Genomic DNA, 53651 nt, shown 5'->3' on the forward strand with positions numbered 1-53651 from the left:
GTCATCGGCGAGAACACCAAGATCGATAATCTGGTCATGATCGGCCACAACTGCGTCATTGGCCGCAACAATCTGATGGCGGCGCACACCGGCATCTCGGGCTCGGTCACCAGCGGCGACAACTGCATCTTCGGCGGCCGGGCGGGCGTGGGCGACCACATCACCATCGGCGAAGGCGCGCGCGTCGCGGCCGGCGGCGGCGTGTTGGCTGACATTCCGCCGGGCGAGATCTGGTCCGGCTATCCCGCCAAGCCCCTGCGCCAATTCTTGCGCGAGACGGTGTGGCTGTCCAAACAGGCGTCCCAGAAGAAGGGCGCGAAGGAAGTGAAAGAATGAGCGAAGACAACAAGATCGACTATGCCGAGGTGATGCGTCGCCTGCCGCACCGCTATCCCTTCCTGCTGGTCGACAAGGCCGAGGATTTTGTGGCGGCGACCTCGATCGTCGGCATCAAGAACGTCACTCACAACGAACCCTTCTTCCCCGGTCACTTCCCGATCGACCCGGTCATGCCCGGCGTGCTGATCGTCGAGGCCATGGCCCAGACGGGCGCCCTGCTGATGTCCAAGTCGCTGGACGTGGCGGTGGCCGACAAGGTCATCATGTTCATGTCGATCGACGGCGTGCGCTTCCGCAAGCCCGCCCGCCCGGGCGACCAGCTGCGCATGGAGGTCAAGGTGATCAAGGCGCGCGGCGATGCCTATAAGTTCCGCGGCGAGACCTTCATCGACGGCAAGCTGGCGGCTGAGGCCGAGTTCATGGCCATGGTCGTGACCGTGGCGGAGCCTGCCCAGTGACCATCCACCCGACCGCCGTCGTCGACGCCTCGGCGACCCTGGCGGACGGCGTCGAGATCGGCCCGTTCTGCACCGTCGGGCCGGGCGTGGCGCTGGCCTCCGGCGTGCGTCTGGTCAGCCATGTGGTGATCCAGCAGGACACCAGCGTCGGCGCGAACACGACGATCCACCCCTTCGCCGTCATCGGCGGCGATCCGCAGCACGGCGGATACAAGGGCGAGCAGGTGCGGCTGGAGATCGGCGAGAACAACCTGATCCGCGAGCACTGCACCTTCAACCGGGGCACGCCTCAAGGAACGGGCGTCACTCGCGTCGGCTCGAACAACCTGTTCATGACCGGCGCCCACGTCGGCCACGACTGCGTGGTCGGCGACAGCGTCACCATGGCCAACAACGCCACCCTGGGCGGTCACGTCCATGTCGGCGACAGGGTGTTCCTCGGCGGCCTGTGCGCTATCCACCAGAACGGCCGGGTGGGGCAGGGCGCCATCGTCGGCGGTCTGGCCGCCGTGACGCGCGACGTCATCCCTTACGGCTCGGTTTGGGGCAATCACGCCAGCCTGCACGGCCTCAACCTGATCGGGCTGAAGCGCAAGGGTTACGGCAAGGACGCGGTGCGCCGCCTGTTGGCTGCCTATCGCGACCTGTTCGAGGGCGAAGGCGTCTTCGCCGAGCGTCTGGACCGGATGGAGCAGGCCTACGCCGACCTGCCCGAGATCATGGAGATCACGTCATTCATCCGTGACGGCGGCAAGCGCCCGCTGTGCCTGCCGGACGCGGAATGACGACCGCGCCCAAGCTGGCCCTGATCGCGGGTTCAGGCGATCTGCCCATCCGCGTCGCCCAGCGCTGCGAGGCCGAGGGGCGCGAGGTCTTCATCATCCGCCTGAAGGGCTTCGCCGACGCCCACCTGCACCGCTGGCCGGGGCAGGACTTCGGCATGGCCGAGATCGGCAGGATCGTGAAGGCCATGCGCGCCGAAGGCTGCCGCGCGGTCTGTCTGGCGGGCTACGTCAACCGCCCGGACTTCAAGACGTTGAAGCCCGATCTGAAGGGCGCGTCCCTGCTGCCCGGCATTATCGCGGCGGCGTCCAAGGGCGACGACGCCCTGCTGCGCAAGATCCTGTCGGTGTTCGAGGATGAAGGTTTTGCCGTCGAAGGCGCAGACGACATTTTGGGCGGCGAGATGCTGGCGGCGGGCGCGCTGGGCCGCGTGACGCCGACCGACGAGCAGCTGGCAGACCTGAAGAAGGCGCTGCACGTCGCTGAAAAATCAGGCGAACTGGATATCGGTCAAGGCGCGGTCGTCTGCGACGGCCTCGTGCTGGCGGTCGAGGCGCAGGAAGGCACGGACGAGATGCTGCGGCGCGTGGCGGGCCTGCCGGCCGACCTGCGCGGTTCGCCCGGCTTTGCGCGCGGCGCGCTGGGCAAGGCGCCCAAGCCGATCCAGGATCTGCGCGTCGACATGCCCGTTATCGGACCAACGACGGTCGAACTGGCCGCCGCTGCGGGTCTGGCCGGGATCGGCGGGTTCGAGGGACGGCTGATCGTCATCGACCACGCAGGTCTGGTCGAGGCGGCCGACCGTTTGGGCCTGTTCGTCTGGGGAGAGCCGCGATGAGCCGTCCGTTGAAGGTCATGCTGGTGGCGGCCGAGGCGTCGGGCGATGCGCTGGGCGCCGGGCTGGCGCGGGCGTTGAAGGCGCGGCTGGGCAAGGACGTGGTCTTCGTCGGCGTGGGCGGCCCCAAGATGGCGGCCGAGGGAGTCGCCAGTCCCTTCGATATCGCTGAACTGTCGATCCTGGGCTGGATCGAGGGCCTTAAGGCCTATGGCCGGGTCAGGAAGCGGGTGGCCGAGACGGCGGCGCTGGCGGCGGCGGAAAAGCCGGACGCCGTAGTGCTGATCGACAGCTGGGGCTTCACCATCCGCGTGGCCCAGGCGATCCGCGCGGCCTCGCCGAAGACGCCGCTGATCAAATACGTCGGACCGCAGGTCTGGGCTTCGCGGCCGGGCCGGGCCAAGACGCTGGCGGGCGCGGTGGATCACCTGTTGGCCCTCTATGCGCTGGATGCGCCGTGGTTCGAGAAGGCGGGTCTGCCGACGACGGTTGTGGGGTCTCAGGCGCTGCACGTCGACATGGCGGGGGCCGACGGCGCCCGTTTTCGCGCGGCGCGCGGGATTGCGGCGGACGCGCCGCTGCTGCTGGTCCTGCCGGGCAGCCGCCCCAGCGAGATCACGCGCATGACGCCTGTCTATGAGCAGGCGGTCAAACAACTGAAGGCCCAGATTCCGGGGCTGGAGGTGGCCGTCGTCGCGGCGGGCACGGTGGCCGCCGATGTGGCGGGCCGGGTCGCCGCCTGGCCGTTCCGCGCCCATGTCGTGCAGGAAGCCGACAAGTACGACGCCATGAAGGCCGCCAACGCCGCCCTGGCGACCAGCGGCACGGTCTCGACCGAACTGGCGCTGGCGGGCGCGCCGATGGTCATCGCCTATAAGATCGACGGGTTGAGCTACGCCCTGATGAAGCGGCTGGTGACGGCCAAGCACATCACCCTGTTCAACATCGCCGCCGACGAAGCCATCGCGCCGGAGTTCATCCAGCATGAGGCGACGCCGCAGGCTTTGGCGAAAGCGGTCGGGCGGCTGCTGGCCGATCCCGAGGCGGCGGCCGATCAGGCGCGTCGCCAGACCGAGGCGCTGAATCTGATGGGGCGCGGCGGGCCGGACCCGTCGGAACTGGCGGCCGATGCCGTGCTACGGGTGATCGCGGCGAAGGCGGGCTGATCCCCACACCCCGCTCATTCCGGCATCCGCCGGGATGAGCGGTAAGTGGGAAGCTTAGGCCAGCAAGGCTCGCGTGGCCGCTTCGACATCCGCCTGACGCATCAGGCTTTCGCCAACCAGCAGGGCGCGGGCGCCGGCGTCGGTCACGCGCGCTACGTCCTGCGGCGTGAACAGGCCGCTTTCGGCGACCAGCAGGGCGCTCTCGGGGCTCCGCGCCGCCAGTTGCTCCGTCGTCGCCAGATCGACCTCGAAGGTGCGCAGCGAGCGGTTGTTGACGCCGATCAGGGCGTCGTCGCGGCCTTGAACCAGCCGGGCGGCGCGCGCCATTTCGTCCGTGTCGTGCGTCTCGATCAGGGCGTCCATGCCCCAGCGGGTCGTCTCAGCCAGCAGGTCTGCGGCCAGGGCGTCGTCCACCATGTCCATGATGATCAGGATGCAATCGGCGCCCAACGCCCGGCTCTCGGCCACTTGCCACGGATCGACCAGGAAGTCCTTGCGCAGGCAGGGCAGGGCGACCGCCGCGCGCGCGGTCGTCAGATAGGCGTCGTCACCCTGAAAACTGGGGCCGTCGGTCAGGACGGAGAGGCAGGAGGCCCCGCCGCGCTCATAGGCTTGAGCGAGGGCGGGCGGGTCGAAGTCGGCGCGGATCAGACCCTTGGACGGGCTGGCCTTCTTGATCTCGGCGATCAGGGCCGGGCGGCCGGTTTCGGAGAAACGGTCAGCCAGGGCGGCGCGGAAGCCGCGCGGAGCGGAGGCCTCGCGGGCGCGGGCCTCGATGGCGTCTAGCGAAACGGCGGCCTTGCGGGCGGCGACATCCTCGCGCTTGTAGGCGGCGATGCGGTCCAGAACGTCGCTCATCAGGCGTCCTCGTCTTCGATCGGCGCGTGGGAGACGCGCACCAGTTCAGCCAGGGCGGCGGCGGCGCGGCCGTCGTCGATGACGGCCGCGGCCAGTTCGGCGCCCGATTTCAGGTCTTCGGCCCGTCCGGCCACCACCAGGGCGGCGGCGGCGTTCAGCAGGACGATGTCGCGGTAGGGCCCGCGCTCGCCCGCCAGCAGGGCGGTCAGGGCGGCGGCGTTATGATCGGCGTCGCCGCCGCGCAGGTCGTCCATCGTCGCCAGCGGCAGGCCGGCGTCGGCGGGCGTGACGGTGAAGCGGCGCACGGCGCCGTCCTTCCATTCGGCCACCTCGGTGGGGCCTGTGGTGGTCAGTTCGTCCAGACCCTGACCGTTGACGGTCCAGGCTCGCTTGGCGCCCAGTCGGCCCAGCACTTCAGCTAGCGGCTCCAGCAGGGCCGGGTCATAGACGCCCATGACCTGATGCGTCGCGCCCGCCGGATTGCAAAGCGGCCCCAGCAGGTTGAACACGGTGCGGAAGCCGATCTCGCCGCGCACCGGCCCGACGTGGCGCATGGCCCCGTGGTAGGTCGGGGCGAACAGGAAGGCGATGCCCGCCTGATCCAGCGCCCGCGCCTGCTGGGCGGGCGTGGCGTCCAGATTGACGCCCAGCGCGGCCAGAACGTCGGACGAGCCGGACTTGGAGCTGACGGCGCGGTTGCCGTGCTTGGCGACCTTCAGCCCCGCGCCCGCCAGGACGAAGGAGGCCGCCGTCGAGACGTTGTAGGTGTGCCGGCCGTCGCCGCCGGTGCCGCAGGTGTCGATGACCTGTTCGAACGGGTGATCCAGAGACCGGGCGGCGTCGCGCATGGCGCTGGCGAAGGCGACGATCTCGTCCACCGTCTCGCCTCGGATGCGCAGGGCCGTCACGGCGGCCGCGACCTGTGACGGGGTCGGTTCGCCGCGCAGGCAGGCGGAGAAGAAGGCCTTGGCCTCATCCAGGTTCAGCACCTGTCCGTCGACCAGCTTGGCCAGCAGAGGCTTGATGCTGTCCATCAGATGGTCGCCAATCGTTTGACGCCCGCCAGGTCGAGGAAGTTGGCGATCATCGCGTGGCCGTGCTGGGTGGCGATGGATTCCGGGTGGAACTGGACGCCGTGGATCGGTCGGGTGCGATGCGATAGGCCCATGATCTCGCCGTCCTCGGTCCAGGCGGTGACTTCCAGCACGTCGGGCAAGGTCTCGCGGCGCACGGCCAGCGAGTGATAGCGCGTCGCCGTAAACGGCGAGGGCAGGCCGCCGAACACGCCGCGTCCTTCGTGCAGGATGGGCGAGGTCTTGCCGTGCATCAGGGTCTTGGCGCGAACCACTTCGCCGCCGAAGGCCTGGCCGATCGACTGGTGCCCCAGGCAGACGCCGAAGATGGGCATGGTTTCGGCGGCCGTCTCGATCAGCGACAGGCAGATGCCCGCCTGATCGGGCGCGCAGGGGCCGGGGGACAACAAAACGGCCTCGGGCTTCAGCGCCCAGGCCTCTTCGACGGTCAGGTCGTCGTTGCGGACGACGTGCGTCTGGGCGCCCAGCTCCGCGAGGTAGTGGACGAGGTTGTAGGTGAAGCTGTCGTAGTTATCGACGACGAGGATCATGGCGAAGGCTTCTTGGTACGGGGAGGCAGGGCGGTCCCAACATGGAAGGCAAGCGGGCCGATTGAAAGCGGACGTTAAGCTGTCCGGGCGATACAGGAGCATCGCCATCGGAAGAAATCCGTCTTGAACCCTATCGAAGCCATTCGCGACGCCCGCGCCCTGTTGAACGAGGCCCCGGCGGAACAACCGAAACCCCTGCGCCTGCTTGCCGCAGCCGCCTTCGCCGCCATGACGGCGGTTCTATTGGCGGGGACTATGGTCGCAGGCCCCGGCGTATCGTTCGACCAGGGTTCCACGGTTTCCAATCCTTAGACTGATCCGCCGGCGCCCTGGCCGCGAGTGGTCGCGGTGAAACGCCACGCGTCCGCAGCCGCCTTCATCGGCGCGCGAGCCTTGGCCAGGGTTTCAGCATATTCGGCGGCCGGATCGCTGTCGGCGACGACGCCGGCGCCGGCCTGGACGAAGATCTGGCCTTTCGCGAACATGGCGGTGCGCAGGACGATGCAGATGTCCGCTTCGCCATTGGCCGAGATATAACCCACGCCGCCGCCGTAGCCGACGCCGCGTTTTTCGGTCTCAAGCTCGTCGATGACCTCCATCGCCCGCACCTTGGGCGCGCCCGAAAGCGTGCCGGCGGGCAGGGCGGCCAGAAGCGTGTCCACTGCGTCCAGCTTGGGATCAACCGCGCCGTTCACATTGGAGACGATGTGCATGACCTGGCTGTAGCGCTCGACCACGAAGCTTTCCGTGACCTCGACCGAGCCGGGCTTGGAGACGCGGCCCACGTCGTTGCGGCCCAGGTCCAGCAGCATCAGATGCTCGGCCCGCTCCTTGGGATCGGCCAGCAGTTCGACTTCCAGCGCCTTGTCCTGGTCGGTCGTGGCGCCGCGCGGGCGGGTGCCCGCCAGCGGGCGGATGGTGACGCGCCCATCCTTCAGCCGGACCAGGATTTCCGGGCTGGATCCAGCCAGTTGGAAGTCCACATAGTCGAGGAAGAACAGGTAGGGCGACGGGTTGCCGCGACGCAGCGAGCGGTAGAAGGCGAACGGATCCTGGCTCCACGGCGCCGAGAAGCGGTGCGCCAGCACGACCTGGAAGATGTCGCCGGCGGCGATGTAGTCCTTGGCCCGCGCGACCATGCGGCCGAAGGCGGCTTCATCGACGTCGGAGTGGAAGGCGGGCGCGGGAACCGGCTCGACTTCGCGCTGGATCGGCAGGGGGCCACGCAGGCGGTCCTCGAAATCCTCCAGACGGGCCTCGGCGGCGGCGTAGGCCTGGACTGGATCGCTTGCGGTGTCCGGATAGGCGGCGGCGATCAGGACGATCTCGTGCTTCACCGAATCGAAGATGGCGACCAGGGCCGGGCGCGCCATGACGGCGTCGGACAGGTCCAGCGGATCGGGATTTGCGGCGCCCAGCGGCTCCAGCAGGCGCACCATGTCGTAGCCGAACACGCCGAACAGTCCAGCGGCCATCGGCGGCAGATCGGCCGGCAGGTCGAACTTGGTCGCCGCGATCAGGGCGCGCAGGGATTCCAGCGCGGGCCGGTCTTCGGGCGTGAAAGCGTCGGACAGAACGTCGACGCCGCGCGCGATCTCGGCCTTGCCGTCCCGGCAGCGCCAGACCACGTCCGGCGACAAGGTGACGAAGGAGTAGCGGCCGTTGACGGCGCCGCCCTCGACCGACTCGAACAGACTGGCGTAACGCCGCCCGTGCCCGACCTTCAGGAAGGCCGAGACGGGGGTCTCCAGATCATCGACCAGGCGGCGGACCAGAACCTGAGGGCGGCCCGCCGTCAGACCGGCGATGAAGGCGTCGCGTTCTTCGTGCATTACTTCTTGGCGGGAGCGGGCGCAGCCGGGGCCGCGGGCGCAGCGGCCGCAGCCTCCACGCCCAGGGCTTGCAGGGCCAGGGCCGGGTCGTTGCGCGACTTGGTGCGCAAGGCGGCGGCGGCGATCGTGCGGTCAGCCAGGGTGTTGGCCAGTTCTTCGGTCAGACGCGGGCGCGCCTGCTCAGCAAGCGGCGCGGCCAGGACGGGCGTCGCCGCGTGGATGGCGTCAACGCGGCCGACCACAAAGGCGGTCTGCGACTGGGCGTCGGAGAAGACCTGGCCCTTGCTCTGACCGAACAGGCCGCGCAGCACGCCGTCGCCGACCTGGGCCTGCGACTCGCGGCTCTGCTGCACGCCGGTGCGGACCGTCAGCGGGGCTCCGGCCTCGGCGGCCACCTTGGCGATGTCCTCGCCGGCGCGGACGCGGCCGGCCAGTTGCTCGGCCTTGGCCGACAGCAGGCGAGCGTTCTCACGCAGGGTCCACTGCTGGCTCAGCGGGGCGCGCACTTCGTCCAGCGTCGGCAGGGCCGACGGGCGGATGTCGTCCAGGCGGACGGCGAAATACTGACCGTCGCCGGCGTCGATCACGTCGCTCTCGCCGCCCTTGGTCAGGGCGTAGGCGCTTTCCAGAACCTGGCGCGGGGCGTTCATCGGCTGGCCGTCGGGCAGTTGGCCCTGCTGGGTGAAGGGCGGCAGCTGGATGACGCGGGCCTTGGCGGCCGTGGCGGCGTCGGCCAGGTTCTTGCCTTCCTGACGGGCCTTCTCGAACTGCTCGACCTTGGCGTAGGTCGCGGCCTTGACGGCCTCGGCCTGAAGCTCCTGGGTCAGGGCGGGGCGGGCGCTTTCCAGCGTCACGGCCTGACCGGCCTGAATGGCGGCCAGCTTGGCGACGGTGAAGCCCAGGCGGCCCTGGATCGGGGCTGAAACCTGGTCGACGGCCAGGCCGAACACGGCGGCGCCGACGGCGGGGTCGCCCACGGCGGCTTGCGGCGTGCCCTTGTAGTCGCCCAGCTGGATGTTGTTGGCCTTGGCGACCTCGGCCGGAGCCTTGCCGGCGCGCAGGTCGGCGGCGATCTTGTCGGCGGCTTCCTTGGTCGGAACGGTCAGGGTGACGAAGGTGCGCTTTTCCGGGTCAGCCAGAGCGGCCTTGCGGAACTCATAGCGCTCTTGAATCTGTTCTTCGGTGACGGTCGGGCGCGGGTCGTTCGGGCCCGGCGTGAACAGCACCAGGGAGATCATGCGGAATTCGGGGCTGCGCAGACGCGCCTCGTTTTCCTTCATGAAGGCGGTCAGTTGGGCGTCGGTCGGTGCGCCCGCGCGACCGGCCATGTCCTGAGTGACCGAGAACCAGCGGCCGTCGCGCGTTTCCAGCGCCTGGCCCGCCAGCAGGGCGGCGTAAACACGCGGTGCTTGCAGGCCGGCGAAGACAGCCGAGCCGACGTGGGCGGTGACGTACTGGTCGCGCAGATCGTCTTCCAGCATCTGCGAGGTCAGGTTTTGCTGGGCCAGAGCCTGGGCGTACAGTTCCTGATCAAATTGGCCAGTGATCTGATTGAAGAAGGCCGGAATCTTGCGAATCTGGGCCAAGACCAACTCTTTTCCGGGACGGATCCCCGCCTTATAGGCCCAGTCTAGGAAGCCCAAGCGCTGGGTCTGGCTCTCCAGATATTGAACGTGCAGGTTTTCCTTGACCATGTCGTCATAGCTGACGGGGCGGCCGGCCTGTTCCTGAAGATTGGCGCGCACGCGCTCGAAATCATTACGGAACTGCATGGAATCGACGCTGCGGTCGCCGGCGCTGATGATGTGACGCGGTCCCAGGCTGGCAAAGATATCGGATTGAGCGCCGACCACCAGGAAGCTGAGGATGATCAGGGCGAACAGGCCCCCAGCCCACTTGGACTTGGCGAAGTTGCGGAAGTGCGTGATCATCTAAGAAGAACCTGACGAGGGCCGGCGTCGAAAGGGCGCCAAGGGTCGCGTATAGGGGGTGCAGGGCCGCCGCCGCAAGTGAGGCTTGACGACATCTTGGCTTCCGCCGCCGTCGCCACTAGACAGGCCGCATGAAACAATCTGTGAAGCTGGTCGCCGGCAACTGGAAAATGAACGGCCTGGGCGCGAGCCTGGCCGAGGCTGAAACCCTCGAGAAGGCGCTGAAGGAGCAGGCTGCGGCCTGTCGCGTGGCCCTGTGCCCGCCCGCCACCTTGATCGACCGCATGGCCCAGGCGCTGAAGGGCGGCGTCGTCGAGATCGGCGGGCAGGACTGCCACGCTGAAACCTCGGGCGCCTACACCGGATCGGTCTCGGCCGAGATGGTTCGCGATGCGGGCGCGGGTCTGGTGATTCTCGGCCACTCGGAGCGCCGCGCCGGATTCGGCGAGACCGACGCCGATGTCGCCGCCAAGGTCGAAGCCGCCCTGGTCGCCGGTCTGGAGCCTATCATCTGCATCGGCGAGACGCTGCAGGAACGCGAAGCCGGGCAGGCGGTCGAGGTCGTCAGCCGTCAGGTCGCCGGTTCGCTTCCGGCCTCGCTGGCGGGCAAGGCCTTCGCCGTCGCCTATGAGCCGGTCTGGGCCATCGGCACCGGCCTGACGCCGACGCTGGAGCAGATCGAGGAAGTCCACGCCGCCGTGCGCGCCGCCATGGTCGCCAAGCTGGGCGAGGGCGGCCGCGTCGCCCCGATCCTGTACGGCGGCTCGGTCAAGCCGTCGAACGCCAGGGAGATCCTGGCGGTGGCCGAGGTCGGCGGCGCCCTGGTCGGCGGCGCCTCGCTGAAGGCCGAAGACTTTCTGGGCATCATCCGCGCGGTTTGACCGCGCGCCTGAGCGTTTGCCCGAAACCTCCATCAATGTTAGAGGCGGCCGCTTGATCGGCGCGCTTCTGCGCCCACATGAATGACGCCATGCTCCAGACCATTCTGCTCGTCGCCATGATCCTGATCTCGGTCGCCCTGTCGGCCGTGATCCTGCTGCAACGTTCCGAGGGCGGCGCCCTGGGCATGGGCGGCGGTCCTTCGGGCTTCATGACGGCGCGCGGGGCAGGCAATCTGCTGACCCGCACCACGTCGATCCTGGCGATCGCCTTCTTCGTTTGCGCCATCGGCCTGACGATCGCGGGCAACTATGCGCGCGGTTCGCGTTCGGTGATCGACGCTGACGCCGTCGGCTCCATCGCCGTGGACCAGCCGCAGCAGACGGCTCCGGCTACGCCTGAAGCCGCACCGGCGACCCCGGCCGCTCCGGCCGCCCCGTCGCTGGACGATCTGGAAGCCAGCCTGCCGGCCGGCCAGGGCGCGCCCGCCCAATAAGGGCGTCGCCGCCATCGAGTTTTGGGGAAGCGCGCCGCAAGGCGCGCTTTCTTCTTTTGATCAACAGTTGGATTTTTCCTGAGCCCCTGCGCGCAGGACGAATCATGGAGTAAGGTGTCCGCCCATGGCTCGCTATGTGTTCATCACCGGCGGCGTGGTTTCCTCTCTTGGAAAAGGCCTCGCTTCCGCCGCTCTCGGCGCTCTTCTGCAAGCGCGGGGCTACAAGGTCCGCCTGCGCAAGCTGGACCCCTATCTCAACGTCGATCCGGGCACGATGAGCCCCTATCAGCACGGCGAGGTCTTCGTGACCGACGACGGCGCCGAGACGGACCTCGACCTGGGCCACTATGAACGCTTCACCGGCGTCTCGGCGGCCAAGTCGGACAACATCACGACCGGTCGCATCTATCAGACGATCATCGAGAAGGAGCGTCGCGGCGACTATCTGGGCGCGACGGTCCAGGTGATTCCGCACGTCACCGACCAGATCAAGCAGTTCTGCCTGAACCCGGCCAAGACGGACGGCGGCGAGGATGTGGACTTCGTCCTGGTCGAGATCGGCGGCACGGTCGGCGACATCGAGGGCCTGCCCTTCTTCGAGGCGATCCGTCAGCTGGAGCAGGATCTGCCGCGCGGCCAGTCGTGCTTCGTCCACCTGACCCTGCTGCCCTTCATCAAGACCGCGGGCGAGATGAAGACCAAGCCGACGCAGCACTCGGTCAAGGAACTGCGCTCCATCGGCATCCAGCCCGACATCCTGCTGTGCCGCTCCGAAGCCCCGATCCCGGCTGACGAGAAGCGCAAGATCGCTCAGTTCTGCAACGTCCGCCCGGACAGCGTCATTCAGGCGATGGACTCTGCTGACATCTACGCCGTGCCGCTGGACTATCACCGCGAGGGCCTGGACACCCAGGTGCTGGCCCACTTCGGCATGACGGACGCGCCCGAGCCGGAGCTGTCCGGCTGGAACGAGATCGTGCGCCGCCGCCTGCACCCGGACGGCGAAGTCACCATCGCCGTGGTCGGCAAATACACCGTCCTGAAAGACGCCTATAAGTCGCTGATCGAGGCCCTGCAGCACGGCGGCGTCGCCAACAACGCCAAGGTCAACATCGACTGGGTCGAGGCCGACACCTTCGCCGGCGATCCGCAGGCTTGCGCCGAACGGCTGGAAGGCGCCCACGCCATCCTGGTGCCCGGCGGCTTCGGCGAGCGCGGGGCCGAGGGTAAGATCGAGGCGGCGCGCTACGCCCGCGAGCGCAAGATCCCGTACTTCGGCATCTGCTTCGGCATGCAGATGGCGGTGATCGAGGCGGCGCGGAACCTGGCGGGTTATCCCAAGGCGACCTCGACCGAGTTCGGCCCGGCGGAAGAGCCCGTCGTCGGCCTGATGACCGAGTGGATCCAGGGCAATGAGCGCGTGAAGCGCGAGCAGGGCGGCGATCTGGGCGGCACCATGCGTCTGGGCGCTTATGCTTCCACCCTGGCGCCCGGCTCCAAGATCGCCGAGATCTACGGCCAGACCGATATCAACGAGCGCCACCGTCACCGCTATGAGGTGAACATCAACTACCGGCAGGCGGTGGAGGAGAAGGGCGGCCTGTTCTTCGCCGGTCTGTCGCCGGACGGCGTGCTGCCCGAGACGGTGGAGCGCAAGGATCACCCTTGGTTCATCGGCGTGCAGTATCACCCTGAATACCGCAGCCGCCCCTTCGCTCCGCACCCGCTGTTCGCCAGCTTCGTCGAGGCGGCCCTGGTGCAGAGCCGTCTGGTCTGATCACAGACGATTGTAGCGGCGTTCTCCGAATTTCGTGTCAAGTTGTCGTTAACGATTGGGAACGACGCCGATGGCCGGAGACATTCTCTACTTTCTGCACCGCCACTTTAAGGCGGTATTTGCGATCAGCCTGACGCTGGGCGTGCTTCTGGCGTACGCCGTGGCTCGAATGACGCTGCGCTTGATTTTCGGGATCTGAGAAAGCCAGCCACTATCCGTAGTGGCGGACAGGGTGGGATTCGAACCCACGGTAGGCTTCCACCTACGGCGGTTTTCAAGACCGCTGCCTTAAACCACTCGGCCACCTGTCCAGCGCGACTCGGCGCGCACGCGTGCATAGCCGTAAAGCTGCATGTGATCCAAGTGGAAAGCGCGCCTTAGCTGCGGGTGGGTGATCGACTTGAGCGGGTAACCAGCCAGATCCCGACGCAGACCAGGATCAGCGCGATCAGATAGCTCCATTTGAACATGGATTCTCCCAGGAAAACGGCGGACAGCGTCACGCCGAAAACAGGGATCAGGAAGTTGAAGGCGGCGATCAGGCCGACTGGATTGTGCTTCAGCAACAGGCTCCACACAGCGAAGGCGACCGAGGACAGCAGCGCCAGATAGAGCAAGAGGGCGCCAGATGCGGCGTTCAGCGCCTCCAGGTGGCCGCCCGTCGCCCATCCGCCGCCGGTCAGCACGGCGCCGCCGATGAATAGTTGCCAACCAGTCATGACCATAGGGTCCATCTCGCGAGAGATTCGCTTGCCATAGATGGAGGCCGCCGCCAGCATGAAGGCGGCGATGACGATGAAGCCTTCGCCCAGCAGTATGAAATCGAATCCCAATCCTGCTCCGCCTAGATTGACGACGACGACGCCCAGGAAGCCGATCAGGCAGCCCAGAGCCTTGCGCCCGTTCAGACGGTCGTCGGCATAGAGGTAATGAGCCAGTACGACGCTGAAAAAGACGCTGGTGGCGTTCATGATCGAGGACTTAACGCCGGTGGCGTGAGCCAGGCCGATGTAGAAGAAGACGTATTGAATCGTGGTCTGCGTCAGGCCCAGCAGGGCGACTTGTGCGACCTGTCGAGGCCTGAAGCGCAGAATTGGTTTTCTGAGCGCGGCGGCGACGATCAGCAGGATCAATCCGGCCAGGGCGAACCGCCAGCCTGCGAACGCCAACTGGCTGGGAATGTCATTCTGAGCGATGTGCAGCAGGGCGTAGCCGCTTTTTACGGCAGGGAAGGCGCTGCCCCACAATGCGCAGCACAGGGTCGCAAGAACGAAGACCCCGGAGCGGGCCTGATACAGCGGTTGGGTCAAGATCTGCTTCAGGGAGAGGGAGGAAGGAGAGTCGCGACGTTCAGTCGCGCTCATAGGCGCAAACGCCGCGTTAACCAAACCGGAAAACCCCCTGGCCCATAAAGGCGGCGTTTCCAGTCGGTCGGAGTACGTTGATCATGTGGGCCAGAACGTTGAAAGGCGCGATTGTCGCCGCCGCCTTTTCGACCCTGGCGGCGTGCGCCAGCCTTGGGGGCGAACGTGACGCGCCGCTGAATCCGCCCGTGGTGACAGACCCTGCGCCCTTCGTGTCCGGGACCATGCGCCCATATCAGGTGCGCGGGCGCTGGTATCACCCGAAGGAACAGCCCAACTACGATGAAACGGGGCAGGCGTCGTGGTACGGCGCGTATCATCATGGACGCTCGACCTCGACCGGCGAGCGTTTCGACATGAACGCCCTTACGGCTGCGCACAAGACATTGCCCCTGCCCAGTCTGGTCGAAGTGACCAATCCTGCGAACGGTCGTCGAGCGATCCTGCGCGTCAATGACCGCGGGCCCTTTGTGGATGGTCGGATCATTGACCTTTCGCAAGGCGCGGCGGAGGCGTTGGGGCTGCTGAACCAGGGCGTTGGCGAGGTGCGGGTCCGCTATGTCGGTCGTGCGCCGCGCCAGGGCGGCGGAACGCCGATGCAACGCGCGGAGGCGTCGCCGCCACGCTCAACCCCGGTAGCGACGCGGGGATCCGGGCCGCGTCCTTATTATGAAGCTGCCGCTGTTGAGCAGCCTTCACCGGTTTCGATGCCGCCGCCGCTGCCGGCTCAGCCTGTTCAGCCGTATGTGACGCCGGTCGCCACGTCGCCTGCCGCGGCCTATTGGGTTCAGGCTGGCGCCTATGCGGACAGACGTGGAGCCGACGAGGTCGCACGACGTCTTGGCGACCGTGCTTCCATCCAGAACGTCGATCGCAACGGCCGCCCCCTGTTCCGTGTCGTCGTCGGCCCCTGGCCCGATGCGACCGCCGCCGAACGCGCGCGCCAGGCCGTGATTGCGCGTGGTTTCAGCGACGCCCTGTTGATAGGCGGCTGACGGGTCTTGCGTCCCTCGCCCGGGTCGCCATTGTGCGCAGGTGCAGCGAGGCAGATTCATCACGTTCGAAGGCGGCGAAGGCGCCGGCAAGACCACTCAGGCGCGCCTGTTGGTCGAGCGGCTGCGCGCTGCGGGTCTGGACGTGATTCAGACGCGCGAGCCTGGCGGTTCGCCGGGGGCGGAGGAAATCCGCAACATCGCTGTTTCGGGCGAGGCCGACCGCTGGTCGCCCCGCACCGAAACGCTGTTGATGTACGCCGCCCGTTCCGACCATCTGGAGCGCACCATCCGCCCGGCGTTGGCTGCGGGCTCTTGGATCGTCTGCGATCGCTTCGCCGATTCGAGCCGCGTCTATCAGGGAGCGGGCGGCGGCGTATCTGAAAGCCTGATCGAGGCGCTGGATGCGGCGGTGGTTGATGGCGATCAGCCGGACCTGACCCTGGTGTTCGACCTGCCGGTGGATGTGGGGCTGGAGCGCGCCTTCGGCCGTGGACTGTTCGAGACTCGGTTTGAATCCAAGGGCGTGGCTTTCCATCAGAAGTTGCGTGACGGGTTTCTGGATGTCGCCGAACGTCATCCCGACCGCTGCGTCGTCATCGACGCCACGGGCGAGGTGGACGAGGTGTCCGAACGCCTTTGGGCGGTGGTGGAGGCGCGGCTGCTTTGAGCGAGCACCCGCGCGACCGGTTCGATCTGATCGCGGACCTCAAGGCCGAGGAGGCCTTTCTGGACGCCCTGGATCGTGGCCGTCTCCATCACGCATGGCTTTTGTGCGGGGGCGAGGGATCGGGCAAGGCCAGTTTCGCTTACCGCGCCGCGCGGCGTCTGCTGGGCGCGGCGCCCGACCTGTCGCGCGGGCCGCTGGGCGCTTCGCCGCATGATCCGGTCAGCCGTCTGGTTTCGGCCCAGTCGCATCCTGATCTGCTGGTGCTGGAGCGTCTGGTCGAGGGCGGCAAGCAGAAAAAGTCGATCTCAGTCGAACAGGCGCGTGATCTGCCCGAGTTCTTCGCCAAGAGCCCGTCTCAGGCGCGGCATCGGGTGGCGATCATCGACGCTGCAGACGACCTGAACGTCAATGCCGCCAACGCCTTGTTGAAAATTCTTGAGGAACCGCCTGAAAGCGGTGTCCTGTTCCTGGTGACGCACGCGCCGGGCCGTTTGCTGGCCACCATCCGGTCGCGATGTCGCCGTCTCAGCTTTCCCGTCTGGTCTGAACATCGGCTGGCGGAACTGGTTCTGCAGCGTACGGGCGTTTCGCCGTCCGAGGCGGACGAGGCCGCGCGTATGGCCGGAGGTTCGCCGGGCGCGGCCCTGGATCTGGCTTCCGGCGCCATGTCCGAGACAGATCGGCTGGCGCGCGCCTGGGTCGAGGGCGGCGCCGTGGACCGCGCTGAGCAATTGGCTGTCGCCGACGGTTTTCGCGGAGCCGAGGGGCAGGCGCGATTCGAGGCCCTGATGGATCGGCTGATCGCGGCGGTGAAGCGGCGAGCGGTCGAGACCGGCGGGCGCGAGGGCGCGCAATGGGCTGAGCTGTGGGGACGGTTGTCGGAATTGCCGGATCGCGCGGCGGGTCTGAACATGGACAAGGGAGATGCTCTGGCCGGCGCCCTGGCTGATATCGCCCGCGTCAAGGCATCTGTATGAGAGCGTCCGCCTGAAATGATCATCGACAGCCACGTCAATCTTCACGCGCCCCAGTTCGACGAGGACCGCGACGCCGTGATCGATCGCGCGAGAGAGGCGGGCGTGCGGCTGATGGTCGAGATTTCCGACAAGCTGTCCACCTTCGAGGCTACGCACGCCCTGGCCATGAACAACGCCGACATCTGGTGCACGGTCGGGGTCCATCCGCATGAGGCCAAGGATTACGCCGGGCTGACGGCTGACCGTCTGGTCGAACTGGCTCAACGTCCGCGGGTCATCGGCATCGGCGAGTGCGGACTGGATTTCCACTACGACCTCAGTCCGCGCGATGTTCAGGCGGCGGTGTTCCGCCAGCACGTAGAGGCGGCGCGTCGCACGGATCTGCCTCTGGTGATCCATACTCGCGAGGCGGATGGCGTCATGGCCGACATCCTGCGTGAAGAGCAGGCCCGCGCGCCGTTCAAGTTCCTGATGCACTGCTACACCAGCGGGATGGAACTGGCGGAACTGGCGATGGACTTGGGCGGCTGGTTCTCAGTCTCCGGCATCGCCACCTTCAAGGCCGCCGAGGAGGTGAGGGAGGTCATCCGGCGCATGCCAGAGGATCGCATCATCGTCGAGACAGACTGCCCCTATCTGGCGCCGATTCCGCATCGGGGCCGTCGCAATGAGCCGGCCTATGTCGGCCTGGTGTTGGCTAAGCTGGCCGAGATTCGGGGCTGGTCGCCCGAACAGGCCGAGCGCCTGACCGCCGACGCCTTCTTCAACCTGTTCGATCGTATCCCAAGGCCTGCGGAATGAGCGAGCTGGAGGTCGTCATCCTGGGGTGCGGCTCATCGGGCGGAGTGCCGCGCGGCGACGGCGACTGGGGCGACTGCGATCCGGCCGAGCCGCGCAATCGGCGCACGCGCTGCTCCTTGCTGGCCCGCCTTCACGGCCCCGATGGCGTGACTAGCGTGGTCATCGATACCTCGCCCGATTTCCGCCAGCAGATGCTGATGGCGGGAGTCCGCCGTGTTGATGGCGTTCTTTATACCCATGACCATGCAGATCAGACTCACGGCATTGATGATCTGCGTGTCTTCGCCGCCCATGCCCGGCGACGTATTCCCGCCTGGATGGATGAGGCGACTCGTACGGCTCTGACGCGGCGGTTCGACTACATCTTCGAGAGCCAGCACGGCTATCCCGCCATCGTCGAGGCGAGGTCGGTTCCATCGCACGGCGAGATCTGGAGCGTGACCGGACCGGGGGGCGATCTGCCCGTCGTCACCTTTGATCAGGCGCACGGGCCGATCCGTTCAGTCGGTTACCGGATCGGCGGCCTGGTTTATTCCAGCGATGTATCTGACCTTGACGAAGCGGCTCTGGATGCGGTGCGCGGGGCTGATTTGTGGGTTCTGGACGCCCTTCGCTATACGCCGCATCCGACCCACGCGCATGTCGACAAGGCGCTGGACTGGATTGCGCGTACGAGAGTGAAGCGGGCCGTGCTGACCAATCTGCACATTGATTTGGATTACCAGCGGTTGAAACGCGAGCTTCCGGCTCATGTTGACGTCGCCTACGACGGTTGGAGCGACCGGCTGTCGTTGGCTTAGGCGCGCATCGGCGTCTGATCCGACATGGATCGTCGGGAGAATATGTGATGGGCGACGACGTTTTTATCGTTTATTCGCTGCTGCCTGAATTGCGGCGGGTGGGGGCCCTCCATTGGTACAACGGCGATGACGGGGCTCCCGTCACGCGAGCCTGGACGACTGTATGAAACGTTTGTTCGCTTACTTCATCATCGGGGCGATGGTCCTCGGGGTGTTGACGGGCTGGGGCCTGAACCACTTCCTGACCGCAGACCAGGCGTCGTCGGCGGCGTCGAACCTGAATCTGATCACCGACGTCTTCCTGCGCCTGATCAAGATGATCATTGCGCCGTTGGTGTTCACGACCCTGGTGGCCGGCATTGCGCACATGGAGGACGCGGCCTCGGTGGGACGGATCGGCGTCAAGACCATGACCTGGTTCATCGGCGCCTCGATCGTGTCGCTGGTGCTGGGCCTGGTGATGGTCCAGCTGCTGCAGCCCGGCGCGAACATGCATCTGCCCGAAGCCGTGGCGGCCAGCGCGCCGGCGGCTTCGACGGACGCCTTCTCCCTGCATGGCTTCATCACCCATCTGGTGCCGACCTCGATCTTCGACGCCATGGCCAAGAATGAGATTCTGCAGATCGTCGTCTTCTCGGTCTTCGTCGGAACGGCGGTCGCGGCCCTGGACGACAAGGCGCCGGCGGTGCTGCACCTGGTCGAACAGGCCGCCTCCATCATGCTGAAGGTGACCGAGTTCGTGATGAAGCTGGCGCCCTTCGCCATCTTCGCCGCCCTGGCCTCGACTATCGCCACCCAGGGTCTCGAGATGCTGGGCACCTACGCCAAGTTCGTGCTGGGCTTCTACGGCTCCATGGGCGTGCTGTGGGGTTTGCTGTTCCTGGCCGGAGCCGTGGTGCTGGGCAAGCGGGTGATCCCGCTGTTCCGCGAGATCCGCACCCCAACCCTGCTGGCCTTCTCGACGGCCAGTTCGGAAGCGGCCTACCCGCGCATCCTGGAGGCCCTGCCCAAGGTCGGCGTGCGCCGCCGTATCGTCAGCTTCGTCCTGCCGCTGGGCTATTCGTTCAATCTGGACGGGTCGATGCTCTACTGCACCTTCGGCACCATGTTCATCATGCAGGCCCACGGCGTGCAGCTCAGCGTGTCGCAGCAGATATTCATGCTGCTGCTGCTGATGGTGACGTCCAAGGGGATCGCCGGCATTCCGCGCGCGTCGCTGGTGGTGATCATGGCGACCCTGACCTACTTCGGCCTGCCTGAGGCATGGATCGCCATCGTCCTGGGCGTCGACCACCTGCTCGACATGGGCCGCTCGGCCACCAACGTCGTCGGCAACTCTGTCGCCGCCGCCGTGGTCGCCAAGTGGGAAGGCGAGCTGGATGACATGCCCGAGGCCGACGGGCAGGACGGCCAGGCGCAACCCGCCACCGTCTGAGCCGGCTCCGGCTGTTCAAGATCAGGGCGTGGAGGCAACATCCTTCACGCCCTTTTTCGTAGCCGCGTTCAGAGGCGTTGCAGCGGCAACCCCATGCCTGCCGCGATCAGCCAGGTTTCGTCCGCCAGGGCAGCGATTCGCTGGTTCAGACGACCAGCCTCGTCTCTGAAACGGCGGCCCAGAGGGTTGTCCGGCACCAGAGACCACCCAACCTCGTTGCTGACGACCCATAGGCGCGCTGGGCAGGCGGTTAGGGCGGCGGCCAGTTCATCGACGGCGGGGGCCAGGTCGCGCTCGGCCAGCATCTGATTGCTGAGCCACAAGGTCAGGCAGTCGACCACCGCCACATCCTCGGCCGACAGGGCGCGCACGGCCTCGGCCAGATCCAACGGCGCTTCGATTTGGCGCCAGCCCTGGCCGCGTTCGGCCTGATGGCGGGCGATGCGGTCGCGCATCTCGTCGTCGAAAGCCTCGGCGGTGGCGATGAAGACGGGCGAGAGGCCCGCCGCCTCGGCGGCCTGTTCAGCCTGCCTTTGGGCGTAGCCGCTCTTGCCGGAACGGGCGCCGCCGAGAACCAGGCTTAGGGTCATGCGTCGTCTCTCCGGTTGACCTGAACCGCACGCGGTCCTACTGCCACGGTCGCGTCAGGTTCCCCGAAAGGGGATTGAAAGGGAACGGAGTGTGAAACTCCGGCTGTTCCCGCAACTGTAAGCGGCTAGCCCGCGCGTCATACGCCACTGGCGGTCCGGAAGGCCACGGCCTGAACGACTGCTGGGAAGGCGACGCGCACCGGCCTTGATCCGCGAGCCAGGAGACCTGCCTGTCGCCGTCGTTCTCCGTGCGGTCGGGATGTGCCGGGCGGTCGAGGCAACTCGTGTGACGACAGTCGTAAACCAGCCGCGTCAGCGGCCGCCTTCGCTCATCCGGGCGACGGGCGGTCCGGCGCGGCGTCGTCATATGGAGACCCGGAATGAACCGGACCGCATTCGCTACCCTGGCCGCCGCCAGCCTTATGGCCGCCGCTCCCGCTTTCGCCGCTGAAACCGTCGATCAACAGGCCGCCGCTCCTGACGTGGCGGGCCGCGCCGGCGCCACCGCCGTCGAGGACGTGGTCGTCACCGCCAACCGCTCGGCCCAGCCGATCGAGCGCGTCGGCGCCTCGGTCACTGTCCTGACCCAGGCCGCCATCGAGGCGCGCCAGACCCCGGCCGTGGTCGAGCTTCTGGCCCAGACGCCGGGCGTCAGCTTCACCCGCAACGGCGGCGTCGGCACCTCGACGGGCGTCAACATCCGCGGCGCTGAGAGCCAGCACACCGTCGTCCTGATCGACGGGGTCAAGCTGAACGACCCGTCCTCGACCCAGGGCGGCTTCAACTTCGGCAACCTGCTGGTCGGCGACACGGCGCGCATCGAGGTGCTGCGCGGCGCCCAGTCGACCCTGTGGGGCAGCCAGGCCATCGGCGGCGTGGTCAACATCGTCACCGCCGAACCGACCGAAGCCCTGCAAGGCGGCCTCGACGCCGAGGCCGGCGCGCGCGGCACGACCTATTTCCGCGGCGGGATCGGCGGGGCCAGTGAGCGCCTGAGCTGGCGTCTGGCCGCCAGCCGCTATGACACCGACGGCTTCTCGGCCTTCGCCAAGGGGACCGAGGACGACGGCTACACCAACACCGGCCTGTCCGGCCGCCTGAACGTCAAGGTGACGGACGCGGTGTCCCTGGACCTGCGCTCGGTCTGGTCCAGCGGCCGCAACGACTTCGACGCCTTCAACGGCGACAGCCGCGAATACGGCAAGACCCAGGAGCTGGTCGCCTACGCCGGACTGAACTTCGACCTGCTGGACGGCCGGTTCCGCAACCGCATCGGCTACGCCCATACCGACACGGACCGCCGCAACTTCAACCCGGACAACAAGGTCCAGACCCTGACCTTTGACGCCGAGGGCCAGAACCGCCGCTGGGAGTATCAGGGCGCCTTCGCCGTCACCGAGGCGCTGAACGCGACTTTCGGCCTGGAGCACGAGAAGTCGGAGATGAAGACCCGCTCGCCCGGCGACTGGAACCCGAACCCGGCCTTCGGCCGCGGCGAAGCCGAACTGAACAGCGCCTATGGCCAGGTGCAGTGGACGGTGCTGGACGGCCTGACCCTGACCGGCGGCCTGCGCTATGACGACCACGCGCAATATGGCGACAACCTGCTGGGCCAGGTCGCGGCGGCCTGGGCCCTGAACGAGGGCGATACGGTGGTGCGCGCCAGCTGGGGCCAGGGCTTCCGCGCGCCGGGCCTGTATGAGCTGTACAGCGAGTACGGCAATCTGAACCTGCAACCGGAAGAGTTCGACAGCTGGGAGATCGGCGTCGAGCAGCGCCTGTTCGACCGCGCCGTCGTCTCGGCGACCTACTTCAACCGCCAGGCGGACAATGAGATCCGCTACAACGGCTGCTCGACGCCCTCGACGGACCCGCTGTGCACCGTCAACGGCGCAGGCCGCTGGGGCTATTACCGCAACGTCCAGAAGACCGAGGCGCAAGGCGTCGAACTGGTCGGCCGCGTGGATGTGACGGAGCGCCTGAACGTCAGCGCCAACTACACCTGGACCGACGCCAAGAGCGCCTCGGGCGCCGCGGACGGCAAGCGTCTGACGCGCCGTCCCGAGCATATGGCGAATTTCGCCGCCGACTACGCCTTCGCCTTCGGCCTGAAGACGGGCGTGGCGGTGCGTTACGTCGGCGAGACGTTCAACAACGACACGAACACGGCGAAGGTCGACGCCTACACCCTGGTCGATCTGCGCGCCTCCTATCCGATCAACGACGCCCTCGAAATCTACGGCCGGATCGAGAACGCCTTCGACGAGGACTATCAGACGGTCCTGAACTACGGCGCGCCGGGCCAGGGCGTGTTCGGCGGCGTTCGCGTCCGGTTCTGATGCGATGAAGGACGCCGCGTTCCTGACGACGGCGACCCGGCACGGCGGCGGCCTGATAACGGCCGCCGCCGCCTATCCCGACGCGCCGCAGCCCTGGCTGGACCTGTCCACGGGGATCAATCCCGAGCCGTGGCGGGGAGCGCGCGCGTCGGAGGAGGCGCTGAACCGCCTGCCCGATCCCGCCGCCCTGGCGGCGTTGGAGGCGGTCGCTGCGGCCGCCTTCGGCGCTTCGCCTGAGCGGACGGCGGCGGTCGCGGGAGCCGAAGCGGCGATCCGTCTTCTGCCCCTGCTGCTGGGCGTGCGGGCGGTCGAGGTCGTCGGCCCGACCTACGGCGCCCATGCCGAGGCCTGGCGGGCGGCGGGCGTGGCGACGCGCCTGATCGCGCCGGATCAGGCGGCGGCCTCGCAGGCGGGCGTGCTGGTCGTCGTCAATCCGAACAATCCCGACGGGCGCCTGACCCGGCGGGCCGATCTGATCGCCATGGCGCGGGCGCGGTCCAAGGCGGGGCGCTGGCTGGTGGCGGACGAGTCCTTCATCGAATGCGCGCCCGGCGACAGCGTGTCGGACCTGGCCGAGCCGGGGCTGATCGTCCTGCGCTCGTTCGGTAAGTTCTACGGTCTGGCCGGGGTGCGGCTGGGCTTCATGCTGGCGGCGCCCGAGCTGATCCGGCGATTGCGCGCGCTTCAGGGCGACTGGCCGGTCAGCGCCGACGCCCTGACGCTGGGGCTGGGCGCCTACGCTGACGAGGCCTGGCGGCGCCGGACCGAGGCGGCCCTGGCCGAGCGGGCCGATCGGCTGGACGACTTGCTGGCGCGGGCGGGGTTCCAGATCATCGGCGGGACCAGCCTGTTCCGCATGACGCGCACGCCCCACGCCGCGCGCTGGTTCCAGCACCTGTGCCGCGCGGGCATCCTGACCCGGCCGTTCGACCATACGCCCGACGCCCTGCGCTTCGGCGTTCCGGTCGAGCGCGACTTCCCTCGACTGCGACGCGCGCTGGAGGCCTTCGGATGAGGGCGAGCCGGCGACAGGCGCTGGCGGGCGCGGGAGCCATGCTGGTCGTCGGGCCGGCTGCGGCCGACGCTGCGCCGCGCCGCGTGGTGTCGCTGAACGCCTGCCTTGACGCCATCCTGGTCCACGTCGCCGACCGGGGGCAGATCGCCTCCCTCAGCCACTATGCGCGCGAGCCGGTCGGCTCGACCATTTCCGAGGTGGCCGAGACCCTGCCCTTCACCTGGGAGACGGCGGAAGAGGTCATCGCCCTGCGCCCCGATCTGGTGCTGACCAGTCGCCACAGCGCCCTGGCGACCCGCAATGCCCTGGGCCGTCTGAACATCCAGACCGAACTGTTCGCCGTGCCCGACAGCGTGGCCGCAAGCCTGGACCAGGTGCGCGAGGTCGCCCGCCTGGTCGGCCGCCCGGCGCGGGGCCAGGCCCTGATCGCGCGCATCGAGGCGGCCATCGCCGCCGCCGCCCCGCCGCCGGGATCGGCGCCGCTGACGGCCCTGATCTACCAGCCCAACGGTTTCGCCGCCGGGCGCGGCACCTTGATGGACGAGATGATGACCCGCGCCGGTTTCGAGAATGTCGCCGGCCGCTATGGCCTGGGCAAATGGGGCAATGTCCCGGTTGAGCGCCTGCTGGCCGACCCGCCCCAGGTGTTGCTCAGCGGCGTGCCGGTGCGCGGCTCGCGCACCTGGGCCGACCGGGTGATGCGTCATCCGGCGCTGAAGTCCCTGTCCGGGCGGATGGTGCAGGCGCAACTGGAAGAGAAGCTGCTCTATTGCGGCGGGCCGGTGCTGATCCAGACCGCCGCCGCCCTGGCTCGCGCGCGCCGCACGGCGCTGGAGGCCCTGACATGACCCTGCCGCGTCCCCTGGTGATGATCGGGCTTCTGCTCCTGATCGTCGCCCTGTCCGTCGCCAGCATGAGCGCGGGCCGCGTCTGGATTCCGTGGAGCGACTGGGCGAGCCAGCGCGGCGATCCCGCCTGGGCCATCCTGTTCGAGCTGCGCCTGCCGCGCACCGTGCTGGCCCTGATGGTCGGGGCGGTGCTGGGCCTGACCGGGGCGGCGTTGCAGGGCTATACGCGCAACCCGCTGGCCGATCCGGCGATCCTGGGCGTCTCGACCATGGCGGCGCTGGGGGCGGTGCTGACCTTCTATCTGGGCGGGGCGGCCAGCGCGCCGTGGGTGCTGCCGGTCGTGGCCATGGTCGGGGCGGGGATCGGCGTGCTGTTGCTGCTGGCCCTGGCGGGGGCGACCAGCAGCGTCGTCACCTTCATTCTGGCCGGGGTGGTGATTCAGACCATGGCCGGGGCGGGCGTGGCCCTGGCGCTGAACCTGGCGCCCAACCCCTGGGCGGTGAACGAGATCGTCAACTGGCTGATGGGGTCGCTGGCCGACCGCAGCGTGGTCGAGCTGAGGCTGGCGGCGCCGGGCATGATCCTGGGCTGCCTGCTGCTGTTGACCCAAGGGCGGACGCTGGACGCCCTGACCCTGGGCGAGGCGGGGGCGCGGTCGTTGGGGGTGCGGCTGGACGTCGGGCGGATGATGCTGGCGCTGGGGGCGGCCCTGGCGGTCGGTTCGGCGGTGGCGGTGACGGGGTCGATCGGCTTCGTCGGCCTGATCGTGCCGCATCTGCTGCGGCCCCTGATCGGCGCGCGGCCCAGCGGCCTGCTGCTGCCCTCGGCTCTGGGCGGCGCCGCTCTGACGCTGGCGGCGGACATTCTGGTGCGGCTGACGCCCGCTTCGACCGAGATCAAGCTGGGCGTGGCCATGGCGGCCCTGGGCGGCCCCTTCTTCCTGGCCCTGCTGATCAACATGAGAAGGAAGCTGGCGTGAGTATCCTGAGCGCGGAGAACCTGTCTGTCCGGCTGGGCGACAAGGCGGTGCTGAACGGCGTCGACGCCGCCTTCGCGCCGGGGCTGGTGACGGCGATTGTCGGACCGAACGGGGCGGGCAAGTCGACGCTGCTGGACTGTCTGGCGGCCCTGCGGACGCCCGACGCGGGCCGCGTGATGTTGGACGGCCGAGCATTGCGCGATCTGCCTGCGCGCGCGCGTTCACGGCGCATCGCCTATCTGCCCCAGAACGCCGAGATCGCCTGGGCGGTCGAGGGGCGGACCTTCGTCGGCCTGGGCCGCACCCCCTACGTCGGCGCCTGGGGCCTGAGGGCGGACGACCGCGCCGCCGTGGCCCGCTCCATGGCCGTGGCGGGGGTGGAGGGGTTCGCCGACCGCGTCGTCTCGACCCTGTCGGGCGGCGAGCGGGCGCGCGTCCTGATCGCCCGCGCCCTGGCCGGAGAACCGCAATGGCTGCTGGCGGACGAGCCGCTGGCGGGCCTCGATCCGGGTCATGTGCTGGACGCCTGCGACCTGTTCCGGCGGCTGGCGGATGAAGAGGGGCGGGGCGTCGTCCTGACCCTGCACGACCTCGACGCGGCCTTGCGCGTGGCGGATCGGGTGATCGTTCTGGCTGAGGGACGCGTGCTGGCCGACGCCGCCCCGGCCGAGGCCCTGTCGCCCGAGGTGCTCAAGACGGCGTACGGCGTCGAGGCGCGCACCCTGGACGGCGCGCGCGGCCCGGTGCTGGAGATGGTCGGCCGTGCCCGTTAGCAGCCTGCCCATGCCCTGGATCGTCGCGGGGGCTTTGCTGGTCGAGGGCGTCGTCGGCTGGCCCCGGCGCCTGTCGCATCCGGTGGCGTGGCTCGGCGCCCTGATCGCGGTGCTGGAGCGGCGCTGGAACAAGGCGGAACGGCCCGAAGGCGCACGCCGCATCCTGGGCGTCGTCACGGTCCTGATCCTGATCACGGTCGCAGGCGGGGCGGGCTGGGGCGTACAGGCGATGGCCGCCGCCTCGCCGTTTTGGCCGGGGGTGGCGTTGCTGTTAGTCTGCGGCGCGACGGGACTGGCGGCGCGCAGCCTGTTCGACCACGTCCGCGCCGTGGCTCGGCCGCTGAAGGCGGGCGACCTGCCCGCCGCGCGTCTGGCGGTCGGCATGATCGTCGGCCGCGACGTCGAGGCGATGGACGAGAACGAGGTCGCGACGGCCGCTCTGGAAAGCCTGGCCGAGAGCTTCTGCGACGGCGTGGTCGCGCCGGTCTTCTGGTTCGTGATCGGCGGCCTGCCGGGCCTGTTTGCCTATAAGGCCATCAACACCGCCGACAGCATGATCGGCCACAGGGAGCTGCGCTGGCGGGCCTTCGGCTGGGCCGCGGCGCGGATCGACGACGTGATGAACTGGATCCCGGCGCGCATCGCGGGCGCCCTGATCGCTCTGGGCGGCGCAGGCGGTTGGCGCATCATGTGGCGCGATGCAGGCAGGCACGCCTCGCCCAACGCCGGGTGGCCCGAGGCGGCCATGGCGGGCGCGCTGCGGGTTCGACTGGGCGGGCCGGTCCGCTATGACGGCGTCATGACCGACCGACCTGTCTTCGGCGACTGGGCGCCGCCGTCCGCTCATGATCTGAAACGCGGGCTGAAGGTTTACGGCCTCGCCTGCGCCCTGTTGCTGATGCTGCTGATCGGCGGGGGCTTCGCATGGCCGCGCTGATGATCCAGGGCTGCGGCTCGGACGTGGGCAAGTCGGTGCTGGTCGCGGGCCTGTGCCGCGTCTTCGCCAATCGCGGCCTGAAGGTGCGGCCGTTCAAACCGCAGAACATGTCCAACAACGCCGCCGTCACAGCTCCCGATCAAGCTGGCCGCACCGGCGAGATCGGCCGCGCCCAGGCGCTTCAGGCGCTGGCCTGCCGCACCCCGGCGACCGTCGACATGAATCCCGTCCTGCTAAAGCCGCAGAGCGACACCGGCGCCCAGCTGGTCGTGCGCGGTCAGGTCGAGGGCGTGTGGCAGGCGGCGGGTTACCAGGACCGCAAGGCCGCTCTGCTGGACGTGGTGCTGGACAGCTTCCGTCGCCTTCAGGCTGAAGCCGATCTGGTGATTGTCGAGGGCGCGGGCAGTCCGGCCGAGACCAATCTGCGCGCCGGGGATATCGCCAACATGGGTTTCGCCCGCGCGGCGGACGTGCCGGTGGTGCTGGTCGGCGACATCGACCGGGGCCATGTGATCGCCTCCCTGGTCGGCGCCCATGCGGTGCTGGACGACGAAGACCGGGCGATGATCCGGGGCTTCATCATCAACAAGTTTCGCGGCGATCCGGCCCTGTTTGATCAGGGCCGGGCCGAGATCACGCGGCGCACGGGCTGGGCGGACCTCGGCATGGCGCCGTGGCTGGCGGATGCGCGGGCTCTTCCGGCCGAGGACGCCGTGGTGCTGGAACGGTCGGCCGACGCGCGTGGCGGAAAGGTGCGGATCGCCGTGCCCATGCTGTCGCGCATCGCCAACTTCGACGACTTCGATCCGCTGCGGCATGAGCCGGGCGTGGACTTCGGCTTCGTGCCGCCGGGGCAGGCCCTGCCGGGCGATGCGGACTTGATCATCCTGCCGGGGACCAAGGCGACGCTGGCCGATCTGGCCTTCCTGCGCGCGCAGGGCTGGGACGTGGACATCGCCGCCCATGTGCGACGCGGCGGGCGTGTGCTGGGCGTGTGCGGCGGCTATCAGATGCTGGGCCGCACGATCAGCGATCCCGACGGCGTCGAGGGCGTGGCGGGTTCGGCGCCGGGGCTGGGCCTGCTGGACGTCGAGACGGTGTTGGCGGGGGCCAAGACCCTGCGCCGGGTCGAGGGACGGCTGACGCCCTCGGGCGCGGCGATCGAGGGCTATGAGATCCACATCGGCCGCACCGGCGGCCCGGACACGGCGCGGCCGGTCGCCATGATCGACGGGGAGGCGCACGGCGCGCGCTCGGGCGACGGGCGGATCGCGGGCCTCTATGTCCACGGCCTGTTCGACCGGGCCGAGGCGCGGGCGGCCCTGCTAGCGGAGGTCGGGGCCGTGTCTGACCGCGTGGATCAGGGCGCGTGGGTGGATCAGGCGCTGGACCGCATCGCCGCCGTGCTGGAAACCCATTTCGACATTCCGGCTCTGGCCCGGATTGCAGGACTGAAATGACCGAACTGACCGAGCTTTTCTCCGTGCCGCCGCTGGATCAGGGGCTGCGCGCGTCGCTGCGGGAGGCGCTGGACGGCAAGGCCAAGCCGGTCGGCGCCCTGGGTCGGATCGAGGATCTGGCCCTGACACTGGGTCTGATCCAGCAGACTCTGCGCCCGACCGTGACCCAGCCGGTGCTGCTGGTCTTCGCTGGGGATCACGGGCTGACGCGCTCGGGCGTGGCGGCCTATCCGGCGGGGGTGACTGTGGCCATGGTCGATACGTTGCTGATGGGCCGGGCCAGCGCCAACGCCTTCGCCAAGGTCGTCGGCGCGCAGGTACAGGTGATCGACGCGGGCGTCGCCGCCGATCTGTCAGACCGGGCCGGCTTGATCCACGCCAAGGTCGCGCCGGGAACGAAGGACGCCTCGGTCGAGCCCGCCATGACGCCCGATCAGGCGCAGGCCGCCCTGCTGGAAGGCGCCGCCATGGCGCGTGCCGCCATCGACGAGGGCGTCGATGTGATCGCGCTGGGCGAAATGGGCATTGGCAACAGCGCTTCGGCGGCCCTGCTGATGCACCGACTGGCGCCCGCGCCTCTGGCCGACTGCGTGGGGCAGGGGGCGGGCCACTCGCCCGAGGGCATGGCGCGCAAACAGGCTGTGCTGGCTAAGGCCGCCGCTCGGTCGGACGCGACGGCGCCGCTGGAGGTGCTGACCCAGTTCGGCGGCTTCGAGATCGCCATGATGGCCGGGGCCCTGCTGGGCGCGGCGAAGGCGGGCGCGCCGGTCGTCGTCGACGGCTTCATCGGTTCGGCGGCGGCCCTGCTGGCGATCCGGCTGGCGCCGGATGCGCGCGACTACTGCATCTTCGCCCACGCCTCGGCCGAGGCGGGGCATCGTCGGATGCTGGAGGCCGTCGAGGCGCAACCCCTGCTGGGCCTCGACATGCGTTTGGGCGAGGGGACGGGCGCGCTGCTGGCCGTGCCGCTGCTGAAGGCGGCCTGCGCCCTGCTATCCGATGTGGCCGAGCTGAAGGACATATTGGAGGCCGCGCGATGATCGGGCGCGAGGCGCGGCTCTTCGTCTGCGCCCTGCAGTTCCTGACGCGCCTGCCGACGCCGCCGCTGCGCGATTTCCAGCCCGAGTGGATCCAGCAGAGCGCGCGCTGGTTCCCGCTGGTCGGGCAGGTGGTCGGCGTGATCGCGGCGGCGATTCTGTATGGCGCGGCCCAGGTGTGGAGCCCGTGGATCGCGGCCCTGCTGGCCGTGGCGGCGGGCGTGGCCCTGACTGGCGGCTTCCACGAGGACGGGCTGGCCGACGCCGCCGACGGTCTGGGCGGCGGCCAGACGCGGGCGCGGCGGTTGGAGATCATGAAGGACAGCCGTCTCGGATCATACGGCGCGCTGACGCTGGGGCTGACGCTGGCGTTGCGGGTGGCGGCGCTGGCGATGCTGGTCGCCGTCTCGCCGTGGATGGCGGCGGCGGCGCTGGTCGCATCACACGGACTGGGCCGGGCGGCGGCGGTCGGGGCGATGGCGCTGATGTCCTATGGCGGCGACCCCGGCATGGCCAAGGAGGGCAAGCCGGACCGCGCCTCGATGACGGGGTTTACGGTCGCCGTTCTGGTCGCCCTGTGGCCGTTGGCCCTGTTGCCGGTTGCGGCGGGCGTAGTCGGCGTGGCGGCGGGGCTGGTCGTCGGGGCGGTTCCGGCCTGGCAGGCGCAACGGCTGATCGGCGGGCGTACCGGCGACGTGCTGGGCGCGGTGGAGCAGATGTTCGAGGTCGGCTTCCTGCTGGCCGTCGCCGGGCTGCTGGCGACATGAGGCTGATCGTCTCGCCCCTGCCGCAGGTTGAGCGGCTGCTGGCGGCGCACCAGCCGTCGCATCTGGTGACGCTGGCCTCGCCGGGGGCTGAAGCGGCCTTTGAGGCCGAACATCGGCTGGACCTGCGTTTCAACGACATCGCCGCCCCGCGCGGGGGTCTGGTCGCGCCGTCGCTCGAACACGTCGAGGCCCTTTTGACGTTCTCGAAGGGATGGAGCGGCGCGCGGTCTCTGCTGATCCATTGCTGGGCGGGGGTCAGCCGCTCGACGGCGGCGGCCTATGTCGTCGCCTGCGCCCGCACGGCGCCGGGGCGCGAGTCTGAGTGGGCTGCGCGTCTGCGAGACGCCGCCCCGACCGCCACGCCCAATGCCCTGATCGTCGCCCATGCAGACCGCTTGCTGGATCGCGACGGGGCTATGGTCCGCGCCGTCGAGGCCATCGGCCGGGGCGCCGAGACCGACTGGGGCGCGCCCTTTGAACTGGACCTGACCGCCGAAGGAGACGGCCGCCGATGAACGACCCGCACGACGACGAACTGAACGCCCGCCACGCCGAGAAGATGAAGCGCATCCAGGCCGCTCGCGCCCGGATGATGCAGTCCAAGACGGTCGAGCGCGGCCTGGTCATCGTCCACACCGGAACCGGCAAGGGTAAGTCGACGGCGGCCATGGGCATGGTCTGCCGCATGATCGGCCACGGGATGAAGACCTCCATCATCCAGTTCATCAAGGGGGCGATGGAGACGGGCGAGCAGACCCTGTTCGACAGCTTCCCCGACCTGGTCGAGATGCGGCCGATGGGCGAGGGCTTCACCTGGGACACCCAGGACCGCGCCGCCGACATCGCCAACGTCCGCCGCGCTTGGGAGGCCGCCAAGGCCCGCATCATGGACCCGGAATGGAAGATGGTCGTCTGCGACGAGCTGAACATCGCCCTGCGCTACGACTACCTGCCGGTCGAGGAGGTGCTGGAGGTTCTGGCCGCCCGCCCGGCTGGCGCCCACATCGTCATCACCGGTCGCAACGCCCCGGAGGCCCTGATCGCGGCGGCCGATCTCGTCACCGACATGCAGATGGTCAAGCACCCCTTCCGCAGCGGGGTGAAGGCCCAGGCCGGGGTGGAGTTCTGATGACGGAGGCGACGGCGCGATTGGTCGTCTGCACCACCTGCCGTCTGTCGTCGGACGAGCCCGTGGACGCGGACGGCGTCTGCGGCGGACAACGGCTGCTTCAGGCCGTGGCGGCGGCGGCGCGGGTCGCGCCCGAACTGCGGGTCGAGGAGCAGGCCTGCCTGTGGGCCTGCCGCAGCCATTGCACCGTCTATCTGGCCCAGGGTGGAAAGCCCGGCTACCTGGCCGGAACCTTCACGCCGACCGCCAACGCCGCCGAGGCCATCGTCGATTTCGCGCGCCGCTACGCCGCCAGCCCGGACGGCGCTGTGCCCTATCGCGACTGGCCCGAGGGGATGAAGGGCCACTTCATCGCCCGCCTGCCTACGGTCTAGAGCCTATTTTTCTCGCTCGGCCCAGCGCAGCAAGGGAATGAGCGGAAGGCCCCAACCGACGCCCGCGACGGTGAAGAAGATCAGATCGATCCACCAGGCGTCCGGCAGCAGATCGTGCAGCGTCACCGCCCCCCAGATCCAGAAGATCAGGAAGAAGATCACGCCCAGGGTGGCGACGAAGCGGCGTGCGCGCGGCGGCATCAGCGTTTGCTCCGGAACAGGAAGAAGGCGGCCAGACCGATCACCGTCGCCGCCATTGACCAGGGCAGCCATGCCCAGTCGGCCAGGGTGGCGATGGCGAAAACCCGAATAGCCAGGAAGGCACCGCACGCCCCGCTGACCAGGGCGACCAGGATGACAGCTCCGATTCCTCTGCGGCCCGTCAGCAGATCGGCGATCCACGCCAGGGTCAGGGCGCCGACGACGGCGATGGCGATCTCGATATATGGCACCGACCGGCGCTCCCTGACTGCTGTGCGACGCTTTGGCGAAGAAAGCGACTCGATCTTGTCTCGCGAGAGGGGCATATCCCTCGGTTCCGCCGCCCGCGAAAGAGGCGGCAGCATATCGGGGCGAACGGCAGGCGTCGAATGAAGCGTATAGGTGAATTGGACCACAGCCGCGCGGTGGCGCTGTGGTTGTTTTTCTGCGCGACCTTGGTGTTCGCCATGGTGGTGGTCGGAGGCGCGACGCGCCTGACCGGCTCGGGCCTGTCGATCACGGAATGGAAGCCCATCATGGGCGCCTTGCCGCCGATGAACCACGCCGACTGGGTCGAGGCGTTCGACAAGTACAAGGCCATCCCCCAGTACGTCGAAGTCAACGCCGGCATGAGCATGGCGGAGTTTCAGTACATCTTCTGGTGGGAATGGGCGCACCGCCTGCTGGGTCGGCTGATCGGCGTGGTCTTCGCCGTGCCATTCGTCCTGTTCCTGGTCTTCCGCGCCATTCCGCGACGTCTGATCGTGCGCTGCGCCATTCTGCTGGCGTTGGGCGGTCTGCAGGGGCTGATCGGCTGGTGGATGGTGTCCAGCGGCCTGGCTGAGCGCATCGATGTGGCGCCGGAACGGCTGACGACCCACCTAGGCCTGGCCTTCCTGATCTTCGCCGGACTGATCTGGACGGGGCTGGAGGCTTGGTCCGGTTCGGACTTCACGCGCGCGCCGCGCGGCTGGAGCTGGGGCGCTGGCCTGCTGCTGGGCGGCGTTTTCTTCCAGTGCCTGCTCGGCGGCCTGGTGGCCGGGGCCAAGGCGGGCATGATCTATACCGACTGGCCGATGATGAACGGCGCCTTGTTCCCGCCGGTCGAGTGGGGGCAGGGGGCGCTGGCCTTCCTGCACGATCAGGGGCTGGTGCAGTTGAACCACCGGATCGGCGCCTATGTGCTGCTGTTCGCGGGCACCTTCTATGCGGTTCAGGCCCTGCGCGGGCGTCTGGGTGAGGGGCTGGGCGCTTCGGCCCTCGTTTTGGCGGGCGCGCTGTGGCTGCAGGCGGGGCTGGGCGTCCTGACGCTTATCCATGCGGTGCCGGTCACGCTCGGCGTGCTGCACCAGGCTGTGGCGGCGCTGGTGCTGGCGACGGCTACAGTCAATCTGTGGCTGGTGCGGCGTTCACGTCCGAGGATGTTCGTCTCGGGACTTCGCTAAGAAAAAAGGCCGCCTTCCGGATCTGGAAGGCGGCCTTCTCAATTGCGCGAGGGGGAAGCCTCTAGCCGATCTTCACCCGCGTGGCGGATTCCGGCAGGTCTTCGCCGAAGGCGCGTTGATAGAATTCGGCGATGGTCGGCCGCTCCAGCTCGTCGCACTTGTTCAGGAAGGTCAGACGAAAGCTCAGGGCCACGTCGCCGCCGAAGATGATGGCGTTCTGGGCCCAGGTGATGACCGTACGAGGCGACATGACCGTTGAGATGTCGCCGTTCATGAACGCGTTGCGGGTCATGTCGGCGACACGGACCATGGCGGCGATGCGGCGCTTGCCCTCGGCGTCGTTCCACTCGGGCACCTTGGCGGCGACGATCTCGGCTTCCACGTCGTGGTCGAGATAGTTGAGCGTGGTGACGATGTTCCAGCGGTCCAGCTGCGCCTGATTGATCTGCTGGGCGCCGTGGTACAGGCCCGTGGTGTCGCCCAGGCCGACAGTGTTCGAGGTGGCGAACAGGCGGAACCACTTGTTCGGGCGAATGACGCGGTTCTGGTCCAGCAGGGTCAGGCGGCCCTGCGCCTCCAGCACGCGCTGGATCACGAACATGACGTCCGGACGGCCTGCGTCATATTCGTCGAACACCAGGGCGACCGGGCGCTGCAGCGACCACGGCAGGATGCCCTCGCGGAATTCGGTGATCTGCTTGCCTTCCTTCAGGACGATGGCGTCCTTGCCGATCAGGTCGATGCGGCTGACGTGGGCGTCCAGGTTAACGCGAACCATGGGCCAGTTCAGGCGGGCGGCGACCTGCTCTATGTGGGTCGACTTGCCGGTGCCGTGATAACCCTGAACCATCACGCGGCGGTCGTAGGCGAAGCCCGCGCAGATGGCGAGCGTCGTCTGGGGATCGAAGCGATAGGATTCGTCGATCTCGGGGACGTGGCTGTCGCGCGTCTCGAAGGCGGGCACGACCATGTCGGAGTCGATGCCGAACGCTTCCTTCAGCGTGACCTTGCGGTGCGGTTCAAGGATGACGAGCGGATCGGGGGAGGCGTCGAGCGGAGAGGTCATGACCATCCACCTAGCGCCCTCGCGCGCGCGGCTCAACACGCGCGAGGGGCCGGATGATTTATTCGCCCTGGGCCGGTCGGATTATTCCGCCGACAGGTCCACGTCGACGTTGCCGCGCGTGGCGTTGGAATAGGGGCAGACCTGGTGCGCCTTCTGGATCAGGTCGTCGATCACCGCACGATCCAGCCCATGGTCCGTCACCCGTAGGGTCACGTCGAGATTGAAGCCTTCACCGCGGGTGTTCTTGCCGAAGCCGATCCCGGCCGAAACCTTGGTGCCCGGGTCGACCGGCGTACCCGCCTTGCCCGAGACCAGCCGCAGAGCGCCCAGGTAGCAGGCGGCGTAGCCCGTGGCGAAAAGCTGCTCGGGATTGGTCCCGTCGCCGCCCTTGCCGCCCATTTCGGTCGGAACTGACAGGCGAACGTCGATCTTGCCATCGTCGGTAGCCGAGCGACCTTCGTCGCGCCCTCCGCCGGAGGCCGTGGCGTGGGCGCGGTACAGGACTTCCATGGGGCAGGCTCCATAAGAGGTGAAGGAAGAATGGACGTGGGGACGCCGTGTATCAGAAACAACGGTTCTGTGATTCGAAACGTCCACAGGCGGGTGTTAATAATTGCGACATCGCTCTCATAGGGGAGGGGCTGAAATGACCACGCTGCCGCAGTTCTTCTGCTATGTTTATGATGCGCCCGGCCGGACGCCTCAGATGCTCGCTCTTGAGGCGAACACCTTCACGGAAGCGATCCGCGAGACGCGGCGCGTGATGCGTGGCGAGAGCGGCGTGGAGGCTTTCGCGGAAATATGGGATTCGTCCGAACTGGGCGGCCAAGTCACGCGCATAGACGCTCCACCCGGCGGCGGGGGGCTGTTGCGGTCGATCAGGCGTAACCGGCCTTTTTCAAGGTTTTCCAGGCTTTAATGACGCTTTGAAGCTTGGCCTCTGCGCCGCGGTCGCCGCCGTTGGTGTCAGGATGAAAGCGTTTCAACATCTCATGATAGCGCGCCTTGACGGCGGATTTGTCCGCATCCGGTTCCAGGTTCAGGTCTGCCAAGGCGGCGCGCTCTAGCTTGCCCATGCGTTGTTCGGGGGCGTCGGCGACAGGCGCGTCCTGGGTGCGGCGCCCGAAAAGGCCAAAGCTGTCGCGCCATGAACCGGCGCCCGCGTTGTTGTTCGTGCCGAACTTGGCGGCGAAGGCGGCGGCCTCACGCGTTTGCGGGCCAGCTTTCATCTGCCAGGTGGGGCGGCCCCCGGTCATGGCCTCGTTTTCTTGGGCCGCGCGAATCTGACTTTCGTTCATGCCTGCGTAGAAGTTCCAACCCTTGTTGTACTGCCCGGCGTGGACCTGGCAGAAGTTGTAGAACTCGTTGAGCTGTTCGCGCGACTTGGGCGCCTTGGCGCTGGCGGGCTGGGTGCAGTCGGGCCACTCGCAGCGCTTCTGGCCGGGTTTCAGGCGCAGGACATCAGCCTCGGCTTCTTCCTCTTCGGGCCGAGGGGGCTTCACACGGATGTCGGTGAAGCGAGGCTTGTATTGAAAAGAAGCGGACATCCTCCGAAGTGTAGGCCTGATTTGGACAGCTTCAAGGAATGACCCATGTCTGATGGTCCCGTAGCGACGATTATCCGTGAAAAACTGACTGCAGCGTTCGTTCCGAGCGTGATTGAGCTAGAAGACGACAGCTGGAAGCACGCCGGCCACCACCATGAAGGCGGCATTGACGCCCAGGATGGCGGAGAAAGCCATTTTCAGTTGAGGATCGTTTCCAGCGCCTTCGAAGGCCAGAATCGTGTCGCGCGTCAGCGGGCGATAAACGCCGTGCTGAAAGCCGAACTCAGCGGTCAGGTTCACGCGTTGTCGATCCGCGCCCAGACGCCTGGAGAAGCAGCGAGCTGATACCCACGCCTTTCACATTACGTGGTTCTTTGCGTTCACGCCGTCTTAGAACATTTGGTCATAGCGTCCGTCCCCGAAGCATTTTTGCAGCGGGCGGGGGCGTCGTATGGTAGATTCCGAGGGCATAGGGAAGGGGTCGGAGAGCCAAGAGGCCGGTAGCGCCGCCCAGGCCCTGTCCGCCATCCTGCAAACCCACTACTTGCGCTATATGATCATCGCCAGCTGGGCGCTGGGCCTGATCGCGACGGTCGGCTTGCCGCACGGCCTGCTTTGGTTTGCCGGAACGCTCGCGGCGGGCGCCCTCCGCGGCGTCGCCGAAAAGCGGATCAGTGAAAGCCAGGACGCCGAGGCCGGTTGGGGCAGAATATTCCCCATTGTCGGTGCGGTGACTACGGCGGCTTGGGCCGTTGCGCCCTTGCTGGCGTGGTTTTCGCCGTCGTATTTCGGGCGTGAGCTGGCGATCGCCTTCCTGATTTCAGGTTATGTTCTGGTTTTCGCCCAGCTTCGCAGTTCGCCGAAGCAGGCGCTGATCATCTCGTCGCCCTACGGCTTGGCGGCTGCGATCATCGGCGTGACCCTGATCGGCCATCCAGACGCGTTCTGGCCGTTTGTGGCGCTGATACCGGTTACTATGGCCTCGCTGTTTGTCCTGGTGACCATGACCATGCTGCGCGAAGACCGCATCCGCGCCTTCCAGGAGCATCAGGCTCATCTGATTGAGGAGCTGGAGGCCGCTCGTGACAAGGCCGATGCGGCGAATGAGGCGAAGTCCAACTTTCTGGGGGTTATCTCTCACGAACTACGCACGCCGATGAACGGGGTGTTGGGCGTGGCTCAATTGTTGAGCGCGACGCGCCTTGACGGCGCCCAACGCGAATACCTGGCGATCATCCGCAACTCAGGCGACAATTTGCTGAGCTTGCTGAACGACATCCTCGACATGACCAAGATCGAGGCGGGGCGGATGAATTTCGAATCCATTGATATTCAGCTTGATGACCTGCACCGTCGGATTGTCGGGCCGTTTGAGGCGCAGGCCGAAGCCAAAGGGCTGACGTTCGTGTCTGAGTTCGAAGGTGAGATGCCTGCGGTTGTACGCGGCGACCCGCTGCGTGTCTGCCAGGTCGTGCAGAACCTTCTGTCCAACGCTGTGAAATTCACTGATGGCGGAGACATCCGCCTGGTGACGCGAGGGCGTCGCATCTCGGAACGGCGCGTGGCGTTCGAATTCGCCGTGTATGACAGCGGGGCGGGCATTTCCGAAGCGGACATGGATCAACTGTTCAAGCCGTTCACGCAGATCGACGCCTCGCCCACGCGGCGATTTGGCGGCACGGGCCTGGGCCTCACCATCTCGCGGCGGCTGGCTAACATCATGGGCGGGGATATCTCGGTGACATCCGAAGTCGGCAAAGGATCGGTCTTCGTCTTCGCCGTCGAGGGGGAGGTCGTGCACTGGGTCGATGAGACTGCTGAAGTCGACGCAGACGCTGAGATGACCCAGGAGGATGCGATGGAGGTGCTGGTCGTCGAGGACCACGCCGTCAACCGCATGATCCTGGAGGCCTGGATGGGATCGACGGGACGACGCACCACTACCGCCGAGAACGGCCAGGAGGCTGTTGAGATCGCTCGCCACCAGACGTTCGACCTGATTGTCATGGACGTGAACATGCCGATCATGGATGGGCTGACGGCGACGCGGCTGATCCGTGAAGGGGGCGCCAACGCCGAGACGCCCATCGTCGTTCTATCGGCCTCGGCGCGGAACGAGGATCAGGAGGCGGGGCTGGCGGCGGGCGCCGACGCCTATCTAAACAAGCCGATCGACTTCCGTAGTTTGGCGGGCCTGATGAGCCAGGCCAAGGGCGGACGTTCGATGTTGCGGCGGATGATCGAAAGCGAAGCGGCCTGAACCGACGCGGAAACGACTGCGAGGTTCGCCGTTCTAAAGGAGCGTTTGAACCCAAGGAGCTGAATTGCACGGCTTCGCCGAACTGCTTGATCGACTGTCGTTGACCGCTTCGCGCAAGGCGAAGCTGCTCCTGTTGCGAGATTATATGCGCGCCACGCCCGATCCGGATCGCGGGTGGGCGTTGGCGGCGCTGACCGGCGATCTGAGCTTTTCGGCGGCCAAGCCGGCCATGATACGCAAGGCGGCCGAGGCGCGGGTCGATCCTGTGCTGTTCGGCTGGTCTTATGACTACGTCGGCGACCTGGCGGAGACGGTCGCCCTGATATGGCCGATCAATCCTGATTGTCGCCTTAACCGCGAACCATCCTTGGCTGAAGTGGTGGACGCGCTTCAGGGTGCTGACCGGCAGGAAGCGTCCGGTCTGGTTGAAGATTGGCTGGACTTCCTGGAGCCCAAGGGTCGCTGGGCGTTGCTCAAGCTGGTCACGGGCGGTTTGCGCGTCGGCGTGTCGGCGCGGCTGGCGCGCACGGCCGTTGCTATGGTGCGGCCAGAGGCGGTCACTGAACACCCGACGCCTGAAGGCGGCGAACAGGCCGCGTCCTTGCCGCCGGTCGATGTCAGCGAGGTCGAGGAGGTCTGGCATGGACTGAGAGCCCCCTATGGCGACCTGTTTGCCTGGCTGGAAGGTCGGGGAGAGCGTCCTAGCGCTGAAGTTCCAGGGCGGTTCCGCCCCGTCATGCTGGCGACAGCGCTGGACGAGGCGGTTGATCTGGCGCGGCTGGATCCGCAGGCCTTCATCGCTGAATGGAAATGGGACGGCGTCCGGGTGCAAGCCGTGTGTGAGGCGGGCGTCACGCGATTGTACTCGCGCACCGGCGACGACATTTCGGCTGCATTCCCCGATGTGACGGCGAATCTGGCGTTTGACGGAGCGGTGGACGGCGAGCTTCTGGTGATCCGCGACAACGTCGTTGCACCGTTCGGCGATCTGCAGCAGCGATTGAACCGCAAGACGGCCGACGCCAGACTGCAGGCGGCCTATCCGGCAGCGATACTGGCCTATGACCTGCTGGCCGAGGGAGGCGAGGATCTGCGGCGCCTGCCGTTGACCAAGCGTCGCACGCGGCTGGAACGGCTGGTCGCGACGCATGGGGGGCGACGGCTTTATCTGTCTCCGCTGCTGCAGCATGAGACGTGGGCGGAGTTGGCGGCCTTGCGCGCCGATCCTCCGGTAGGTGCGGCGGCGGAGGGGCTGATGCTGAAACGCCGGGACAGCGTCTATACGGCGGGCCGCCCCAAAGGCCCCTGGTTCAAGTGGAAGCGTGATCCGCACGTCATCGACGCCGTGCTGATGTACGCCCAGCGAGGACATGGGAAGCGCTCCGGCTACTACTCCGACTACACCTTTGGCGTCTGGACGGAGGAGGGGGCGCTGGCGCCCGTCGGCAAGGCCTATTTCGGCTTCACCGACGAAGAGTTGAAGCAGATCGACAAATTCGTCCGCGACCACACGACGGATCGCTTCGGCCCGGTCCGCGCCGTTCGCGCCGAGCGCGATTTCGGTCTGGTGCTGGAGATCGCCTTCGAGGGACTGCAGCGCTCTACACGCCATAAATCGGGCGTGGCCATGCGCTTTCCGCGCGTCAGTCGCATCCGCTGGGACAAGCCCGCGCGGGAGGCTGACACCCTCGCCTCTGTTCTGGACCTGCTGGACGCCATCGAACGCGGCGGCGGGCGGGTCAGCGCCGGTGAAAAAGCTTGACCTGCGGGGCTTCCAATCGGCGGCGCGTGCGTTAGACCCGGCTCATGCTCACGAATTCCCTGCATACCCCTGTCGTGCTCGCCGAGCCTCTGGCTCAAGTGGTGGCCGCTGGCGAGCAGAAGTTGACCGTCGACGCCGCCATCCTGGCCAAGGCCATGGATATGCTGGGTGATTTCGCCATCAACCTGACGGTGGCGGCGATCATCTTCGCCCTGACGCTGATCGCGGCGCGCTGGGCGTCGGGCGCGGCGCGCAAGCTTCTGGGTCGCACCAAGGCCGTCAGGCGCGACCCGACAGTGCTGGCCTTCATGGTTCAGATCGTGCGGGTGGTGGTCATCATCGTCGGCATGATCGCGGTGCTGCAGCGCCTGGGCGTGCAGACGACCTCCATCATCGCCGTTCTAGGCGCCGCCTCCCTGGCGGTCGGCCTGGCGTTGCAAGGCACGCTGTCGAACGTGGCGGCGGGGGTGATGCTGCTGGTCCTGCGCCCCTATCGCGTGGGCGAGGTCATCGACGTGGGCGGCGCGTCGGGCACGGTGCAGAAGCTGGATCTGTTCACCACCCAGCTGTCGAACGCCAACAACCACAAGATCGTCATTCCGAACTCCAAGGTGCTGAGCGACGTCATCATCAATCTGACGGGCCAGCGAACGCGCCGGATCGAGATCAAGTTCACCGTCGGCTATGGCGAGAATCTGAAGGAGGCGCGCGACGTGCTGGCGGCGGTCGCCCGGCTTCACGACAAGGTGCTGAAGGATCCGGCGACCTGGACGGGGGTGACGGCGCTGCTGGACAGCGCGGTCGAGATCACCCTGCATGCCTGGGTGAACAACGCCGACTGGTGGCAGACCCAGGCTGATCTGATGCAGTCGGGCAAGGAGGCCCTGGACCAAGCCGGCATCGAGATTCCCTTCCCGCACCAGGTCGAGGTGCCGGCGAAGGACGCCAAGTTCGCGCGGGTCGTCATGGCCCCGATCCAGGATGGTGCGGTTCAGGGCGAGGCCTCTGACCAAGGGGGAGAATGAGCCGTGCGTTTTGATTTCGGTTCCGACAACACGACGGGCATGGCGCCCTCGGCGCTTCAGGGTCTGGTGGCCGCCAATACCGGGTTCGCGCGAGCTTATGGCGCGGACGAAACCTCGACGCGCGCCGCCGATTTGATCCGCCAGACGCTGGATGCGGACGCCGAGGTGCGTTTTGTCTTCAGCGGCACGGCGGCCAACGCCATCGGTCTGTCGATGTTGGCGCGGGCCTATGAGGCGGTGCTGGCGCACCATGCGGCCCATGTCTGCACGGACGAGACGGGCGCGCCCGGCTTCTTCGGTCAGGGCGTCGGCCTGATCGGCCTGCCGGGCTATTCGGGCAAGGTTGATGTGGCCGCGCTTTACGCCGCTCTGGAAGAACCCGTGGTGGGCCATCGTCAGCCGCCGGCGGCGCTCAGCCTGACCCAGACGACCGAATACGGCGCCGTCTATTCCGAGGAAGAACTGCGCCATTTGATTGAGCCCTCCAAGCGAGCAGGTCTGGGCGTGCATATGGACGGGGCGCGACTGGCGAACGCCGTAGCAGCGGGCTTTGACCCCAAGGACATTCCGCGTCTGGGCGTCGATGTGCTGTCATTCGGCGGGGCCAAGGCGGGCGCCCACTGCGTCGAGGCCCTGGTGATCTTCGACAAGACGTTGACCCGCCGCATCGACAATCGGCTGAAACAGGCCGGACAGACCGCGTCCAAGGGCCGGCTGCTGGCCGCGCCGATGCTGGGGTTGCTGGAATCGGGCGACTGGTTATCGGGCGCCGCTCACGCCAATCTGATGGCGCAGCGCCTGGCCGACGGGATTGAGACGAAAACGCCCTTCGTCCTGGCTCATCCGGTGGAATCGAACACCGTCTTCGTGCGGATGCCGGACGAGGCGCATCAGGCGCTGAATGCAGCGGGCTGGGCCTGCTATCAATTCGACGACGGCTCGGTGCGGTTCGTCTGTTCCTGGGCGACTGATGAGGCGTCGGTTGACGCCTTGATCGACGCCGTGGCGAGCCTGGATTGACGTGGCGGACGCGTTCCGCATCGGTGGCATGATGGCGGCGGGACGTGACGATGCGCGGTGAACGCTCGGGACGGCGCGGCGACGTCGCAAGCAAGGCCATGAACGCTGGGACGGATCCGGCGCAACAGGAGGCGCCGCCTACGCTGGATGCGCTGAAGAACCTGATCGGCGTGGTGGCCCGTTCGGGCGCGCCGCAACTGCCGTGGCGCGTGGCGGGGGCGATCCTGCTGACGCTGGCGGGCAAGGGGCTGGGCGTGCTGGCGCCGCTGGTCCTGGGCGCGGCGGTCAACCATCTGGCGGCGGATCAGGGACCGGCGGCGTCGGTGGGACTGGGCTTCGCCGCCTTTGCCGTGGGCTGGGCCCTGGTGCGCTTTCTGTCGTCGGCGACGCCGCAGTTGTCGGACGTGGTGTTCGCTCCGGTACGCGCGGCGGCCCAACGCAAGACGGCGGCCGAGACGTTTGCTCACGCTCTCAGCCTGTCGCTGGACTTCCATCAGACCAAGCGATCCGGCGCCCTGTCGCGGGTGATGGACCGAGGCTCGCGTGCGGTCGACTTCCTGCTGCGCATCCTGATGTTCAACCTGGGCCCGACGGTGCTGGAGCTGGTGCTGGCGGCGGCGGTTCTGGGCGGCAAATACGACTGGCGGTTCGGCGTCGTGGCGGTGGGCGTGGTGCTGGTCTATGCTGTCACGACCTTCGCCATGGCCAACTGGCGGCTGGAGCATCGGCGCGCCATGAACGCGGCCGACAGCGAGGCGGCGGGCCTGTCGGTCGACGCCCTGCTGAACTATGAAACCGTCAAGTCGTTCGGTGCCGAGGGCCGGGCGGCGCAGGCCTATGAGGCGTCTCTGGCCACTTATGCGAAGGCGTCGCTGAAGGCGAACACTTCGCTGGCGACCCTGAACCTGATCCAGGGTCTGATCATGAATGTCGGCCTTGGGATCATGGCCGTCATGGCCGGGTTCGAGGCGGCGGCGGGGCGCATGGGGCCGGGCGATGTGACAGCGGCCGTGCTGATCATGATCTCCCTCTATGCGCCGCTGAATATTCTGGGCTTTGCCTATCGCGAAATCCGCCAATCCTTCATCGACATGGAGGAGATGCTTAAGGTGACGCGGCAGGCGCCGCAGGTGGCGGATGCGCCCGACGCCATCGATCTGCCGCGTCCTGAAAGCGGCCGAGGGGCCGAGGTCGTGTTTGACCATGTCGGTTTCCGGCATGACGCGCGGGCGGCGGGTCTGGACGACGTCAGCTTCGTCACGCCGGCGGGCACCACGACCGCTCTGGTCGGGCCGTCGGGGGCGGGCAAGTCCACCATCGTCAAACTGGCCTTGCGGCTGCTCGACCCGCAGGAGGGCGCGGTGCTGATCGACGGCCGGGACGCGCGCAGCGTGACACAGGCGTCGCTGCGGGCGGCTGTGGCCCTGGTGCCGCAGGACGTGGCCCTGTTCAACGACACCATCGCCGCCAACATCGCCTTTGCCCGACCCGACGCGAACGAGGCGGCGATCTGGGCGGCGGCCGAGGCTGCGGAACTGGCCGACTTCATCTGCAACCTGCCCGAGGGCATGGACACGCGCGTCGGCGAACGGGGCCTGAAGCTGTCGGGCGGCGAGCGTCAGCGAGTGGGCATCGCCCGCGCTCTGTTAGCGGACCCCTGCATCCTGATCCTGGACGAAGCGACCAGCGCGCTCGATAGCCGGACCGAGGCCGCCATCCAGAAGACGCTGCGCAAGGCACGGACCGGTCGCACGACCCTGGTGGTGGCGCACCGTTTGTCGACCGTCGCCGACGCCGATCAGATCCTGGTGCTGAAGGCAGGCCGCATCGTCGAACGCGGCGCCCATCATGAGCTGGTGGCGCGTCAGGGCGGGGAATACGCAGCCCTGTGGCGCAAACAGACGCGCGGGGCAAAGACGCCGACCGCAGAGATCTGATCCCTGTTAGTCCTTGGCGCCGGGAACCTTGGCCTTCAGCACGTCCTTGAGGCTGTCTAGCACTTGGCTGCGGGCGTCGGCGGCCTCTTTCGGCAGGGTCAGCAGCAGACGCAGCGCCTGGGCGTGGACGGTGACGATGCGCCAGTCGAAGGCGCGGTCTTCCGGCGCAGCGTCGATCAGGTCGCACAGGTTGGCGGCGGCCGTGCAGATGTCCTTCATCTCGAAGGGCCCGGCCGCGTCGATCACGGCGCTGGAGCGGACGTACGCCTGATCCAGGGTGACGGAGACGTCTTCAAGGCCGGCGGGCGGCGTCATGGCGGCCAGGGCTGCGACCTGTTCCTCGATGACCTGACGGCTGCGGGCCTCATACTCGGCCAGGTTGGCGCGCGCCTGGGTCAGGGCGGTTCCGACGCTGACGCCGCCAGGCTGATCGATCAAGGTCGACAGGCGCGAGCGGCGGCGATTGTGCGTGATGACGGTCATAGATCGATCGAGGCTCTGCGTTGGGCTTCGAATTGCGCCTTGCGGATTTCTTCGGAACGACGCTCGGGGCCAGGCCAGGGTTCCTCCTTGAACCGTCGATCTGGCCCGAAATAGTCGCCGACCTCAAGGAAGGGGCGTGCATCGCGCGCCACCCAGACGATGCGCTCCAACAGCACGCCGGCGCTGAACGGCTTGGTGATCAGGAAGTTGGCGCCGCAGTCTCGGGCCTCTGACACCTTTGAGCGGCGTACGTGGGCGGCGGTCATGATGACGGGGGCGTAGGCGTTCGGTTCCAGTCCCGAACGGCGCAGCCAGCGCACGAATTCATAGCCGCTCATGCCTGGCATCTCGCAATCGACCAGGATCAGATCGACGGGATGGGTCTGCAGAACCTTGATGGCCTCGGCCGCGTCGGCGCAGGCGTGGCGCACCTTGATACCGAAGCCCAGCAGGGCCTGGGCCGTCAGCTCCATCGCGAAGGGGGAGTCGTCGATGACCATGGTCATCGCCCCGTCGAAGTTGAAGACGGCGCTTTCGCGCAGAGATTCGCCAACTCCGTTCATGCCGGGCATGGAAGTCTCGAATCACGCATCACTGAACCTTCGACGAATCGCATCGGCGCAGCTTCGGCGGCGGCGGCCCGCCATGCAATGGGTTGAACGTCTCGATTCAGCCCAGGCGGCCGATGGCGTAGAAACGGTCGGCGCGTTGCTTCTTGAGCTGTTCGGCGGACAGGCCCGACAACGCCTTCAGTTCTTCTTCCAGAACCTGGCCGACGTTCTGCATGGCCTTTTCGCGATCAGCGTGGGCGCCGCCCAGGGGCTCGGGAATCACGCGATCGACGATCTTCAGCTCGATCAGATCGGGCGCCGTGATCTTCATCGCATTGGCCGCGTCCTTGGCGCGCGTGCCGTCACGCCACAGGATGCCCGCTGCGCCTTCCGGCGAGATGACCGAGTATATCGAGTGTTCCAGCATCAGAACGCGGCTGGCGGCGGCGATGGCGATGGCGCCGCCCGAACCGCCTTCGCCCGTCACCGTGGCGATGGAGGGGACGCCCAAAGTCAGGCCGCGCTCGGTCGAGCGGGCGATAGCCTCGGCCTGTCCGCGTTCCTCGGCGCCCAGGCCCGGATAGGCGCCGGCGGTGTCGACGAAGGTCAGGACCGGCAGGCCGAACTGCTCGGCCATGTCCATCAGGCGGACGGCTTTGCGATAGCCCTCGGGGCGGGCCATGCCGAAGTTGTGGGTGATGCGGGTCTGGGTGTCGTGACCCTTTTCGTGGCCCATGACCACGACCGGCTGGCCGCGGAAGCGGGCCAGGCCGCCCAGGATGGCCTGGTCGTCGCCGAACTGACGGTCGCCGTGTAGCTCCACGAAGTCGGTGAACAGGCCGTCGACGTAATCGACGAAGTGCGGGCGCTGAGGGTGGCGCGCGACCTGGGTGCGCATCCACGGATCCAGGTTGGCGTAGGCCTTGGTGCGCATGGCGTCGGCCTTCTTGCGCAGGGCTGCGATCTCGGTCTCGAACGATCCGCTGGTCGGCGCCAGCAGCGACAGCTCGGCGATCTTGGCGTCCAGTTCGGCGATCGGCTTTTCGAATTCGAGATAGTGCGTGGCCATAAGGCGTCCGTGAGGAAGAAGCGCGCTTGGCGCTACGGAAGGCGGCGGAACCTAGAGCGCGGAACGTCTCGGAGCAAGCGCGGGTTCAGTCGTCTTTCGCCAGGGGATGGTTGGCGTGAACCACTTGAGACAGGCGGTCGACGGCGACGTGGGTGTAGATCTGGGTGGTCGAGATGTCGGCGTGACCCAGCAGGGTCTGAACCACGCGCAGGTCGGCGCCGCCTTCCAGCAGGTGGGTGGCGAAGGCGTGGCGCAGGACGTGGGGGCTGACGCGAGCCGGGTCGATTCCCGCCATGACGGCCGCCTGATCCAGAAGCTGGGCGAAGCGGCGCGGCGTCAGGTGGCCGCTCTTGCCGTGCGAGGGGAACAGCCAGGCGCTGTCGGGCGTGTTCGGCTTTCGGGCGGCGTCGCGGGCGTCCAGCCAGGCCTTGATCGCCTCGCGTGCGGCCGTGTTCAGCGGGGCCAGCCGCTCCTTGCCGCCCTTGCCGCGCACGATCAGATAGGCGGGGTCGCGGCGAACGGCCTCGACCCTGAGCGCCAGCAGCTCGGACACGCGCAGGCCAGAGGCGTAGGCCATCTCGACCAGGGCGATCAGGCGCAGGCCCGCCGCACTGTCGGCGGCGCCGGCGGCGGTCAGCAGGGCCTCGATCTCGTCGCGGCTGAGGGTCTTGGGCAGGCTGCGGCCCTGCCTGGGCGCGTCCAGCCGGCGCGAAGGATCGTCGGTTCGCCAGCCCTCGCCTAGGGCGAAGCGATAGAACTGGCGCACGGAGGCGCGACGGCGGGCGGCCGTGGCGGCGGACAGGCCGCGCCGCGACAGGTCGGCGAACCAGGCCTCCAGCGCCTCCTGCGGCGCGCTCATCAGGCCGCCCGCGTCGTTCAGCCAGGTCTCGGCGTCCGCCAGATCGCGGCCGTAGGCTGACAGGGTGTGGGGCGAGGCGTCGCGCTCCACCGCCATCATCTCCAGAAAGGCTTCGATCTGCGGGGTCATGCGGGCGTCAGGTCATCGCTTCTGGGTGTGGAGCCGGGCGGCGTCTGGTGTAGAGGGTGTACGGACCATGCCTTCCGACGCCTCGCCTGATTCCTTCCCGTTGTCTTCGGTCCGCACCATAGCCTTGGTGGGGCTGATGGGCGTCGGAAAATCGACCGTGGGGCGACGCCTGGCGGCTCGCTTGGGCTTGCCGTTCGCCGACGGCGATCATGTGATCGAGGAAGCGGCGGGCATGACCGTCAGCGAAATCTTCGCCACGCGCGGCGAGATCGAGTTCCGGGCCGGCGAGGCGCGGGTGATGAAGCGTCTGCTGGAAGGGCCGCCGATCGTGCTGGCGACCGGGGGCGGTGCGGTGCTCAACCCCGACACCCGCGCCCTGATGAAGCAGCACGCCGTCAGCGTCTGGATGCGCGCGGACCTGAAGGTCATCGCTGAGCGGGTAGGGCGACGCGACACCCGGCCGCTGTTGCGCAATCGCGATCCCCTGACGGCCCTCAACGACCTGGCCAAGGCGCGCTATCCCATCTACGGCGAGGCCGATCTGACGGTCGATGTGGGCGGCGGATCGCATGCCCAGGCCGTTGAGGCCATCCTGAAACAATTGCGCCGGTTCGGACGGCGGGAGACCCAGTCATGACCACGACGATCCCGGTCGCGGGCGGCGCCTTCGCCCCCTATGAGGTCGTCGTCGGGCGCGGTCTGCTGAAGACGGCGGGAGCCGAGGTCGCCGTGTTGAAGCCCACGCGAGCCTTCATCGTCAGCGATGAGACGGTCGCGGCGATCCACGGCGAGACGGTGCGCGCCTCTCTGGAAGGCGCGGGCCTGGCGACCGGGATTGTCGCCGTACCCGCAGGCGAGGCGTCCAAGTCGTTCGAACAGCTTGAGGCGGTGCTGGACCGATTGCTGGCCGAGGGGCTGGATCGCAAGAGCCTGGTCGTCGCCCTGGGCGGCGGCGTAGTCGGCGACCTGGCCGGGCTGGCGGCGGCGCTGTTCATGCGCGGGATCGACTTCGTGCAGATTCCGACCACGCTTCTGGCTCAGGTGGATTCCTCGGTCGGCGGCAAGACGGCCATCGACACCCCGCGCGGCAAGAACCTGATCGGCGCCTTCCATCAGCCGCGTCGGGTGCTGGCGGACATCGAGGCCCTGGCCACCCTGCCGGTGCGCCAGGTGCGCTCGGGCTGGGCCGAGGTGTTGAAGCACGGGCTGATCTGCGACGCGGCCTTCTTCGACTGGCTGGGCGGCGAGGGAGCAGCTGGGGCGCAGGGCGATCCCGATGCGCTGGAGCGTGCTGTGATCCGCTCGGTCGAGATCAAGGCCCGGATCGTCGGCGAGGATGAGAAGGAGGCGGGCCGTCGCGCTCTGCTGAACCTGGGCCACACCTTCGGCCACGCGCTGGAGGCCGAACTGGCGTTCGACGAGACCCTGACCCACGGCGAGGCGGTGGCGTTGGGCTGCGCCATGGCCTTCCGTTATTCGGCGCGGCAGGGGCTGTGCCTGGCGGCTGAGGCCGAGCGCGCCGAGGCGGGCATTCGTGCAGCGGGCCTGCCGACGCGACTGTCGGATGTGGCTCACGCCTTCGCGGCCGACGCCCTGATTGCACGCATGGCGGGCGACAAGAAGGCCGAGGGCGGCCGTCTGACCCTGATCCTCGCGCGGGCCGTCGGCGATGCCTTCACCGACAAGGACGTGGACGCCGAGGCGGTGCGCGCCTTCCTGATCGAGGAAGGCGCGGCGTGAAACTGTCGCCCGTCGTCCTTGAAGACGCTTTCGTGCGGCTGGAGCCGTTCACTGAGACGTTGAAGGATGAGGTGCGGGCAGCGCTGGACTGCGACCCGGACGCCTGGAACGGCATGGTCGCGGCCGCCTATGGCGCGCATTTCGACGGCTGGTGGGATGCGGCGCTGAAGGCGACGGCGGCGGGGTCGCGCATCGCCTATGCCGTGCGGCGTCGCAGCGACAATGCGGTCGTCGGCACGACCAGCCTCTATGAGATCAAGCCCGAGCATCGCCGCTGCGAGATCGGTTCGACCTTCTATCGACCCGAGGCGCGGGGCGGGCCGATCAACCCGGCGTGCAAGCGCCTGTTGCTGGACTACGCCTTTTCGAACGGGGCGATCCGGGTCGAGATCATCACCGACGCTCTGAACGCCGCCAGCCAGGCCGCCATCCGCAAGCTGGGCGCGACCCATGAGGGCGTGCTGCGCAAGCACAAGACGACCTGGACCGGGCGGGCGCGGGATACCGCGCAGTTCGCCATCCTGGACGAGGACTGGCCCGAGGTGCGGCGGCGGCTGGACGAACGGTTGGCGGCCTTCGCCTAGTCGACGGCCCGGCATTCGGTGGGTTCGCGGTCGGCGGCGATCCATGTGGTCATGACGCCCTTGCCGCGCAGTTCATAGCCAGAGGCGCGATACCAGATGCCGTCGGCGGCGCGTTCCTGAAACAGATCCACCGCCTCGCCGCTGGAGTTGCGCACGGTCGCCATCTGGCGCGGGTTGTCGAAGTCGACCGACAGGCGCTCGGAGTTGTTGCACAGATAGACGGCGTGGATGACGCGGTTCAGGGCGCGGTCCTGAAGCTCGGCGCCGGTGCGGCGGCGCGCGGTCTGGGCTTCGACGGCGCGTTCGCGCACGGCGTCGCCGTCAGTCGGGGCCTCGCGCGGCTCCTGGCCGCAGGCGGACAACAGCACCAGGACGAAGACGATGGTCGGCCAGAGGATACGGGTCGGCAAGAGGAGCCTCTCAAGGTCAAGCTTGGAAACTCAACGCCCGGCGTCGCTCAGCGTTCCTGATCGTGATTTCCGGCGTGAGCGGAAGAAGCTGCGCAGCATTTCAGCGGCCGGATCAGCCATGACGCCGCTCTCGGTCCGGGGCCGCCAGTGACAGGTCGGCTGGTCGAAGAAACGCCCGCCGTGGATCACGGCGCCGCCCTTGGGATCGTCCGCCCCCCAGACCACGCGCCCGATGCGGGCGTGGCTGATGGCGCCCGCGCACATGGCGCACGGCTCGAGCGTGACATACAGAGTCAGGTCCGTAAGGCGATAATTCTGCAACGTCGCCGCCGCATCGCGCAGGGCGACGATCTCGGCATGGGCGGTCGGATCATGGGCCGTGATGGGCCCGTTTTGCCCGCGCCCAAGCACTTCGCCGGTGTTTTCGTCCACGATCACCGCGCCGACGGGCACCTCGCCGGCTTCAGCCGCCGCTTGCGCCAGACCGAGCGCCATGCTCATGAACCGCTCATCATGGATCGCCATCCCAAAGACAACGACAAGAAGCCCCGCTCCCGTCAAGATGACGGCGCGCGCGGCCCCCGCAATTTCGCCGATAAAGGCCCGCGAAAGTCCTTCGACAAGGACGCAAAGCCGGGCGGCAAGCCGCGCGACCGCGCCGGAGGCAAGCCGGGCGACAAGTCTGCGCCCGAGCCTAAAGGCCCCGAACGCACCGAACGAATCGCCAAGGCCATGGCGCGCGCGGGCATCGCCTCGCGTCGCGAGGTCGAACGCCTGATCGGTCTGGGTAAGGTGGCGGTGAACGGCCGCATCCTCGCCACGCCCGCCGTGCTGGTGAAGCGCGACGACAAGATCACCGTCGACGGCAAGCCGATCGGCGCCGCCCAGGCGACGCGCGTCTGGCGCTATCACAAGCCTGCGGGTCTGATCACCAGCCACAACGATCCGGCGGGCCGCCCCACCGTGTTCGACGCCCTGCCCAGTGGCTTGCCGCGCGTGATTTCCGTCGGCCGCCTCGATCTGGCGACCGAGGGCCTGCTGCTGCTGACCAACGACGGCGAACTGAGCCGGGCGCTGGAGCTGCCGGACACGGCGCTGGTGCGCCAGTATCGCGCCCGTGCGCGCGGCCGCATCACCCAGGAGCAACTGGACAAGCTGAAGGACGGCGTCGTTGTCGACGGCGTGCGTTACGGTCCGGTGGAAGCCACCATCGACAAGGCCAAGGAAAAGGCGGAGGGCGAAAAGTCGTCGGCCAACCTGTGGCTCAGCGTCCAGATCACCGAGGGCAAGAACCGCGAAGTCCGCAAGGTGCTGGAGAGCGTCGGCCTGACGGTCAACCGCCTGATCCGCCTGGCCTATGGTCCGTTCCAACTCGGCACCTTGCCGGTCGGGTCGGTCGAGGAAGTCGGCCCGCGCGTGATCCGCGAGATGCTGGCCGAACATATCCGTCCCGAGAACCTGCCGACCGGCAATACGGTCGCGACGCCGGCGCCTGTTCCGGGGCGTCGCGCCAACACGCCGATCGTGCGCGGCAAGTCCGGCTCGGCTATGTCGGATCCGTCGCGTAAGCCCAGCCGCGTGCGCGCCGCAGAAACGGCGGCCGAGGAAGGCGCTGAGTTCGGCAAGCCCGCTCGCAAGGAGGGCTGGGCCAAGGCCAAGCCGAAGTTCGAGCACAAGAAGACCTTCAAGCCGCGCGCCCGTCCGGGTCATGACGAAGGGACGGAAGGCGGCGATCGTCCGCGCCGTCCGTTCACGCCGCGCGAACCGCGCGCCGACCAGTTCATCGACGACCGTCGCGGTCCGCCCAAGGGCGGCCGTCCCGGCGGAAAGCCCGGCGGCAAGCCGTTCGGTCGTCCCAGTGGAGCCGGTGGGCGTCCTGATGCGCGTTCGGACTCTCGTTCGGGCGACCGACCAGGCGGTCCTCGCGGCGGCGGCAAACCGTTCGGAGGCAAACCTTTCGGCGGCAAGCCTTCGGGCGGTGCAGGCGGTCGTGGCGGCCCGCGCGGACGCGGCTGACTATTGAGCAGAGGCGCAAGGCATGGCGGACGTTGAAACCCAGTTGAACGGCCGCTGTCTGTGCGGGGCGGTGCGCTTTACCGCCACGCCCAAGGGCGGAATGCACGCTTGCCATTGCGAACGGTGTCGCCGGACCTCGGGCGGGGTGTCGCTCAGCGTCGACTGCGGCGACACCGTCGAGGTCGAGGGGCCGCTGTCGATCTATGATTCGTCCGAGTGGGCCGAGCGGCAGTTCTGCTCGGCCTGCGGCTCCAACCTGTTCTGGCGATTGAAGGCGGGCGGGATGGTGATGGTTTCGGTTCAGGCGTTCGACGACCCGTCGGCCTTCGCCTTCGACAGCGAGGTCTATATCGACGCCAAGCCTAGCAACTACGCCTTCGTCGGCGACCGCACCCGCATGACCGGCGCCGAGGTCGAAGCCCTCTACGCGGAGGGCTGAGCGCGTCGGGCGCGCACGATCCGCTTGACGACGATCAACACCACGATCAGGGCGACGGCTTCATAGGCAAGCGCCGACAGCGGCGTGGGCTCCGTAGAAACCGCTTCCGTGGTCAGCGGTTCGCCCAGCAGGGCGATGGCGAGGTTTCCGGCCCAGTGGGCACCGATGGCGAACTCGATCCCGCCAAGGCGCAAGGCCGCCCAGGTCCAGATCAGGCCTGACAGGGCGCGCGCGACGAAGGCCACAGGATCGGGGTCCAGGTGAATGGCGGAAAACACGACGGCGTTGAACAGGCATAGGATGATCAGGCTGCCTGTGAATCCGCCCGTCACCCGGAGCAGGACGCCGCGAAAGACGACCTCTTCGGCGGCTGCTGCGGCGAACAGGCCGAGGGTCGCGGCGGCGACGTAGAACCGTCGGCTTTCGATCGAATAGGCGGGATTCAGGATCGGCGCCGGACCTGCAGGGTCAATCAGGTTGTAGATAATAGCGCTGGCGCTCCCCACCACGGCCATAACGGCGAACCCGAGCCGCAATTGTCGCAGCGAGAAGCGGCGGCGGGGCCAGAGAAAGGCCGTCGTCGGCACGCCATAGGCGATTCTGGCGCTGAGCAGGGCGGCCCCCGCCAGCAAACCAAGGAAAGCTCCGAGTTCCAGCACGTATGCGCCTTCGCCATACAGGCGGTCAGGGCCTTCCGGCACAGTGGCCAAGGCGTCTGCATCAAATATGCCTGCGGCCTCTAAAGCGGACATCGCCAGACCGATGACGATGCCGGTGGTGATTATCAGCACGCAGGATAGAGCGATGAAGCCCGCGAGCCGCTTCCACCGCGCCGCAGGCCG

Annotated in this window: 60 protein-coding genes, 1 tRNA gene and 1 riboswitch (1 of these 62 cut by a window edge); of the genes, 41 read left to right on the plus strand and 20 right to left on the minus strand. The window is 67.8% G+C overall.

The genetic code is table 11. The annotated features are described in order from the left end of the window. The 5 genes in view from lpxD to lpxB are tightly spaced (each overlapping or abutting the next) and all read left to right on the plus strand, a layout consistent with a single transcriptional unit that may run on beyond the window. A protein-coding gene (gene lpxD / locus EGK63_RS04790) for a UDP-3-O-(3-hydroxymyristoyl)glucosamine N-acyltransferase (protein ID WP_125900170.1) crosses the window boundary here: on the plus strand, positions 1-336 show its 3' end. Its footprint begins 684 nt before the window's first position; the window shows 336 of its 1020 coding nt (coding positions 685-1020); its start codon lies off the left edge, out of view; its stop codon occupies positions 334-336. Beyond that, positions 333-797, plus strand: a complete 465-nt coding sequence (fabZ, locus tag EGK63_RS04795; RefSeq protein ID WP_121483203.1) for a 3-hydroxyacyl-ACP dehydratase FabZ — start codon at positions 333-335, stop codon at positions 795-797. The genes lpxD and fabZ overlap by 4 nt, the downstream gene beginning before the upstream one ends. Next, positions 794-1582 carry an acyl-ACP--UDP-N-acetylglucosamine O-acyltransferase gene (lpxA, locus tag EGK63_RS04800; protein WP_125900171.1) on the plus strand — a complete coding sequence of 263 codons (789 nt, stop codon included), beginning with the start codon at positions 794-796 and terminating at the stop codon, positions 1580-1582. The genes fabZ and lpxA overlap by 4 nt, the downstream gene beginning before the upstream one ends. Then, positions 1579-2418: an LpxI family protein gene (locus EGK63_RS04805; protein WP_125900172.1), complete on the plus strand. Its 840-nt coding sequence runs from the start codon at positions 1579-1581 to the stop codon at positions 2416-2418. The genes lpxA and EGK63_RS04805 overlap by 4 nt, the downstream gene beginning before the upstream one ends. Then, positions 2415-3581 carry a lipid-A-disaccharide synthase gene (lpxB, locus tag EGK63_RS04810; RefSeq protein ID WP_125900173.1) on the plus strand — a complete coding sequence of 389 codons (1167 nt, stop codon included), beginning with the start codon at positions 2415-2417 and terminating at the stop codon, positions 3579-3581. The genes EGK63_RS04805 and lpxB overlap by 4 nt, the downstream gene beginning before the upstream one ends. A 54-nt stretch (positions 3582-3635) precedes the next feature. Here lpxB and trpC read toward each other — a convergent pair whose 3' ends face one another. Genes trpC through EGK63_RS04825 form a run of 3 tightly spaced genes read right to left on the minus strand, consistent with a single transcriptional unit; the run spans position 3636 to position 6063 of the window. Then, entirely contained in the window at positions 3636-4439 is an 804-nt protein-coding gene (gene trpC / locus EGK63_RS04815) for an indole-3-glycerol phosphate synthase TrpC (RefSeq protein WP_125900174.1), read from the minus strand. Continuing rightward, entirely contained in the window at positions 4439-5476 is a 1038-nt protein-coding gene (trpD, locus tag EGK63_RS04820) for an anthranilate phosphoribosyltransferase (RefSeq protein WP_243637588.1), read from the minus strand. The genes trpC and trpD overlap by 1 nt, the downstream gene beginning before the upstream one ends. Continuing rightward, on the minus strand, positions 5473-6063 hold the full coding sequence (locus EGK63_RS04825; RefSeq protein WP_125900176.1) for an aminodeoxychorismate/anthranilate synthase component II: 591 nt from the start codon (positions 6061-6063) through the stop codon (positions 5473-5475). The genes trpD and EGK63_RS04825 overlap by 4 nt, the downstream gene beginning before the upstream one ends. 123 nt (positions 6064-6186) lie before the next feature. On the opposite strand from EGK63_RS04825, the gene EGK63_RS04830 reads away from it, so the two are divergent. After that, positions 6187-6375: a hypothetical protein gene (locus tag EGK63_RS04830; protein ID WP_125900177.1), complete on the plus strand. Its 189-nt coding sequence runs from the start codon at positions 6187-6189 to the stop codon at positions 6373-6375. Here EGK63_RS04830 and trpE read toward each other — a convergent pair. Continuing rightward, a complete protein-coding gene (gene trpE, locus EGK63_RS04835; RefSeq protein ID WP_125900178.1) occupies positions 6372-7895 on the minus strand; it encodes an anthranilate synthase component I in 1524 nt (507 codons plus the stop codon). The two genes, EGK63_RS04830 and trpE, sit on opposite strands and share 4 nt — an antisense overlap. Continuing rightward, positions 7895-9826 (minus strand): peptidylprolyl isomerase, encoded by a 1932-nt coding sequence (locus tag EGK63_RS04840; RefSeq protein ID WP_125900179.1) that lies wholly within the window; start codon positions 9824-9826, stop codon positions 7895-7897. The genes trpE and EGK63_RS04840 overlap by 1 nt, the downstream gene beginning before the upstream one ends. Positions 9827-9957: 131 nt before the next feature. Here EGK63_RS04840 and tpiA point away from each other — a divergent pair, with 131 nt between their 5' ends. From tpiA to EGK63_RS16880, 4 genes are all read left to right on the plus strand, one after another. Further along, positions 9958-10707 carry a triose-phosphate isomerase gene (tpiA, locus tag EGK63_RS04845; RefSeq protein ID WP_125900180.1) on the plus strand — a complete coding sequence of 250 codons (750 nt, stop codon included), beginning with the start codon at positions 9958-9960 and terminating at the stop codon, positions 10705-10707. Between the two features lie 89 nt (positions 10708-10796). After that, a complete protein-coding gene (gene secG, locus EGK63_RS04850) occupies positions 10797-11201 on the plus strand; it encodes a preprotein translocase subunit SecG (RefSeq protein ID WP_223850708.1) in 405 nt (134 codons plus the stop codon). Positions 11202-11325: 124 nt separating this feature from the next. Beyond that, on the plus strand, positions 11326-12978 hold the full coding sequence (locus EGK63_RS04855; RefSeq protein ID WP_125900181.1) for a CTP synthase: 1653 nt from the start codon (positions 11326-11328) through the stop codon (positions 12976-12978). A gap of 70 nt (positions 12979-13048) precedes the next feature. Continuing rightward, positions 13049-13177 (plus strand): hypothetical protein, encoded by a 129-nt coding sequence (locus EGK63_RS16880; protein WP_256375756.1) that lies wholly within the window; start codon positions 13049-13051, stop codon positions 13175-13177. 22 nt (positions 13178-13199) lie between these two features. Here the strand turns inward: EGK63_RS16880 and EGK63_RS04860 are convergent. After that, positions 13200-13289: transfer RNA gene (locus EGK63_RS04860), tRNA-Ser, on the minus strand. A gap of 66 nt (positions 13290-13355) precedes the next feature. Continuing rightward, positions 13356-14288, minus strand: coding sequence for a DMT family transporter (locus EGK63_RS04865; protein ID WP_243637578.1), 933 nt, complete (start codon positions 14286-14288; stop codon positions 13356-13358). 137 nt (positions 14289-14425) lie between these two features. Between EGK63_RS04865 and EGK63_RS04870 the strand changes: the two genes are divergently transcribed. From EGK63_RS04870 to EGK63_RS04895, 6 genes are all read left to right on the plus strand, one after another. After that, positions 14426-15337 carry a septal ring lytic transglycosylase RlpA family protein gene (locus tag EGK63_RS04870; RefSeq protein ID WP_125900183.1) on the plus strand — a complete coding sequence of 304 codons (912 nt, stop codon included), beginning with the start codon at positions 14426-14428 and terminating at the stop codon, positions 15335-15337. A gap of 40 nt (positions 15338-15377) precedes the next feature. After that, positions 15378-16004 (plus strand): dTMP kinase, encoded by a 627-nt coding sequence (gene tmk, locus EGK63_RS04875; protein WP_125900184.1) that lies wholly within the window; start codon positions 15378-15380, stop codon positions 16002-16004. Beyond that, positions 16001-16981 carry a DNA polymerase III subunit delta' gene (locus EGK63_RS04880; RefSeq protein WP_125900185.1) on the plus strand — a complete coding sequence of 327 codons (981 nt, stop codon included), beginning with the start codon at positions 16001-16003 and terminating at the stop codon, positions 16979-16981. Before tmk ends, EGK63_RS04880 begins: the two co-directional genes overlap by 4 nt. A 15-nt stretch (positions 16982-16996) precedes the next feature. After that, the gene (locus EGK63_RS04885) at positions 16997-17782 is read left to right on the plus strand and encodes a TatD family hydrolase (RefSeq protein WP_125900186.1); all 786 of its coding nucleotides are present in this window, start codon (positions 16997-16999) and stop codon (positions 17780-17782) included. Beyond that, positions 17779-18582 carry an MBL fold metallo-hydrolase gene (locus EGK63_RS04890; RefSeq protein WP_125900187.1) on the plus strand — a complete coding sequence of 268 codons (804 nt, stop codon included), beginning with the start codon at positions 17779-17781 and terminating at the stop codon, positions 18580-18582. Before EGK63_RS04885 ends, EGK63_RS04890 begins: the two co-directional genes overlap by 4 nt. Before the next feature lie 163 nt (positions 18583-18745). Next, the gene (locus EGK63_RS04895) at positions 18746-20017 is read left to right on the plus strand and encodes a dicarboxylate/amino acid:cation symporter (protein WP_125900188.1); all 1272 of its coding nucleotides are present in this window, start codon (positions 18746-18748) and stop codon (positions 20015-20017) included. A 68-nt stretch (positions 20018-20085) separates the two neighbouring features. On the opposite strand, the gene cobU is transcribed toward EGK63_RS04895, so the two are convergent. Then, positions 20086-20607 carry a bifunctional adenosylcobinamide kinase/adenosylcobinamide-phosphate guanylyltransferase gene (gene cobU, locus EGK63_RS04900; protein WP_125900189.1) on the minus strand — a complete coding sequence of 174 codons (522 nt, stop codon included), beginning with the start codon at positions 20605-20607 and terminating at the stop codon, positions 20086-20088. Between the two features lie 39 nt (positions 20608-20646). After that, a riboswitch (cobalamin riboswitch) is annotated at positions 20647-20856 on the plus strand. 131 nt (positions 20857-20987) lie between these two features. On the opposite strand from cobU, the gene EGK63_RS04905 reads away from it, so the two are divergent. Genes EGK63_RS04905 through EGK63_RS04960 form a run of 12 tightly spaced genes read left to right on the plus strand, consistent with a single transcriptional unit; the run spans position 20988 to position 32266 of the window. After that, on the plus strand, positions 20988-22946 hold the full coding sequence (locus EGK63_RS04905; RefSeq protein WP_125900190.1) for a TonB-dependent siderophore receptor: 1959 nt from the start codon (positions 20988-20990) through the stop codon (positions 22944-22946). Between the two features lie 4 nt (positions 22947-22950). Further along, the gene (gene cobD, locus EGK63_RS04910) at positions 22951-23961 is read left to right on the plus strand and encodes a threonine-phosphate decarboxylase CobD (protein WP_125900191.1); all 1011 of its coding nucleotides are present in this window, start codon (positions 22951-22953) and stop codon (positions 23959-23961) included. Beyond that, on the plus strand, positions 23958-24809 hold the full coding sequence (locus EGK63_RS04915) for an ABC transporter substrate-binding protein (RefSeq protein ID WP_243637579.1): 852 nt from the start codon (positions 23958-23960) through the stop codon (positions 24807-24809). Before cobD ends, EGK63_RS04915 begins: the two co-directional genes overlap by 4 nt. Then, positions 24806-25789 (plus strand): iron ABC transporter permease, encoded by a 984-nt coding sequence (locus EGK63_RS04920; protein WP_125900192.1) that lies wholly within the window; start codon positions 24806-24808, stop codon positions 25787-25789. The genes EGK63_RS04915 and EGK63_RS04920 overlap by 4 nt, the downstream gene beginning before the upstream one ends. Beyond that, on the plus strand, positions 25786-26562 hold the full coding sequence (locus EGK63_RS04925) for an ABC transporter ATP-binding protein (RefSeq protein ID WP_125900193.1): 777 nt from the start codon (positions 25786-25788) through the stop codon (positions 26560-26562). Before EGK63_RS04920 ends, EGK63_RS04925 begins: the two co-directional genes overlap by 4 nt. Continuing rightward, positions 26552-27499 carry an adenosylcobinamide-phosphate synthase CbiB gene (gene cbiB, locus EGK63_RS04930; RefSeq protein ID WP_243637580.1) on the plus strand — a complete coding sequence of 316 codons (948 nt, stop codon included), beginning with the start codon at positions 26552-26554 and terminating at the stop codon, positions 27497-27499. Before EGK63_RS04925 ends, cbiB begins: the two co-directional genes overlap by 11 nt. Further along, positions 27487-28959 (plus strand): cobyric acid synthase, encoded by a 1473-nt coding sequence (locus tag EGK63_RS04935; protein WP_125900194.1) that lies wholly within the window; start codon positions 27487-27489, stop codon positions 28957-28959. Before cbiB ends, EGK63_RS04935 begins: the two co-directional genes overlap by 13 nt. Then, positions 28956-29999: a nicotinate-nucleotide--dimethylbenzimidazole phosphoribosyltransferase gene (gene cobT, locus EGK63_RS04940; RefSeq protein WP_125900195.1), complete on the plus strand. Its 1044-nt coding sequence runs from the start codon at positions 28956-28958 to the stop codon at positions 29997-29999. Before EGK63_RS04935 ends, cobT begins: the two co-directional genes overlap by 4 nt. Continuing rightward, complete coding sequence (gene cobS / locus EGK63_RS04945) at positions 29996-30763, plus strand: adenosylcobinamide-GDP ribazoletransferase (RefSeq protein WP_125900196.1); 768 nt, start codon at positions 29996-29998, stop codon at positions 30761-30763. Before cobT ends, cobS (EGK63_RS04945) begins: the two co-directional genes overlap by 4 nt. After that, positions 30760-31278 (plus strand): tyrosine phosphatase family protein, encoded by a 519-nt coding sequence (locus EGK63_RS04950; protein ID WP_125900197.1) that lies wholly within the window; start codon positions 30760-30762, stop codon positions 31276-31278. Before cobS (EGK63_RS04945) ends, EGK63_RS04950 begins: the two co-directional genes overlap by 4 nt. Further along, a complete protein-coding gene (gene cobO, locus EGK63_RS04955; protein ID WP_125900198.1) occupies positions 31275-31892 on the plus strand; it encodes a cob(I)yrinic acid a,c-diamide adenosyltransferase in 618 nt (205 codons plus the stop codon). The genes EGK63_RS04950 and cobO overlap by 4 nt, the downstream gene beginning before the upstream one ends. Then, positions 31892-32266, plus strand: coding sequence for a DUF1636 domain-containing protein (locus EGK63_RS04960; protein ID WP_125900199.1), 375 nt, complete (start codon positions 31892-31894; stop codon positions 32264-32266). Before cobO ends, EGK63_RS04960 begins: the two co-directional genes overlap by 1 nt. Before the next feature lie 3 nt (positions 32267-32269). Here the strand turns inward: EGK63_RS04960 and EGK63_RS04965 are convergent, their stop codons facing one another. Then, entirely contained in the window at positions 32270-32467 is a 198-nt protein-coding gene (locus EGK63_RS04965; RefSeq protein WP_125900200.1) for a DUF2842 domain-containing protein, read from the minus strand. Continuing rightward, on the minus strand, positions 32467-32718 hold the full coding sequence (locus EGK63_RS04970) for a transglycosylase (RefSeq protein ID WP_125900201.1): 252 nt from the start codon (positions 32716-32718) through the stop codon (positions 32467-32469). Before EGK63_RS04970 ends, EGK63_RS04965 begins: the two co-directional genes overlap by 1 nt. A 138-nt stretch (positions 32719-32856) precedes the next feature. On the opposite strand from EGK63_RS04970, the gene EGK63_RS04975 reads away from it, so the two are divergent. Beyond that, positions 32857-33912: a COX15/CtaA family protein gene (locus EGK63_RS04975; protein WP_125900202.1), complete on the plus strand. Its 1056-nt coding sequence runs from the start codon at positions 32857-32859 to the stop codon at positions 33910-33912. A 61-nt stretch (positions 33913-33973) separates the two neighbouring features. Here the strand turns inward: EGK63_RS04975 and cobS (EGK63_RS04980) are convergent, their stop codons facing one another. Further along, entirely contained in the window at positions 33974-34984 is a 1011-nt protein-coding gene (gene cobS / locus EGK63_RS04980) for a cobaltochelatase subunit CobS (protein WP_200165349.1), read from the minus strand. A 75-nt stretch (positions 34985-35059) separates the two neighbouring features. After that, positions 35060-35488 carry an organic hydroperoxide resistance protein gene (locus EGK63_RS04985; protein WP_125900203.1) on the minus strand — a complete coding sequence of 143 codons (429 nt, stop codon included), beginning with the start codon at positions 35486-35488 and terminating at the stop codon, positions 35060-35062. Between the two features lie 136 nt (positions 35489-35624). On the opposite strand from EGK63_RS04985, the gene EGK63_RS04990 reads away from it, so the two are divergent. Beyond that, positions 35625-35897, plus strand: coding sequence for a hypothetical protein (locus EGK63_RS04990; RefSeq protein WP_125900204.1), 273 nt, complete (start codon positions 35625-35627; stop codon positions 35895-35897). Here the strand turns inward: EGK63_RS04990 and EGK63_RS04995 are convergent. Further along, the gene (locus EGK63_RS04995; protein ID WP_125900205.1) at positions 35857-36525 is read right to left on the minus strand and encodes a J domain-containing protein; all 669 of its coding nucleotides are present in this window, start codon (positions 36523-36525) and stop codon (positions 35857-35859) included. The genes EGK63_RS04990 and EGK63_RS04995 overlap by 41 nt on opposite strands. A 45-nt stretch (positions 36526-36570) precedes the next feature. Between EGK63_RS04995 and EGK63_RS05000 the strand changes: the two genes are divergently transcribed. The 6 genes from EGK63_RS05000 to EGK63_RS05025 all read left to right on the plus strand — a co-directional run bounded on the left by EGK63_RS05000 (position 36571) and on the right by EGK63_RS05025 (position 44529). Then, positions 36571-36870, plus strand: a complete 300-nt coding sequence (locus EGK63_RS05000; RefSeq protein ID WP_125900206.1) for a BolA family transcriptional regulator — start codon at positions 36571-36573, stop codon at positions 36868-36870. 106 nt (positions 36871-36976) lie between these two features. Then, positions 36977-38785: a response regulator gene (locus EGK63_RS05005; protein ID WP_125900207.1), complete on the plus strand. Its 1809-nt coding sequence runs from the start codon at positions 36977-36979 to the stop codon at positions 38783-38785. Positions 38786-38849: 64 nt separating this feature from the next. Then, a complete protein-coding gene (locus tag EGK63_RS05010) occupies positions 38850-40547 on the plus strand; it encodes a cisplatin damage response ATP-dependent DNA ligase (protein WP_125900208.1) in 1698 nt (565 codons plus the stop codon). Positions 40548-40591: 44 nt separating this feature from the next. After that, positions 40592-41572, plus strand: a complete 981-nt coding sequence (locus tag EGK63_RS05015) for a mechanosensitive ion channel family protein (protein WP_125900209.1) — start codon at positions 40592-40594, stop codon at positions 41570-41572. 3 nt (positions 41573-41575) lie between these two features. Next, on the plus strand, positions 41576-42592 hold the full coding sequence (locus EGK63_RS05020) for a low specificity L-threonine aldolase (RefSeq protein ID WP_125900210.1): 1017 nt from the start codon (positions 41576-41578) through the stop codon (positions 42590-42592). 98 nt (positions 42593-42690) lie between these two features. Next, the gene (locus EGK63_RS05025) at positions 42691-44529 is read left to right on the plus strand and encodes an ABC transporter ATP-binding protein/permease (RefSeq protein WP_243637581.1); all 1839 of its coding nucleotides are present in this window, start codon (positions 42691-42693) and stop codon (positions 44527-44529) included. A 6-nt stretch (positions 44530-44535) separates the two neighbouring features. Here the strand turns inward: EGK63_RS05025 and EGK63_RS05030 are convergent, their stop codons facing one another. The 4 genes from EGK63_RS05030 to EGK63_RS05045 form a co-directional block, all read right to left on the minus strand. After that, entirely contained in the window at positions 44536-45012 is a 477-nt protein-coding gene (locus EGK63_RS05030) for a chemotaxis protein CheE (RefSeq protein WP_125900212.1), read from the minus strand. Then, positions 45009-45584, minus strand: coding sequence for a response regulator (locus tag EGK63_RS05035; protein WP_125900213.1), 576 nt, complete (start codon positions 45582-45584; stop codon positions 45009-45011). Before EGK63_RS05035 ends, EGK63_RS05030 begins: the two co-directional genes overlap by 4 nt. 97 nt (positions 45585-45681) lie before the next feature. Beyond that, positions 45682-46632: an acetyl-CoA carboxylase carboxyltransferase subunit alpha gene (locus EGK63_RS05040; protein WP_125900214.1), complete on the minus strand. Its 951-nt coding sequence runs from the start codon at positions 46630-46632 to the stop codon at positions 45682-45684. 85 nt (positions 46633-46717) lie between these two features. After that, positions 46718-47620 carry a site-specific tyrosine recombinase XerD gene (locus EGK63_RS05045; protein WP_125900215.1) on the minus strand — a complete coding sequence of 301 codons (903 nt, stop codon included), beginning with the start codon at positions 47618-47620 and terminating at the stop codon, positions 46718-46720. A gap of 67 nt (positions 47621-47687) precedes the next feature. On the opposite strand from EGK63_RS05045, the gene EGK63_RS05050 reads away from it, so the two are divergent. From EGK63_RS05050 to EGK63_RS05060, 3 genes are read left to right on the plus strand one after another with little or no spacing between them, the layout of a single operon-like run. Continuing rightward, a complete protein-coding gene (locus EGK63_RS05050; RefSeq protein ID WP_125900216.1) occupies positions 47688-48257 on the plus strand; it encodes a shikimate kinase in 570 nt (189 codons plus the stop codon). Beyond that, the gene (gene aroB / locus EGK63_RS05055) at positions 48254-49360 is read left to right on the plus strand and encodes a 3-dehydroquinate synthase (protein ID WP_125900217.1); all 1107 of its coding nucleotides are present in this window, start codon (positions 48254-48256) and stop codon (positions 49358-49360) included. The genes EGK63_RS05050 and aroB overlap by 4 nt, the downstream gene beginning before the upstream one ends. Beyond that, complete coding sequence (locus EGK63_RS05060; protein ID WP_125900218.1) at positions 49357-49944, plus strand: GNAT family N-acetyltransferase; 588 nt, start codon at positions 49357-49359, stop codon at positions 49942-49944. The genes aroB and EGK63_RS05060 overlap by 4 nt, the downstream gene beginning before the upstream one ends. On the opposite strand, the gene EGK63_RS05065 is transcribed toward EGK63_RS05060, so the two are convergent. Both EGK63_RS05065 and tadA read right to left on the minus strand, forming a co-directional pair. Beyond that, on the minus strand, positions 49941-50354 hold the full coding sequence (locus EGK63_RS05065; protein WP_125900219.1) for an MliC family protein: 414 nt from the start codon (positions 50352-50354) through the stop codon (positions 49941-49943). The genes EGK63_RS05060 and EGK63_RS05065 overlap by 4 nt on opposite strands. Before the next feature lie 30 nt (positions 50355-50384). Next, positions 50385-50855 (minus strand): tRNA adenosine(34) deaminase TadA, encoded by a 471-nt coding sequence (gene tadA, locus EGK63_RS05070; protein ID WP_125900220.1) that lies wholly within the window; start codon positions 50853-50855, stop codon positions 50385-50387. 12 nt (positions 50856-50867) lie between these two features. Here tadA and EGK63_RS05075 point away from each other — a divergent pair, with 12 nt between their 5' ends. After that, positions 50868-52370, plus strand: coding sequence for a pseudouridine synthase (locus tag EGK63_RS05075; protein ID WP_125900221.1), 1503 nt, complete (start codon positions 50868-50870; stop codon positions 52368-52370). Positions 52371-52392: 22 nt separating this feature from the next. Continuing rightward, complete coding sequence (locus tag EGK63_RS05080) at positions 52393-52809, plus strand: GFA family protein (RefSeq protein ID WP_165906536.1); 417 nt, start codon at positions 52393-52395, stop codon at positions 52807-52809. Here EGK63_RS05080 and EGK63_RS05085 read toward each other — a convergent pair. Beyond that, on the minus strand, positions 52794-53600 hold the full coding sequence (locus EGK63_RS05085; RefSeq protein WP_165906537.1) for a CPBP family intramembrane glutamic endopeptidase: 807 nt from the start codon (positions 53598-53600) through the stop codon (positions 52794-52796). The two genes, EGK63_RS05080 and EGK63_RS05085, sit on opposite strands and share 16 nt — an antisense overlap. Positions 53601-53651: the final 51 nt, after the last annotated feature.

The sequence above is a fragment of the Brevundimonas sp. 357 genome, assembly GCF_003938605.1.
Classification (GTDB): Bacteria; Pseudomonadota; Alphaproteobacteria; order Caulobacterales; family Caulobacteraceae; genus Brevundimonas.

Bases quoted from the DNA above. Each gene is read 5' to 3' on its own strand.
- fabZ (WP_121483203.1), top strand. From the start codon at position 333: ATGAGCGAAGACAACAAGATCGACTATGCCGAGGTGATGCGTCGCCTG.
- EGK63_RS04805 (WP_125900172.1), top strand. From the start codon at position 1,579: ATGACGACCGCGCCCAAGCTGGCCCTGATCGCGGGTTCAGGCGATCTG.
- lpxB (WP_125900173.1), top strand. From the start codon at position 2,415: ATGAGCCGTCCGTTGAAGGTCATGCTGGTGGCGGCCGAGGCGTCGGGC.
- trpC (WP_125900174.1), bottom strand. From the start codon at position 4,439: ATGAGCGACGTTCTGGACCGCATCGCCGCCTACAAGCGCGAGGATGTC.
- EGK63_RS04825 (WP_125900176.1), bottom strand. From the start codon at position 6,063: ATGATCCTCGTCGTCGATAACTACGACAGCTTCACCTACAACCTCGTC.
- trpE (WP_125900178.1), bottom strand. From the start codon at position 7,895: ATGCACGAAGAACGCGACGCCTTCATCGCCGGTCTGACGGCGGGCCGC.
- EGK63_RS04840 (WP_125900179.1), bottom strand. From the start codon at position 9,826: ATGATCACGCACTTCCGCAACTTCGCCAAGTCCAAGTGGGCTGGGGGC.
- tpiA (WP_125900180.1), top strand. From the start codon at position 9,958: ATGAAACAATCTGTGAAGCTGGTCGCCGGCAACTGGAAAATGAACGGC.
- secG (WP_223850708.1), top strand. From the start codon at position 10,797: ATGCTCCAGACCATTCTGCTCGTCGCCATGATCCTGATCTCGGTCGCC.
- EGK63_RS04855 (WP_125900181.1), top strand. From the start codon at position 11,326: ATGGCTCGCTATGTGTTCATCACCGGCGGCGTGGTTTCCTCTCTTGGA.
- EGK63_RS16880 (WP_256375756.1), top strand. From the start codon at position 13,049: ATGGCCGGAGACATTCTCTACTTTCTGCACCGCCACTTTAAGGCGGTA.
- EGK63_RS04870 (WP_125900183.1), top strand. From the start codon at position 14,426: ATGTGGGCCAGAACGTTGAAAGGCGCGATTGTCGCCGCCGCCTTTTCG.
- EGK63_RS04885 (WP_125900186.1), top strand. From the start codon at position 16,997: ATGATCATCGACAGCCACGTCAATCTTCACGCGCCCCAGTTCGACGAG.
- EGK63_RS04890 (WP_125900187.1), top strand. From the start codon at position 17,779: ATGAGCGAGCTGGAGGTCGTCATCCTGGGGTGCGGCTCATCGGGCGGA.
- EGK63_RS04895 (WP_125900188.1), top strand. From the start codon at position 18,746: ATGAAACGTTTGTTCGCTTACTTCATCATCGGGGCGATGGTCCTCGGG.
- cobU (WP_125900189.1), bottom strand. From the start codon at position 20,607: ATGACCCTAAGCCTGGTTCTCGGCGGCGCCCGTTCCGGCAAGAGCGGC.
- EGK63_RS04905 (WP_125900190.1), top strand. From the start codon at position 20,988: ATGAACCGGACCGCATTCGCTACCCTGGCCGCCGCCAGCCTTATGGCC.
- cobD (WP_125900191.1), top strand. From the start codon at position 22,951: ATGAAGGACGCCGCGTTCCTGACGACGGCGACCCGGCACGGCGGCGGC.
- EGK63_RS04915 (WP_243637579.1), top strand. From the start codon at position 23,958: ATGAGGGCGAGCCGGCGACAGGCGCTGGCGGGCGCGGGAGCCATGCTG.
- EGK63_RS04920 (WP_125900192.1), top strand. From the start codon at position 24,806: ATGACCCTGCCGCGTCCCCTGGTGATGATCGGGCTTCTGCTCCTGATC.
- EGK63_RS04935 (WP_125900194.1), top strand. From the start codon at position 27,487: ATGGCCGCGCTGATGATCCAGGGCTGCGGCTCGGACGTGGGCAAGTCG.
- cobT (WP_125900195.1), top strand. From the start codon at position 28,956: ATGACCGAACTGACCGAGCTTTTCTCCGTGCCGCCGCTGGATCAGGGG.
- cobS (WP_125900196.1), top strand. From the start codon at position 29,996: ATGATCGGGCGCGAGGCGCGGCTCTTCGTCTGCGCCCTGCAGTTCCTG.
- EGK63_RS04950 (WP_125900197.1), top strand. From the start codon at position 30,760: ATGAGGCTGATCGTCTCGCCCCTGCCGCAGGTTGAGCGGCTGCTGGCG.
- cobO (WP_125900198.1), top strand. From the start codon at position 31,275: ATGAACGACCCGCACGACGACGAACTGAACGCCCGCCACGCCGAGAAG.
- EGK63_RS04960 (WP_125900199.1), top strand. From the start codon at position 31,892: ATGACGGAGGCGACGGCGCGATTGGTCGTCTGCACCACCTGCCGTCTG.
- EGK63_RS04965 (WP_125900200.1), bottom strand. From the start codon at position 32,467: ATGCCGCCGCGCGCACGCCGCTTCGTCGCCACCCTGGGCGTGATCTTC.
- EGK63_RS04975 (WP_125900202.1), top strand. From the start codon at position 32,857: ATGAAGCGTATAGGTGAATTGGACCACAGCCGCGCGGTGGCGCTGTGG.
- cobS (WP_200165349.1), bottom strand. From the start codon at position 34,984: ATGGTCATGACCTCTCCGCTCGACGCCTCCCCCGATCCGCTCGTCATC.
- EGK63_RS04985 (WP_125900203.1), bottom strand. From the start codon at position 35,488: ATGGAAGTCCTGTACCGCGCCCACGCCACGGCCTCCGGCGGAGGGCGC.
- EGK63_RS04990 (WP_125900204.1), top strand. From the start codon at position 35,625: ATGACCACGCTGCCGCAGTTCTTCTGCTATGTTTATGATGCGCCCGGC.
- EGK63_RS04995 (WP_125900205.1), bottom strand. From the start codon at position 36,525: ATGTCCGCTTCTTTTCAATACAAGCCTCGCTTCACCGACATCCGTGTG.
- EGK63_RS05000 (WP_125900206.1), top strand. From the start codon at position 36,571: ATGTCTGATGGTCCCGTAGCGACGATTATCCGTGAAAAACTGACTGCA.
- EGK63_RS05005 (WP_125900207.1), top strand. From the start codon at position 36,977: ATGGTAGATTCCGAGGGCATAGGGAAGGGGTCGGAGAGCCAAGAGGCC.
- EGK63_RS05015 (WP_125900209.1), top strand. From the start codon at position 40,592: ATGCTCACGAATTCCCTGCATACCCCTGTCGTGCTCGCCGAGCCTCTG.
- EGK63_RS05025 (WP_243637581.1), top strand. From the start codon at position 42,691: ATGAACGCTGGGACGGATCCGGCGCAACAGGAGGCGCCGCCTACGCTG.
- EGK63_RS05030 (WP_125900212.1), bottom strand. From the start codon at position 45,012: ATGACCGTCATCACGCACAATCGCCGCCGCTCGCGCCTGTCGACCTTG.
- EGK63_RS05035 (WP_125900213.1), bottom strand. From the start codon at position 45,584: ATGCCCGGCATGAACGGAGTTGGCGAATCTCTGCGCGAAAGCGCCGTC.
- EGK63_RS05040 (WP_125900214.1), bottom strand. From the start codon at position 46,632: ATGGCCACGCACTATCTCGAATTCGAAAAGCCGATCGCCGAACTGGAC.
- EGK63_RS05045 (WP_125900215.1), bottom strand. From the start codon at position 47,620: ATGACCCCGCAGATCGAAGCCTTTCTGGAGATGATGGCGGTGGAGCGC.
- EGK63_RS05050 (WP_125900216.1), top strand. From the start codon at position 47,688: ATGCCTTCCGACGCCTCGCCTGATTCCTTCCCGTTGTCTTCGGTCCGC.
- aroB (WP_125900217.1), top strand. From the start codon at position 48,254: ATGACCACGACGATCCCGGTCGCGGGCGGCGCCTTCGCCCCCTATGAG.
- tadA (WP_125900220.1), bottom strand. From the start codon at position 50,855: ATGAGCATGGCGCTCGGTCTGGCGCAAGCGGCGGCTGAAGCCGGCGAG.
- EGK63_RS05075 (WP_125900221.1), top strand. From the start codon at position 50,868: ATGGATCGCCATCCCAAAGACAACGACAAGAAGCCCCGCTCCCGTCAA.
- EGK63_RS05080 (WP_165906536.1), top strand. From the start codon at position 52,393: ATGGCGGACGTTGAAACCCAGTTGAACGGCCGCTGTCTGTGCGGGGCG.